The 56,779-nt window shown below is 57.2% G+C and carries 57 protein-coding genes (2 of these 57 cut by a window edge); 33 read left to right on the top strand and 24 right to left on the bottom strand.

Annotated features, from left to right (window positions below; all coding sequences use genetic code 11):
• Both mfd and ACR0AD_RS05020 read right to left on the bottom strand, forming a co-directional pair.
• Positions 1-2,003, bottom strand: the 5' portion of a protein-coding gene (gene mfd, locus ACR0AD_RS05015; RefSeq protein WP_480485486.1) for a transcription-repair coupling factor. The gene continues 1,456 nt to the left of window position 1, outside the view; only the first 2,003 of its 3,459 coding nucleotides appear in the window; it begins with the start codon at positions 2,001-2,003; its stop codon lies off the left edge, out of view.
• A 21-nt stretch (positions 2,004-2,024) separates the two neighbouring features.
• Positions 2,025-2,549, bottom strand: coding sequence for a component of SufBCD complex (locus ACR0AD_RS05020; RefSeq protein WP_480486469.1), 525 nt, complete (start codon positions 2,547-2,549; stop codon positions 2,025-2,027).
• A gap of 119 nt (positions 2,550-2,668) precedes the next feature.
• Here ACR0AD_RS05020 and hemB point away from each other — a divergent pair, with 119 nt between their 5' ends.
• From hemB to ACR0AD_RS05040, 4 genes are all read left to right on the top strand, one after another.
• Entirely contained in the window at positions 2,669-3,667 is a 999-nt protein-coding gene (hemB, locus tag ACR0AD_RS05025; protein WP_480485484.1) for a porphobilinogen synthase, read from the top strand.
• A 143-nt stretch (positions 3,668-3,810) separates the two neighbouring features.
• The gene (locus tag ACR0AD_RS05030; RefSeq protein ID WP_480485483.1) at positions 3,811-4,383 is read left to right on the top strand and encodes a lipid-binding SYLF domain-containing protein; all 573 of its coding nucleotides are present in this window, start codon (positions 3,811-3,813) and stop codon (positions 4,381-4,383) included.
• Between the two features lie 165 nt (positions 4,384-4,548).
• Positions 4,549-7,011 (top strand): penicillin acylase family protein, encoded by a 2,463-nt coding sequence (locus ACR0AD_RS05035; protein ID WP_480480701.1) that lies wholly within the window; start codon positions 4,549-4,551, stop codon positions 7,009-7,011.
• Between the two features lie 108 nt (positions 7,012-7,119).
• Positions 7,120-7,515 (top strand): nuclear transport factor 2 family protein, encoded by a 396-nt coding sequence (locus ACR0AD_RS05040; RefSeq protein ID WP_480480699.1) that lies wholly within the window; start codon positions 7,120-7,122, stop codon positions 7,513-7,515.
• A gap of 1 nt (position 7,516) precedes the next feature.
• Here the strand turns inward: ACR0AD_RS05040 and ACR0AD_RS05045 are convergent, their stop codons facing one another.
• The 5 genes from ACR0AD_RS05045 to trkA all read right to left on the bottom strand — a co-directional run bounded on the left by ACR0AD_RS05045 (position 7,517) and on the right by trkA (position 12,403).
• Positions 7,517-7,825: a putative quinol monooxygenase gene (locus tag ACR0AD_RS05045; protein WP_480480697.1), complete on the bottom strand. Its 309-nt coding sequence runs from the start codon at positions 7,823-7,825 to the stop codon at positions 7,517-7,519.
• Positions 7,826-7,845: 20 nt separating this feature from the next.
• A complete protein-coding gene (gene hflX, locus ACR0AD_RS05050) occupies positions 7,846-9,117 on the bottom strand; it encodes a GTPase HflX (protein WP_480485481.1) in 1,272 nt (423 codons plus the stop codon).
• A complete protein-coding gene (hfq, locus tag ACR0AD_RS05055; protein ID WP_005982826.1) occupies positions 9,117-9,356 on the bottom strand; it encodes an RNA chaperone Hfq in 240 nt (79 codons plus the stop codon). The genes hflX and hfq overlap by 1 nt, the downstream gene beginning before the upstream one ends.
• 132 nt (positions 9,357-9,488) lie before the next feature.
• Positions 9,489-11,027: a TrkH family potassium uptake protein gene (locus ACR0AD_RS05060; protein ID WP_480480693.1), complete on the bottom strand. Its 1,539-nt coding sequence runs from the start codon at positions 11,025-11,027 to the stop codon at positions 9,489-9,491.
• The gene (gene trkA / locus ACR0AD_RS05065) at positions 11,027-12,403 is read right to left on the bottom strand and encodes a Trk system potassium transporter TrkA (RefSeq protein ID WP_480485480.1); all 1,377 of its coding nucleotides are present in this window, start codon (positions 12,401-12,403) and stop codon (positions 11,027-11,029) included. Before trkA ends, ACR0AD_RS05060 begins: the two co-directional genes overlap by 1 nt.
• Positions 12,404-12,499: 96 nt before the next feature.
• Here trkA and ACR0AD_RS05070 point away from each other — a divergent pair, with 96 nt between their 5' ends.
• Positions 12,500-12,979: a hypothetical protein gene (locus ACR0AD_RS05070; RefSeq protein WP_209503766.1), complete on the top strand. Its 480-nt coding sequence runs from the start codon at positions 12,500-12,502 to the stop codon at positions 12,977-12,979.
• A gap of 41 nt (positions 12,980-13,020) precedes the next feature.
• On the opposite strand, the gene ACR0AD_RS05075 is transcribed toward ACR0AD_RS05070, so the two are convergent.
• The 7 genes from ACR0AD_RS05075 to dusB form a co-directional block, all read right to left on the bottom strand.
• On the bottom strand, positions 13,021-14,187 hold the full coding sequence (locus ACR0AD_RS05075; RefSeq protein WP_480485478.1) for an MFS transporter: 1,167 nt from the start codon (positions 14,185-14,187) through the stop codon (positions 13,021-13,023).
• 43 nt (positions 14,188-14,230) lie between these two features.
• On the bottom strand, positions 14,231-14,824 hold the full coding sequence (locus ACR0AD_RS05080) for a helix-turn-helix transcriptional regulator (RefSeq protein WP_480485476.1): 594 nt from the start codon (positions 14,822-14,824) through the stop codon (positions 14,231-14,233).
• A gap of 42 nt (positions 14,825-14,866) precedes the next feature.
• Positions 14,867-16,276, bottom strand: a complete 1,410-nt coding sequence (gene ntrX, locus ACR0AD_RS05085) for a nitrogen assimilation response regulator NtrX (protein ID WP_480480685.1) — start codon at positions 16,274-16,276, stop codon at positions 14,867-14,869.
• Positions 16,273-18,537: a sensor histidine kinase NtrY-like gene (locus ACR0AD_RS05090; RefSeq protein WP_480486467.1), complete on the bottom strand. Its 2,265-nt coding sequence runs from the start codon at positions 18,535-18,537 to the stop codon at positions 16,273-16,275. The genes ntrX and ACR0AD_RS05090 overlap by 4 nt, the downstream gene beginning before the upstream one ends.
• 123 nt (positions 18,538-18,660) lie before the next feature.
• The gene (locus ACR0AD_RS05095; protein WP_480485475.1) at positions 18,661-20,028 is read right to left on the bottom strand and encodes a response regulator; all 1,368 of its coding nucleotides are present in this window, start codon (positions 20,026-20,028) and stop codon (positions 18,661-18,663) included.
• Positions 20,028-21,116, bottom strand: a complete 1,089-nt coding sequence (locus ACR0AD_RS05100; protein WP_209503761.1) for a two-component system sensor histidine kinase NtrB — start codon at positions 21,114-21,116, stop codon at positions 20,028-20,030. The genes ACR0AD_RS05095 and ACR0AD_RS05100 overlap by 1 nt, the downstream gene beginning before the upstream one ends.
• Positions 21,113-22,096, bottom strand: a complete 984-nt coding sequence (gene dusB / locus ACR0AD_RS05105; protein WP_480485473.1) for a tRNA dihydrouridine synthase DusB — start codon at positions 22,094-22,096, stop codon at positions 21,113-21,115. Before dusB ends, ACR0AD_RS05100 begins: the two co-directional genes overlap by 4 nt.
• Before the next feature lie 181 nt (positions 22,097-22,277).
• Between dusB and ACR0AD_RS05110 the strand changes: the two genes are divergently transcribed.
• The 4 genes from ACR0AD_RS05110 to ACR0AD_RS05125 all read left to right on the top strand — a co-directional run bounded on the left by ACR0AD_RS05110 (position 22,278) and on the right by ACR0AD_RS05125 (position 25,757).
• On the top strand, positions 22,278-23,408 hold the full coding sequence (locus tag ACR0AD_RS05110) for a bifunctional 2-C-methyl-D-erythritol 4-phosphate cytidylyltransferase/2-C-methyl-D-erythritol 2,4-cyclodiphosphate synthase (protein WP_480485471.1): 1,131 nt from the start codon (positions 22,278-22,280) through the stop codon (positions 23,406-23,408).
• A complete protein-coding gene (locus ACR0AD_RS05115) occupies positions 23,405-23,902 on the top strand; it encodes a phosphatidylglycerophosphatase A family protein (RefSeq protein ID WP_480485469.1) in 498 nt (165 codons plus the stop codon). The genes ACR0AD_RS05110 and ACR0AD_RS05115 overlap by 4 nt, the downstream gene beginning before the upstream one ends.
• Positions 23,899-24,366 (top strand): CinA family protein, encoded by a 468-nt coding sequence (locus tag ACR0AD_RS05120; protein ID WP_480485468.1) that lies wholly within the window; start codon positions 23,899-23,901, stop codon positions 24,364-24,366. The genes ACR0AD_RS05115 and ACR0AD_RS05120 overlap by 4 nt, the downstream gene beginning before the upstream one ends.
• 209 nt (positions 24,367-24,575) lie before the next feature.
• Positions 24,576-25,757: an ammonium transporter gene (locus tag ACR0AD_RS05125; protein WP_480480673.1), complete on the top strand. Its 1,182-nt coding sequence runs from the start codon at positions 24,576-24,578 to the stop codon at positions 25,755-25,757.
• Between the two features lie 125 nt (positions 25,758-25,882).
• Here the strand turns inward: ACR0AD_RS05125 and ACR0AD_RS05130 are convergent, their stop codons facing one another.
• Genes ACR0AD_RS05130 through ACR0AD_RS05140 form a run of 3 tightly spaced genes read right to left on the bottom strand, consistent with a single transcriptional unit; the run spans position 25,883 to position 28,535 of the window.
• Positions 25,883-27,238 carry a sensor histidine kinase gene (locus tag ACR0AD_RS05130; RefSeq protein WP_480480671.1) on the bottom strand — a complete coding sequence of 452 codons (1,356 nt, stop codon included), beginning with the start codon at positions 27,236-27,238 and terminating at the stop codon, positions 25,883-25,885.
• Positions 27,238-27,897, bottom strand: a complete 660-nt coding sequence (locus ACR0AD_RS05135) for a response regulator transcription factor (RefSeq protein ID WP_209503754.1) — start codon at positions 27,895-27,897, stop codon at positions 27,238-27,240. Before ACR0AD_RS05135 ends, ACR0AD_RS05130 begins: the two co-directional genes overlap by 1 nt.
• A 38-nt stretch (positions 27,898-27,935) precedes the next feature.
• Positions 27,936-28,535, bottom strand: coding sequence for a PepSY domain-containing protein (locus ACR0AD_RS05140; protein WP_480485466.1), 600 nt, complete (start codon positions 28,533-28,535; stop codon positions 27,936-27,938).
• A 209-nt stretch (positions 28,536-28,744) separates the two neighbouring features.
• Here ACR0AD_RS05140 and ACR0AD_RS05145 point away from each other — a divergent pair, with 209 nt between their 5' ends.
• On the top strand, positions 28,745-29,791 hold the full coding sequence (locus tag ACR0AD_RS05145) for a hypothetical protein (protein WP_480485465.1): 1,047 nt from the start codon (positions 28,745-28,747) through the stop codon (positions 29,789-29,791).
• Positions 29,792-30,026: 235 nt separating this feature from the next.
• Here ACR0AD_RS05145 and ACR0AD_RS05150 read toward each other — a convergent pair whose 3' ends face one another.
• Together ACR0AD_RS05150 and ACR0AD_RS05155 are read right to left on the bottom strand one after the other, a co-directional pair.
• Positions 30,027-30,212 carry a hypothetical protein gene (locus ACR0AD_RS05150; RefSeq protein ID WP_480473092.1) on the bottom strand — a complete coding sequence of 62 codons (186 nt, stop codon included), beginning with the start codon at positions 30,210-30,212 and terminating at the stop codon, positions 30,027-30,029.
• A 471-nt stretch (positions 30,213-30,683) separates the two neighbouring features.
• Positions 30,684-31,148, bottom strand: coding sequence for a helix-turn-helix transcriptional regulator (locus ACR0AD_RS05155; RefSeq protein ID WP_480480665.1), 465 nt, complete (start codon positions 31,146-31,148; stop codon positions 30,684-30,686).
• Between the two features lie 898 nt (positions 31,149-32,046).
• On the opposite strand from ACR0AD_RS05155, the gene ACR0AD_RS05160 reads away from it, so the two are divergent.
• From ACR0AD_RS05160 to ACR0AD_RS05210, 11 genes are all read left to right on the top strand, one after another.
• On the top strand, positions 32,047-32,211 hold the full coding sequence (locus tag ACR0AD_RS05160) for a Flp family type IVb pilin (RefSeq protein ID WP_267367933.1): 165 nt from the start codon (positions 32,047-32,049) through the stop codon (positions 32,209-32,211).
• A gap of 135 nt (positions 32,212-32,346) precedes the next feature.
• A complete protein-coding gene (gene cpaB / locus ACR0AD_RS05165) occupies positions 32,347-33,306 on the top strand; it encodes a Flp pilus assembly protein CpaB (RefSeq protein ID WP_480485463.1) in 960 nt (319 codons plus the stop codon).
• Positions 33,307-33,314: 8 nt separating this feature from the next.
• Positions 33,315-34,853 (top strand): pilus assembly protein TadG-related protein, encoded by a 1,539-nt coding sequence (locus ACR0AD_RS05170; RefSeq protein WP_480485461.1) that lies wholly within the window; start codon positions 33,315-33,317, stop codon positions 34,851-34,853.
• 13 nt (positions 34,854-34,866) lie between these two features.
• The gene (locus tag ACR0AD_RS05175) at positions 34,867-35,364 is read left to right on the top strand and encodes a TadE/TadG family type IV pilus assembly protein (RefSeq protein WP_480485459.1); all 498 of its coding nucleotides are present in this window, start codon (positions 34,867-34,869) and stop codon (positions 35,362-35,364) included.
• On the top strand, positions 35,361-36,008 hold the full coding sequence (locus ACR0AD_RS05180; RefSeq protein WP_480485457.1) for a TadE/TadG family type IV pilus assembly protein: 648 nt from the start codon (positions 35,361-35,363) through the stop codon (positions 36,006-36,008). Before ACR0AD_RS05175 ends, ACR0AD_RS05180 begins: the two co-directional genes overlap by 4 nt.
• Positions 36,008-37,234 (top strand): CpaE/TadZ family protein, encoded by a 1,227-nt coding sequence (locus tag ACR0AD_RS05185; RefSeq protein WP_480485455.1) that lies wholly within the window; start codon positions 36,008-36,010, stop codon positions 37,232-37,234. Before ACR0AD_RS05180 ends, ACR0AD_RS05185 begins: the two co-directional genes overlap by 1 nt.
• Before the next feature lie 12 nt (positions 37,235-37,246).
• The gene (locus tag ACR0AD_RS05190) at positions 37,247-38,635 is read left to right on the top strand and encodes a TadA family conjugal transfer-associated ATPase (RefSeq protein WP_480485453.1); all 1,389 of its coding nucleotides are present in this window, start codon (positions 37,247-37,249) and stop codon (positions 38,633-38,635) included.
• Positions 38,632-39,600, top strand: a complete 969-nt coding sequence (locus ACR0AD_RS05195) for a type II secretion system F family protein (RefSeq protein ID WP_480480649.1) — start codon at positions 38,632-38,634, stop codon at positions 39,598-39,600. Before ACR0AD_RS05190 ends, ACR0AD_RS05195 begins: the two co-directional genes overlap by 4 nt.
• A gap of 13 nt (positions 39,601-39,613) precedes the next feature.
• The gene (locus ACR0AD_RS05200; protein ID WP_480485451.1) at positions 39,614-40,606 is read left to right on the top strand and encodes a type II secretion system F family protein; all 993 of its coding nucleotides are present in this window, start codon (positions 39,614-39,616) and stop codon (positions 40,604-40,606) included.
• A 148-nt stretch (positions 40,607-40,754) separates the two neighbouring features.
• The gene (locus ACR0AD_RS05205; protein WP_480485449.1) at positions 40,755-41,432 is read left to right on the top strand and encodes an orotate phosphoribosyltransferase; all 678 of its coding nucleotides are present in this window, start codon (positions 40,755-40,757) and stop codon (positions 41,430-41,432) included.
• A 259-nt stretch (positions 41,433-41,691) separates the two neighbouring features.
• Positions 41,692-43,182 carry a replicative DNA helicase gene (locus tag ACR0AD_RS05210; protein WP_480486465.1) on the top strand — a complete coding sequence of 497 codons (1,491 nt, stop codon included), beginning with the start codon at positions 41,692-41,694 and terminating at the stop codon, positions 43,180-43,182.
• A gap of 157 nt (positions 43,183-43,339) precedes the next feature.
• Here ACR0AD_RS05210 and ACR0AD_RS05215 read toward each other — a convergent pair whose 3' ends face one another.
• Entirely contained in the window at positions 43,340-43,879 is a 540-nt protein-coding gene (locus ACR0AD_RS05215) for a GNAT family N-acetyltransferase (protein WP_480485447.1), read from the bottom strand.
• A 240-nt stretch (positions 43,880-44,119) separates the two neighbouring features.
• Here ACR0AD_RS05215 and alr point away from each other — a divergent pair, with 240 nt between their 5' ends.
• The 10 genes from alr (at position 44,120) to ACR0AD_RS05265 (ending at position 53,258) form a co-directional block, all read left to right on the top strand.
• A complete protein-coding gene (gene alr / locus ACR0AD_RS05220) occupies positions 44,120-45,154 on the top strand; it encodes an alanine racemase (protein ID WP_480485445.1) in 1,035 nt (344 codons plus the stop codon).
• Positions 45,151-45,933 carry an MlaE family ABC transporter permease gene (locus tag ACR0AD_RS05225; protein WP_209503739.1) on the top strand — a complete coding sequence of 261 codons (783 nt, stop codon included), beginning with the start codon at positions 45,151-45,153 and terminating at the stop codon, positions 45,931-45,933. The genes alr and ACR0AD_RS05225 overlap by 4 nt, the downstream gene beginning before the upstream one ends.
• Entirely contained in the window at positions 45,930-46,676 is a 747-nt protein-coding gene (locus tag ACR0AD_RS05230) for an ABC transporter ATP-binding protein (RefSeq protein WP_480485443.1), read from the top strand. The genes ACR0AD_RS05225 and ACR0AD_RS05230 overlap by 4 nt, the downstream gene beginning before the upstream one ends.
• A 98-nt stretch (positions 46,677-46,774) precedes the next feature.
• Positions 46,775-47,257, top strand: coding sequence for a cytochrome b (locus ACR0AD_RS05235; RefSeq protein ID WP_480485441.1), 483 nt, complete (start codon positions 46,775-46,777; stop codon positions 47,255-47,257).
• Between the two features lie 77 nt (positions 47,258-47,334).
• On the top strand, positions 47,335-47,784 hold the full coding sequence (locus ACR0AD_RS05240) for a paraquat-inducible protein A (RefSeq protein WP_480485439.1): 450 nt from the start codon (positions 47,335-47,337) through the stop codon (positions 47,782-47,784).
• A gap of 67 nt (positions 47,785-47,851) precedes the next feature.
• Positions 47,852-49,213, top strand: coding sequence for a DNA repair protein RadA (gene radA / locus ACR0AD_RS05245; RefSeq protein ID WP_480485437.1), 1,362 nt, complete (start codon positions 47,852-47,854; stop codon positions 49,211-49,213).
• Positions 49,214-49,253: 40 nt separating this feature from the next.
• Positions 49,254-49,847 carry a CvpA family protein gene (locus ACR0AD_RS05250; protein WP_480485435.1) on the top strand — a complete coding sequence of 198 codons (594 nt, stop codon included), beginning with the start codon at positions 49,254-49,256 and terminating at the stop codon, positions 49,845-49,847.
• 653 nt (positions 49,848-50,500) lie between these two features.
• Positions 50,501-52,024, top strand: a complete 1,524-nt coding sequence (purF, locus tag ACR0AD_RS05255; protein WP_480480629.1) for an amidophosphoribosyltransferase — start codon at positions 50,501-50,503, stop codon at positions 52,022-52,024.
• Between the two features lie 298 nt (positions 52,025-52,322).
• Entirely contained in the window at positions 52,323-52,571 is a 249-nt protein-coding gene (locus ACR0AD_RS05260; protein ID WP_209503732.1) for a hypothetical protein, read from the top strand.
• Between the two features lie 42 nt (positions 52,572-52,613).
• Complete coding sequence (locus ACR0AD_RS05265) at positions 52,614-53,258, top strand: SDR family NAD(P)-dependent oxidoreductase (protein ID WP_267364183.1); 645 nt, start codon at positions 52,614-52,616, stop codon at positions 53,256-53,258.
• 60 nt (positions 53,259-53,318) lie between these two features.
• Here ACR0AD_RS05265 and ACR0AD_RS05270 read toward each other — a convergent pair whose 3' ends face one another.
• The 4 genes from ACR0AD_RS05270 to ACR0AD_RS05285 form a co-directional block, all read right to left on the bottom strand.
• Positions 53,319-54,161, bottom strand: coding sequence for an ATP-binding protein (locus ACR0AD_RS05270; RefSeq protein WP_480485434.1), 843 nt, complete (start codon positions 54,159-54,161; stop codon positions 53,319-53,321).
• 117 nt (positions 54,162-54,278) lie between these two features.
• Positions 54,279-55,157, bottom strand: a complete 879-nt coding sequence (gene tatC / locus ACR0AD_RS05275; RefSeq protein ID WP_267364186.1) for a twin-arginine translocase subunit TatC — start codon at positions 55,155-55,157, stop codon at positions 54,279-54,281.
• Positions 55,154-55,612 (bottom strand): Sec-independent protein translocase protein TatB, encoded by a 459-nt coding sequence (gene tatB / locus ACR0AD_RS05280; protein ID WP_209503728.1) that lies wholly within the window; start codon positions 55,610-55,612, stop codon positions 55,154-55,156. The genes tatC and tatB overlap by 4 nt, the downstream gene beginning before the upstream one ends.
• 6 nt (positions 55,613-55,618) lie before the next feature.
• Positions 55,619-55,834 carry a twin-arginine translocase TatA/TatE family subunit gene (locus ACR0AD_RS05285; protein ID WP_209503727.1) on the bottom strand — a complete coding sequence of 72 codons (216 nt, stop codon included), beginning with the start codon at positions 55,832-55,834 and terminating at the stop codon, positions 55,619-55,621.
• Positions 55,835-56,056: 222 nt separating this feature from the next.
• On the opposite strand from ACR0AD_RS05285, the gene ACR0AD_RS05290 reads away from it, so the two are divergent.
• Positions 56,057-56,362 (top strand): hypothetical protein, encoded by a 306-nt coding sequence (locus ACR0AD_RS05290; RefSeq protein ID WP_267364188.1) that lies wholly within the window; start codon positions 56,057-56,059, stop codon positions 56,360-56,362.
• A 21-nt stretch (positions 56,363-56,383) separates the two neighbouring features.
• Positions 56,384-56,779, top strand: the 5' portion of a protein-coding gene (locus ACR0AD_RS05295; RefSeq protein ID WP_480485432.1) for a helix-turn-helix transcriptional regulator. 276 nt of this gene lie beyond the right edge of the window; 396 of the gene's 672 nt are visible here — the first part of the coding sequence; its start codon is at positions 56,384-56,386; its stop codon lies beyond the right edge, outside the window.

Genomic DNA, 56,779 nt, shown 5'->3' on the forward strand with positions numbered 1-56,779 from the left:
CGTTCCCTGAAACTCGCGGCATGCTGGCGGGCCAGCAGGGTGGTGGGCGCTACAACCGCAACCTGAACGCCCGACATGGCTGCGACAAATGCGGCACGCATGGCAACCTCGGTCTTGCCAAAGCCGACGTCACCGCAGATCAGACGATCCATTGGTGCGCCGGAATGGATATCTTCCATTACATCCGAGATCGCCCGCAACTGGTCTTCGGTTTCCTGATACGGGAATCGCGCGCTGAATTCCTCCCACGCGTGGGGCGGCGGATCCATGACCGGGGCTTTGCGCAGCGCGCGTTCAGCGGCGATGCGGATCAGCTTATCGGCCATCTCGCGGATGCGCTCTTTCAGCTTGGCCTTCTTTGCCTGCCATGCACCGCCGCCCAAACGGTCCAGCAGACCTTCGTCATGTCCGTATTTCGACAGCAATTCTATGTTTTCGACCGGCAGGTACAGCTTTGCCTGCTCGGCATATTCCAGCAACAGGCATTCATGGGCAGCACCAGCTGCGGTGACGACCTCCATGCCCATGTAACGACCTATGCCGTGATCCACGTGAACAACCAGATCACCGGGGCTGAGCGATTGGGTTTCGGTCAGAAAGTTTTCGGCCTTGCGGCGCTTTTTGGGCTGACGGATCAGCCGGTCGCCCAGCACATCCTGTTCAGCGATCACCGTTAGATCAGGACTTTCGAACCCGTGCTCCAACGCCCAGACGGCAAGGTGCAAGCCGCGTTTACCAATGCGGGTGCCATTGGCCACATGTATCGCCTCGGCCAACCCTTCGTCTTCGATCAGGCCGGTCAGGCGTTCCCGCGCGCCATCGGAATATGAGGCGATCAGCACCGGTCCTTTGTCGAGCTTTGCAGTGATGTGACTGGCCAAAGCACCGAACAGGCTGATGCTTTCCTGCTGGCGTTCCGGTGCAAAGTTGCGCCCGATGCGTCCGCCCGCATCGATGACACCGGGGCCAGAGGCTTGCGGCAGCGGGCTGAACTGCAAAACCCGACGATCCGCGACCGCCGCCTCCCAGGCGGTATCGTCAAGATACAACAACCCCGGAGGTGTGGGTTTATAGACCGTGTCCATACGGGATCGGTTTTCCAGCGCCAGTCGCCGGGTTTCGTACTGATCGGCAATCGTATCCCAACGCGCCAGACGCGCGGGCGTCACCTGATCATCGACAGTGATCACCGCATCCGGCAAATAGTCGAATAACGTCTCAAGTTTTTCGTGGAAGAACGGCAGCCAATGTTCGATCCCCTGATGTTTGCGGCCCGCGCTTACGGCCTCATACAATGGGTCATCTGTACCGGCGGCACCAAACTCGATGCGATAGTTCTGACGGAACCGGGTTATGGCGGCCTCGTCCAGGATGACTTCGGACACCGGTGCAAGTTCAACGATGTCCAGCTTTTCGGTTGTTCGCTGGGACGCCGGATCAAAGCGTCGCGCACCGTCCAGAACGTCACCGAACAGGTCCAGCCGAACCGGGCCCGTCTCTCCCGGAGGGAAGATGTCGATAATGCCGCCACGGATGGCGTAATCGCCGGGTTCCATCACCGTTGGACTTTGTGTGAACCCCATACGCACCAGAAAGTTTCGCAGAGCGGTTTCATCTATGCGATGGCCAACTCGGGCAGTAAACGCCGCCTCTCGCAAAACCTCTCGTGCCGGGACGCGTTGGGTCGCGGCGTTCAGCGTGGTCAGCAATACATACTGTTGGGGCATCTGGTGAACCAGCGCCGCCAGTGTGGCGACGCGCGCCGCCGAGATATCCGCATTGGGCGAGACCCGATCATAAGGAAGGCAATCCCAGCCCGGAAACACAAAGACAGGCATCTGAGGCGCAAAGAACGCCAGTGCGGAACGCATCGCTTCCATCCGCTTGTCATCGCGTGCGACATGGGCCACCGGCCCCTTGCTGCGGGCAATCTCGTTCAGCACCAGCTGCGCGTCAAACCCTTCGGGGGCGCCGCCAACTGTCACGTGGTTCGGAGCCTTCATCGCCTCGCCTTTCAGAATCTTCTATCCCAGAACGCCAATCGAAAGGTTCTGATACATGCCCCAGAACGAAGTGACCAGTATCGAGATCATGCCGATGATCTGGGTATACAGTCGGCAGCGGGAAATTGTTTTTGAGACAGTTTCGAGAGTCAATTCCTGCCGCCGAAGACGCCTTGCATGCACGATATTGACCAAAAGCACCAAGGTCATTGGGAACAAAAGCAAAAACAGGGCCTGCGCGAATTCGACGTCATAATAGAACCCAAGCGTGGCCATCCCGGTGAACAGAAAACACCCAAACGCCAAAAGGATGGTGCCAGACATGTCGACAATCAGCAGAATCCGATTTGTATGGATGCGAACGATGTCGAGCAGATCGGTTTCAACCTGACCTCCGATCCGGCGGGCACGGACAACCAGATCATATGGGATGCCCATCACCCAGTGGCTGGCCGACGACCAGAGTACCGCCAGTACGATCCAGAACCACAGATTCGAAAAGCTGCGCATATCGATGAGTTCAAAGATCGAAGAGTACCAGTCCAAACCCAACCCTTTATTCACACTACTCAGGGGGGTTCCATCTAGGCGCGCGTCCATTGATACCCTTGAGACCTTTGTGAATTCATGCCACCCAATGCACGAATGTTCAAGGAGAACGCGCCATGAAACCGACCATTGCCCCATTTCCCATGACCCGCTTTCGCCGCGCCCGTCAATCACAGGCAATTCGTGCGCTGGTGCGTGAGAACACTCTGACAACGGATGACCTGATCTGGCCGGTTTTCGTACGCGAAGGCGAAGGCATTGAAGAGCCCGTGCCCTCGATGCCTGGTGTGGTTCGCAGATCGGTTGACCTGATTGCCAAAGCGGCGGTCGAGGCCCAGGCCCTTGGGATTCCTGCGATTTGCCTCTTTCCCTACACCGACCCTGCGCTGAAAACCGAAGACTGTGCCGAGGCATGGAACCCCGACAACCTGTCAAACCGGGCCATTCGGGCAATCAAGGCAGCGGCTCCGGACATTGCCGTAATGACGGATGTGGCGCTTGACCCGTATAACATCAACGGTCACGACGGATATGTCGTTGACGGCGAAATCGTCAACGACCAGACCGTCGAGGCACTGGTAAAGATGACGCTGGCACAGGCCGACGCCGGTGCGGATATCATCGGCCCGTCGGACATGATGGATGGCCGGATCGGGGAAATGCGTCGCGCGCTGGAAGGTGCAGGCTATCACAACGTGATGATCCTCAGCTATGCCGCAAAATATGCCAGTGCATTTTACGGACCCTTCCGCGATGCGGTCGGCGCATCGGGGGCCCTGACGGGCGACAAGAAGACCTACCAGATGGACCCCGCAAACTCGGACGAGGCTTTGCGCCTGATCGAACGCGATCTGACTGAAGGCGCGGATATGGTGATGATCAAGCCGGGCATGCCATATCTGGATATCTGCCGCCGCGTGAAAGACAGTTTCGGTGCGCCGACATATGCCTATCAGGTATCGGGCGAATACGCGATGATTCAGGCCGCAGCTCAGAACGGCTGGATCGATGGCGAGAAGGTGATGCTGGAAAGCCTTCTGGCCTTCAAACGCGCCGGTTGCGATGGAATTCTGACCTATTTCTCTCCTCAGGTTGCGCGCATCCTGCAGGGATAAAGCCCGCAAGTTTCGCGATATTTCGCCGATAAGATTGCCCGATCGGGCAGCTTTCCCGTGACACATCGCCCTGATCGGCGTATCCTTGCCGCCAAGACCGGGATCACCCGGCATATCAGGCACAGTTACAGAGATATAAAACCATGAGCAGTTCCAACTCCCCCCGACTGAATCGTCGCGGCTTTGCCTTGGGCATGGCAGGTCTGAGCTTGACCGCCGCCTGCGGCAACGGTGTCGGCAATTCCAACGCAGCAACAATCGATGCCCGTGTCGACGCAACGCTGACCGAGATGTACAGCCGCTATCCCAATACGGTTGAAATTGCGAACAAGGCCAACGGCATGCTGGTCATGCCGCTGATTACCGAAGCCGGTTTCGTGTTCGGTGGCGGTTACGGTCGCGGCGCACTGCGCATCAGCGGTGCAACAGTTGACTTCTATTCGGCGGTCAAGGGCACGGCCGGGCTACAGATCGGCGCGCAGCAATATGCGCATGTTCTGTTTTTCATGACCGAAGACGCCCTGAACGACTTCCGTCGCTCCAGTGGTTGGACAGCCGGAGCGGATATTGGCTATGTGGTCAGCGATCAGGGCGATTCCCTGTCGACAGACACAACGACACTGCGCACGCCCGTTCTGGCTGCCATCTTCGGACAGGCTGGGCTTCAGATCGGTGCGACCGTGGAAGGCACGAAATATACCCGCATTATTCCATAATTCGGGCTTCCCACTTCTTCTGACAAACCCCATCACGGCGGAATGCTGCGGTGGGGTGTTTGTTTTCATCCTTTCCGCACAGGTTCTTGCCGCGTTCCTCTTTCGGTTGGACCCGCCATCCACTAATCTCCGCGCAACCTTCATGTACTAGAATTTGGGGCAGTAATGGGTCTTGTTTTCCGCTGGCTGGTGCGCATCGTGTCGGGTCTGATCATGCTGATCCTCGCTGCAATGGGCCTTGTCTATTTTCTGGCCAGCCAATCCCTGCCGGATTATGACCAGACGCTCGAAGTCAACGGGTTGACCGCTCCGGTCGAGATCGTGCGCGACACCGCCAATGTGCCGCACATTCTGGCCCAAAATGACCCGGATGTGTTTTTCGGTCTTGGATATGCCCACGCGCAGGATCGGTTGTGGCAGATGACGGTCATGCGCCGCACGGCACAGGGTCGCTTGTCCGAGATCTTTGGACCGCGCACCCTGCGCGTTGACAAGCTGCTGCGCCGGCTGGATCTGTACGGCCTTGCCCATCGCTCGGTTGAGGTACAGGACGACTATACCAAGGCCGCCCTTCGTGCTTATGCGGCCGGGGTCAACGCACGCCTGACCGAGATCAACGACGAGGCATTGGGGCGCGGCGCGCCTGAAATGTTCCTGTTCAATGCCCCCGTCTCACCCTGGCAACCGGGCGACAGTATTGCCGTGATCAAACTTATGGCACTGCAACTGTCCGGTCACCTGACAGACGAGGTTCTGCGCGCGCGTACGTCTTTGATGCTGAGCAATCCTGACAGACTGGCAGACATTCTGCCCGATGTTCCCGGCCCCGGCATTGCTGCGCTGCCTGAATACGCTTCGCTGTTTCCCAACCTTCCGCGCTATGCCGCTGGTACGAGTTTTCCTGAAACGCCTCTGTCACCCCTTCCCAAACGCGGGCTGGCGGGGGCATCAAACGCCTGGACTGCTGCGCCTTCGCGCTCGGCAAGCGGTGGGACGTTGCTGGCCAACGACCCACATCTGGGCTTCACAGCACCCGGCGTGTGGTATCTGGCGCATCTTGGTCTGGCAAAGGGAAGCGTCATTGGGGCCTCGATCCCAGGTATTCCCGCAATCATGACCGGCCGCAGTGACCGGTTGGGTTGGGGGGTGACGTCATCCTATCTTGACGATCAGGACATTCATATTGAGCAGCTGAACCCGGAAAACCCCGAAGAATACCTGACCCCGGATGGCTATAAGGAATTCCAGACCCGTCCTTCGATCATTGAAATCAAAGGGGAAGCTCCGGTTACACTGACGCTGCGCTGGACTGAAAACGGGCCAGTGTTGCCCGGTACGGATTACAAGCTGGAAACCATCACACCGCCGGGCCATGTTGCGTCTTTGTCCTGGACGGCGCTCAGCCCGCAAGACACTTCGATGACGGCGTCCATGGCCCTGATGAACGCGGACAACGTGCAGGACGCCGTAACCGTGGCCCGGCAATTCATTGCGCCCTCGCAAAACCTGTCACTGGTCGACAAAACGACAATAGGGATGAAACTGATTGGCGCCATGCCCCGGCGTGATCTGCAAAACCAAAGCCGCGGACGCATTCCGACACCCGGCTGGATCGAAGCAAACCGCTGGCAAGGCCGCCTGCCCTACGCCAACAACCCGGAATTCGTGGCCCCAGCCGGTGGCGTTCTGGGCAACACCAACAACAAGATCATCGACCGCCCGTTCCCGGATCATGTGTCCTACGAGTGGGGTGACACTCAGCGCGTACATCGCTGGGAACGCCTGATGCAATCGCGTGAGGTGCATACCCGCGACAGTTTCATTGAGGCGCAACTGGATACGGTCAGTTTCACCGCGCGCTCTCTGCTGCCGCTGATCGGTGCTGACCTTTGGTACACCGGTGCCTCGGCCCCTGAAGGGACGCCCGAACGACAGCGCCAGATTGCGCTGTCGCTGCTGGCGGACTGGAACGGCGAGATGAACGAGCACCTGCCCGAACCGCTGATCTATGCAGCCTGGGTGCGGGCGCTTCAGATCCGCCTGATTTCGGACGAGCTTGGGCCGCTGGCCAGCGAATTCAAACATGTCGAGCCCCTGTTCATCGAACGGGTCTATCGTGACATTGATGGCGCCGGTGTCTGGTGCGATGTACGACAAAGCGCGCCGGTTGAAACCTGTACCGAAATGGCACGACTTGCGCTGGATGACGCGCTGATCTGGATCACCGAACGCTACGGCAGCGCACTGGAATCCCTGCGCTGGGGTGATGCCCATCAGGCAACCCACGACCACCCGGTTCTGGGGAACGTGCCTATACTTCGGTATTTTGTGAACATTCGCCAATCGACCAGTGGCGGCGACAACACCTTGCTGCGCGGGCGCACGTCCGGCGAAGGGCTCGACCCGTTTCAGAATGTGCACGGGGCCGGGTATCGCGGTGTGTATGACTTTGCCGATCCAAACAGCTCAGTCTTTATCACCGCTACCGGCCAATCGGGCCATTTCCTGTCGCGCTATTACGACGATCAGGCGCAGCTGTGGCGGCGTGGCGAGTATATTCCCATGTCGCTGGACCTTGACCTTGCCCGCGCCGCTGCTGTCGGAGTGACCAATCTGATCCCACGTTAAGCATCAGGGTTTCGGCGACTCCCCGCCCCTTTTTGTCCGGACCGTGGACGCCATGCGGCAGTTTCGCCTACCATCACCGGGCGAACTGTTTCGGACCAGGGGGAAACTATGGCCAGCATTCGGGATACTCTGAACAACCTTGCCCGGGATTACGCAATCGCCTGGAGTTCAGGTGACGCCGATGCCGTTGCCAGTTTTTTCGCGCTGGACGGACGGATTACAATCAACAGAGGTGACCCGATCGAAGGGCGCGCAGCGATTGCCGATATGGCCCGGGGTTTCTACGCCGATTTTCCTGATCTGGAGGTGCGCTGCGACATGATGCGATGGGCCGGATCTCATGCCCTATTTGTCTGGACGCTGGAAGGGCACCACTCACAGACTGGTAATCATGTCGTTGCGCGCGGTTGGGAAGAATGGGAATTGACACCCGACAATCTAGTTCAGTCATCCTTGGGTTGGTTCGACCCTGATGACTATCAGCGACAGATAGACGGGCGATAATCTAGTCCAGACGGTCGCTTGCGGTTTCAATTGTGTAACTCCGCGGTATTCCCTGTGTAATCAGAAACCACTCGGATGCCTTCGTCCGCTGCTGATGCGCATCAAAGGCCTGCTGATTCACAAAAACCTCTGAAACAGTGAACCGTCCGGGTGTGATCTGATCCTCGACAACGTCGAACGACAGGCAACCCTCTTCCGCCTTTGTGAGGGCGATATGCGTGGGCAGAGCGGCGCGCACATCTTCAAGGCGGTCCGCCGGAACATCAATAAATCCGGTCAGGAATACTCTTTGATCCATTGTATCAGCCATCTTACGCAATTTCACTGTATCTATAGTGTGTCGAATTGGGCGGCCTGCTTATCTGTCCAAAGGACAGTGATACGGAACCCCTCTTCGGTCTGCTCTTCAGATTGTACAACATCCTGCCGGAACAACCACGCCCGCTTGTTCCCTTCCGCAAAGGTCAGGTTCAGAACAACCTCGTGCCGGGCCCCTTGCAGAATTGCTGCAATCTCGGACAGTAAAGGGGTCACGCCTTCGCCGGTAACTGCCGAAATGGCAAATATGGCCGGATCGCGATCCGCCCTCGCCAACGCGGCGTCTTTTTCTTCCGTTCTCAGCAAGTCAGTCTTGTTCCAAACCTCAAGCCGGGGGCGTTCTTCGTCGACACCAAGCGAGGTCAGGATTGCTTCGACATCCTGCGCCTGTGCTTCGGTTTCTTCATGGCTGATATCGCGCACGTGAACAATCAGATCAGCACCCAACACCTCTTCAAGCGTGGCCCGAAAAGACGCCACAAGCTCGGTCGGCAGGTTCGAGATAAAACCCACCGTATCCGACAGGATCACTTCCGGGCCATCGGGCAGTTGCACGCGGCGCATGGTAGGGTCCAGCGTGGCAAACAGCATGTCCTTGGCCAACACTTCGGCCCCGGTCAGCCGATTGAACAGAGTAGATTTCCCGGCATTGGTATATCCAACCAATGCAACGATCGGATAGGGCACCTTGGCGCGCGCGGCACGGTGCAAGGTGCGGGTCTTGACCACTTTCTGCAATTGGCGGCGCAAACGCACCAGTTGTTCATCAATGGCGCGGCGGTCGGCTTCGATCTGGGTCTCGCCGGGGCCGCCGACAAATCCCAAGCCGCCACGCTGACGTTCAAGGTGGGTCCAGGCCCGCACCAGCCGTGTCCGCTGATAGCTGAGCGCAGCCATTTCGACCTGCAACACCCCTTCACGGGTACGTGCACGGTCGCTGAAAATCTCAAGGATCAGCCCGGTCCGGTCGAGGATCTTGACCTTCCATGCCTTTTCCAGATTGCGCTGCTGAACCGGTGTTACCGGCCCATCGATCAGAACCAGCTCAACCTCGTTTTCACGAAGCCGCTCACCCAGTTCTTCGATCTTGCCACTGCCAAACAAATAGCCGGGTTGGGCACGTTGCAGGCGTACGATTTCAGACCCGATCACATCCAGATCGGGCAAAGCGGCGGCCAGCGCAACCGCCTCAGCCAGCGCAGGTTCGGGAACGCGGCGCTGTTCATCTGATTTGATTTCGGGATGCAGCACCCAGGCCCGGGTGCGCGTCCGGTCATGTTCCATCAAGAGGCGTCTTCGCCCTCATACAGGTTGATCGGCTGTGATGGCATGATGGTTGAAATCGCGTGCTTGTACACCAGCTGCGACTGTCCGTCGCGGCGCAACAATACACAGAAATTGTCGAACCAGGTGATCACACCCTGCAATTTCACGCCATTGATCAGGAAAATTGTAACCGGAACCTTAGCTTTCCGTACATTGTTCAGGAAAGCATCCTGAAGATTCTGTCTGTCCGAAGCCATATTATGATAATCTCGCCATTGTTCTTGCTACGCGTTGCGGACCAACGCGCTCCCTCCCGGTGAGTATGGAGTGCCGCGGTAAGATATTCCAGACGAAAAATTAAGCACTAAAGACGACGGGATCCAACCGGTTCAATCCCGCCACAGCGAAGGGGTGATCAGGGCGATGATCGCAAGCGTCTCGAGCCGGCCAATGACCATCGCCGCGCACAGCGTCAGCTTGGCCCCTGCGGACAGGTCGATCAACCGGATTGGAACATCAGTGGCCAATTCAATCAGCGGACCCGTCGTGCTGAGCGTTGCGACGCTGAGCACCATGGCCTGTTCGAACCCAGCCCCCATTGCGGCCAGCAAAAGGTTGAACACCGCCAGTGTCAGCGCAAAGAGCATCAGAAAGATCCAGGCGATAAACGCGCCGTCCCTTTGAATGCGTCGGTTGCCACCTCCAACCCCGCTGACGGATGAGGGATAGATCAACCGGTCGATCTCGCGCGCACCGTTCAAGTACAGGGCAAAAACCCGCAGCAGTTTCACGCCGCCAGCCGTGGTCGCAACCCCTCCACCGATCAGGGCCAGCCCCATCAGCAACAATCCGGGCGTTCCCAGACCAGATAATTGCTGCGCATCATCCCAGTTTGCGCTTTCAAACCCGGCGGTTGTCAGAAAGGCCAGAACGGTGAACAGCATACCCCAAATGACCTGCAATGCCTGTAAAGGCTCGATTTGCCCACCGATTTCCGTAACACCAGCAATAACGCGAAAGAACAATAACGCCGCAACGGCCAGAACAATCATCAGGCCAATGCGAAACTCCGGGTCCGTATCCAGTCGGGAATAACCGGATGTCGCCGTGTCGGTCGAAAATGTCAGGCGCGAAAGGGCAAAGAACAGGAACAAAAACAAGATCGCCTCACCCGTGAAGCCCGCCTGCGCGCCTTCCATGCCGCCCACCGGAGAAATTCCGGACGTCGCCATGACCGACATTGCGTGGCAAACGGCTGTCAGTCCGGTTTCGCCTGCGATCAGAAGAAGGATCCAGATCACAGCCGTCAACCCGGCATAGACCGGGGTCAGTCCCTTTGCCACACGGATCAGTCGACCGCGCGGATCAACGCGTTCGCTTTGCGCAACACCCGATACCGGGCGACCCGGCTGACCGCGGGCCGTGACCTCGAACCCACCCAGCGACAAAGGCGCAAGGATTGCCGCGGCGGCAATCCACATCAGCAAACCGCCCATCCATCCAACCAAGGCGCGCCACAGGTGCAGCGGGGCCGTCAGGCGGTCTGGATCCGGAAACAGATCCGCCCCCGTGGTTGTCAGGGCACTGACCATGTCAAAATAGGCGTTCAGGAATGTGGTCGTTCCCAGCGCATCGTGAAATGGAATCGCAAGAAAGACAGGCAGAATGGTGAAACATGCAAGCATCACCGCCAATTGTCCCAAAGTTCCGCGCCTTGGCACACGGTTGGACGAGGCCAGTGCGACACTGACGACCAGAAACAACCCTATGATACCGGAGTACAAAAACGACCGCGATGTATCGTGATCATCCAGCGCCAGCGCGTAAACTGCCGGAATCCACATGGCCAGTGACGCAATAGCCCAGATCAGAAGAAACAGCGGCAACCGCCGCAATAGCCCGATCTGTTGTATCCCCGCATGCGCCATCAGAAGAAATCGATTGAAACCTGCATCAGGCGTTCGACCTCAGGCACGTCGTTGGCCATGGCAAAGATCGCGACGACATCCTTTTCATCGATCCTGAGGCTGCCCGTCGGTCGCATAACCTCATCTCCTTTGCGCACGGCCCCCACCAGTACGCCCTCGGGAAAATCGATATCGCGCAGCTTTTGACCCGCCATGGGAGAGGTTGAAAGAACCTCAGCCTCGATCACTTCGGCCTCAGCATCTCCGATCGAGTAGACCTGTCGCACCCGGCCATGACGGATGTGGCGCAAGATCGAACTGACGGTGGTTGCCCGCGGATTGATATACGCATCAATCCCCAAAGGTCCCATCAGGGCCACCATACTGGGATCATTGATCAACGCGATCGCCAGGGCACAACCCTCGGCCTTGGCGCGTACAGCGGCCAGCATGTTCGTGCGGTCGTCATCCGTAACCGCCAGCATTGCATCCGCTCTGTCGATACCGGCTTCGCTCAACAAACTGGCATCAAGGCCATCACCGTGCAGCACAATCGTTCGTTCCAGCGCCTCGGCGGCGATCTCGGCGCATCGGCGATCCCGCTCGACGATTTTGGCGCGCACGCGGCTTTTTTGTTCTTCCAGAGTTCGCGCCACTTCAAGCCCGACATTGCCCCCGCCCACGATCACCACACGATCCTGACGCTTTTGGGTCTTGCCAAACACCTCCATAGTGCGATCCACGTCTTTTGCATTGGTAAAGACGTAGCATTCGTCGCCCACAAACAGCTGATCCTCGGATTCTGGTGCAAACAGCGTGCCATCGCGACGCACCCCCACTACGATCGAACTGAGCGTTGAGAACAAATCGGTCAGTTGCCTCAAAGGTGTGTTCACGATCGGGCAGTCTTCATCCACGCGAATACCCAAAAGCTGCGCCTTGCCGTCCATGAAAATCTCGGTGTCAAAGGCGGACGGGGCCGACAGTCGGCGCATCGCGGCTGCGGCCACTTCGCGTTCGGGGCTGATCACCACATCAATCGGCAGATGATCGCGCCGGTAAAGGTCCGAGTGGATCGCCTCAAGATAGGATTTTGACCGCAGTCGCGCGATCTTGCGCTGGATCGAAAAGACCGAATGCGCCATTTGGCAAGTGACCATGTTCACTTCATCCGAATGGGTCGCAGCGATAATCATGTCCGCATCGCGCGCGCCTGCCCTTTCAAGCACATCGGGATAACTTGCAAACCCGGCGATCCCCTGCACGTCCAGCGTTTCGGTCGCCCGCCGAACCAGGTCGGGATTGTTGTCGACAACGGTGACGTCGTTCAATTCACCCGAAAGGTGCCGCGCAATCTGCCAGCCGACCTGACCCGCGCCGCAAATAATGACCTTCATGTTTCTGGCCCTTCTGCCTGAAAGGATTGAATGACAGATGCCCCCAAAGCGGTCAATTGAATTGTCATCGCTGATCAGCTGCGGCAAGATAAGCATATGAAAACGCTGTTTCCTATGCTTGTGCCGCTGATGGTGCTGTCCTCGTGCGGGCCGCTCTCGCTTTACTATCGCGAGGGTGAAACCGTGTCACGTCTGCAAAAAGAGACCACCCAGTGCCAGCTTAGGGCGGTCAAAGAGGTGCCAGTTGCCAATCAGATCCGCCAAAGCCCGCCGACATATTGGCCCGGGCGCACGTATTGCGACGGCAGAGGTCGTTGCTATCAATCCCCGGGCTGGTGGCAGCCCGGCAGGGTCTATACCGTCGATGTGAATCAGGGTCTGCGAAACACGGTTGAGGCGCAATGCATGGCCGAAAAGGGATTTCGCCCTGTCAGTTTGCCGCCCTGCAAGCAAAATGTGAAATCGCGGGTACCATTGGCGCGAACAACAACATTGCCGCCCCTCAACAGTGCCTCATGCTTTGTGAAATTCGATGACGGGTCGTTTCAGATCATCACTCCGGGGCAAGCCGGGTAAGCAAAACCACGGTACCGCGCGATTGATCATTCCAGTCCGGTTCAAGCGCGTTTGCGCCGCGCGGCAAGCCACAAATGCAGCGCCATGGCAACAGCATAGAACCCTACCACGGCAATCAACATGCCTGCTTCACTGGTCCGCCACAGTATTGCAAGCAAAACAGGTGTGCCCAATAGGTTACCCGCATTCCCCATCTGCGCCATCGCACCATAGCTCAGCGCCTGGCTTTCGGGTGTCGAGTTCAACTGCGGCACCGCTGCAAAACTGCCGCCCTGAACAAGCCCCAGCACCGCAAAAAGCGCAACGCAGACAACGGGCAACGGGGCACCAAGAAACAGCGCGCCTATCGTAAGGATAGACAGCCCGAAACCGAGGGTAACAACAAAAACAGCAGAACAAACGTTCAGCAACACTGGGACGGTAAGCCAGGAAATCACGATCCCGGCCAACGGCATCAGACCCGCAATCATCGCACTGACATCTTCCGGCAATCTTCCCGGAAGAATGGCCAGCAACGAGACAAAGGTCAGCGTGTAAAAGAACCACCCGAGCGCCGGGGCCGACACAAACGCAGAACGATAGGTCTCTACGTGTATGTCAATCAGTGTTCGAACGTTCCAAGAAGGATTGTTCGCCAAAGCCGACGCACTGTTGGGACGGAAAGACACGATCAAGCCGGCGATCAGAAACATCAGCACACCATGGGTAGCAAAATAAACCGGAAGCCCGACCCGAGAGATCAATGGAAGCCCAAGCCATGCGTTCAGTGCAAAGGCGACACCAAAGAAACTGCTCCACAAAACCATTGCCGCGTTGCGCCATTTTCCAATCGTGATTTGCGCAATCAGTGTTGGTGCTGCGACAACGATAGCCAGATGAGAGACCCCTTCGACAACGCGGCTGACCAGCATCAGGCCCAAACCGGGGATACTGGCCTGAAACAGGGACACCGCCCCGCCAAGGGTCAAGCCAAACATCAGCAACCGGACAGGCCCAACCCGCCCGGCTATCGCGCCGGACAATGCACCAAGAATCGCGCCAATCAGGCTGATGACTGACAAAAGCCAGCCAATCTTGTCCGCGTGCGCAGGATAGAGGGCTGCGACCTGAGCAAAAGGAACCGCAATCTTGGCGAATTGGGTCGCCGCACCTAGCCCGGCAAGCCAAAGCAACAAAACCTGTAACAAGATGCGTAATGGATGGGGCATAAGCCGGTTCTACTGCACCCGACCGCACAGGAATACGCATAAATTATGCGCGTCCCGACCGTGCCCCACTGACCAGCCGGACCGGCGTTCCATCCGACAGGTACAACCGTTCCCAGGTGATCTGTCCGGCACTGATCCGGATACGGTCGTGCCGCGCTTCGGAGGTTACAAACGACTTGGGGTTGGGCGCTTGCAAATCCCACCATCCCTCGTCCTGTAGCTCGGCCTCAGCCTGACGGATTTCGTCCGTCGCAAATTGCCAGAGGGACACGCCAAGCAGTGCCCGTTGGGTGGTTTTCCAGTCCCGCGCCCGCCTGCGGGAATAGGCCAGGCACAGGTGGCTGGCCTCCTCAACCAGATGGATGCAGTCTGCCGAGTTCACGACAAGCCGTCTTAGCGCGTTGTCATCCGCCCTGAAAGGAGCCAGCGCAGCAAACACCGAGTGTTGTTGATCAGGCGTTGGAAGCTGAACCCCGTTCTCCCATCTGGAAACCGTGGTCTGATCGACCTGCAGAACCTCGGCCAGCGCAGCTTGTTTCAATCCGATCGACCGTCGAAGTCGCTTTAACCGCCTGCCAAAAGCCGGGTAGCCTTCGACGAACCGGCCAGACAGATCAGAGTTCACCGTTCTCGCCATCAGTTCCTCACATCCGTCTGCCCGTGAACTATGCCCCCAGACTCACTCTGCCGGTTCGGGTTCGTCGATTTGCGCGACCCGCGCACCAGATTTGTTCGAGGTCACAACACCCAGCGACTTTAACTTGCGATGCAGCGCACTGCGTTCCATGCCGACAAAGCTGGCGGTGCGGCTGATATTGCCGCCAAAGCGGTTGATCTGGGTCAGCAGATATTCCCGCTCGAACGCTTCGCGGGCCTCGCGCAGCGGCAAAGTGGCCAGCGCACCCGACAAGACAACGCGGCCCGACTCTTCGGCCTTGTCTTCTTCATTGGGCAGCTCGCGCGCCTCAATCGGGCCGGTGCCGTCGCCCAGAATCAAAACACGTTCGATCAGGTTCTTCAACTGGCGCACGTTACCCGGCCAGGTCATTGTCTGCAGCAAAGCGACCGCCTCGTCCGACAGCTCCCGCATAGGCAACCCTTGGGTTTCGTTGCACATTTCGATGAAGTGCTGGGCCAGTACCGGTATATCCTCGCGCCGGTCCTCGAGTGAGGGAACGGAGATCGGAACCACATTCAGACGGTGATACAGCTCTTCCCGGAAACGCTCGGCGGCGATTTCATCATCCAGATCCTTGTTGGTTGATGAGATCACCCGAAGGTCCACGCGCACTTTGTCCGAGCCACCCACGCGCTGGAATTGCTGATCCACCAGCACCCGCAGAATTTTGGACTGTGTGCCCAAAGGCATGTCGGAAACTTCATCAAAATAGACCACGCCGCCATGGGCTTCTTCCAGCAATCCGGATTCCACACCGCGTTCGGCCGATTCTCGGCCAAACAGAACTTCTTCCACACGCTCAGGCTCAATCCCGGCACAGTTGACGGTCACGAACGGAGCGTTCGCACGGTTGGAGTGGGCATGGATATAACGCGCAGCGATTTCCTTGCCAGAACCCGCAGGTCCACGCAGCATGACGCGACCGTTTGATTTGGTCACCTTGTCCAACTGCCCCTGCATGGCCCGGAACGACGCGGATTTGCCGATCATATCTGAGTTGTTGACCTCTTTCCGCTTAAGGGACGCGTTTTCGCGCCGCAGACGAGACGTCTCCATCGCGCGGCGGATCACCACCATCAACTGGTCAATGTTAAAGGGCTTCTCGATAAAGTCGTAAGCACCCTGTTTGATGGCCGCTACAGCGATTTCGATATTGCCGTGGCCCGAAATAATCACCACCGGCACATCCGGGTTATCGCGCTTTACCGTCTTGAGGATATCAATCCCGTCCATACGGCTGTCTTTCAGCCAGATATCCAGAATCAACAGACCCGGCGGTTCGGAATTGATCGACGCCATGCACTCGTCCGAGTTGGCTGCCAGCCGGGTTGAATAGCCTTCGTCCTCCAGAATGTCGGACACCAGCTCGCGAATATCGCGCTCGTCATCTACGATCAGAATGTCGCTCATCTTTGGCCTGCTTTCAGTTTGTTGGTTCTAATTGCCTGCTTCTGTGGCGCAACGGTTGGGGACATACTTGCCCCAGGCAAACGGATCACAGCCATTGCGCCAAAATGGCCCTGTCCGTCAAATACGGGCGCGTCCTCAAGGGTCAGCGCGCCGCCGTGCTCTTCTATGATTTTCTTGACAATCGGAAGGCCCAATCCGGTCCCTTCGTCGCGTGTCGTTACATAAGGTTCAAACAAACGCGCCCGGTCCTCCGGCAGACCGATCCCATTGTCTGCAATGGTGATGACTGTACCCGCATCATCGCTTGAAACCGCCACCTTGATCTGCGGCACCAGGTTGTCCGGGGGCCCTTTTTCTTTCAGAGTTGCAATGGCTTCTCCGGCATTCTTAATCAGGTTCGTCAACGCTTGATTAAGCATGGTCGCATCTACATCCGCCATGATCGGCTGCTGCGGCAGGTCGGCATCAATCTGTACGTCCGGCTGTCCCGCCTGTTGCAAAAGTACGGCTTCGCGCACCAGTTCGACAAGGTCCTCTTCGCGGCGAACGGGCTCGGGCATCCGCGCGAACTTGGAAAACTCATCCACGATACGCCGCAGGTCATTGGTTTGCCGCACGATGACGCCGGTCATCGATTCAAGGCTGCCGCTGTCTTCCTCATCCAGTTTGCGGGCGAACTTGCGCTTGATGCGCTCTGCGCTGAGCTGGATCGGCGTCAATGGGTTCTTGATTTCATGTGCAATGCGGCGGGCCACGTCACCCCACGCCGCCATTCGCTGCGCGCTGACCAGATCGGTTACATCGTCAAAGGCAACCACATAGCCTTCCAGCCCGCCATCCTCTCCGCGACGGATAGCCATGCGAACCAGCAGGTTTTCAAGCTGCCCCTTGCGTGTGACCTTAACCTCACCCTGAACAGCCTCCTGCCCGCTGTCCTTGAGGCTTTCAAACAAAGGCAAAAACTCGGGAACCGCAATGCCGATAGCCAGGTGTTCTTCACCACGCGACCAGTCCAGCAAGCGTTCAGCCGAGCGATTGACAAACGTAACGCATCCATCGGGGTCCACGCCGACAACACCGGACGTGACCGAACTGAGCACGGAATCAAACAGGCGACGCCTGCTTTCGATTTGCTGGGTATTTTCCAGCAGCGTGTCCCGCTGCCCTTTTAGTTGTCGGGTCATCTGGTTGAAATATCGGCCCAACATCGCAATTTCGTCGTCGCTGGCCTCTTCGATGACCTGAACGCTCAAGTCTCCGGCGCCGACCCGCTGCGCCGCCGTGGTCAAACGTCCGACCGGGCGCGACAGGCGTTCGGCAAACCACATCCCCAGCGACATCGCAGCCAGGATCAGGATCAGCGCAAAGCCCAGATAAAGCAGACCGAATTCGAACAACACCCTGCCCCGTTCACTTTCCAGCTGCTGATAGAACTGCGCCGTTTCCTTGGTGTCATCCAGCAGTGTCAACAACTGCCCATCCACCTCGCGGCTGACATAGAGGTAGCGGTCCAGATAAGCGGTCAGAGGTACAAGCGCGCGGAATTCATTATTCGGCCAGTCGGCAATGATCAGCAGCCCCTTATCTGCCGCTTCCGTCATTTGCTCGGCTGTTGGTGCCTCATAGTTGAACAGATAGGATCGATCCCCGCGCGACCGGATTTCGCCCGTGCCGTCGATGACATAGGCTTCGCGCAACCCGCGCTGAATCCGGGCCTGCCCCTGCGCAAGAACCTCGCGGAGTTCGGCATCAGAAATGTAAAACTCCACCGAACGTGCATTGTTCAGGAACCGCGCCAGAACCGTAGCGTCCTGCGTCAGACCGCTGCGATGTTCCTGCTCATAAGCCTCTGCTGCTGTCAGGGAAGACCCGACAACCTGGCGCACGCGATCCGAAAACCAGCCTTCCAGGCCGATATTCACGGTCAGGCCGGCAAAAATGGCGACCGTAACGGTCGGAACCAGCGCAAGCAGCGTAAACGCCCCAATCAGGCGCAAATGCAGGCGCGAGCCCGCCGACTTGGCCCGCCTTGCTGCAATCAGGCTGCCCAACTGACTGAGCACCAAAGCCGCAACGACCAAAACATAGACAAGATCGGCCAGCAGAATCAGCCGCAATGTCGGCGCGGTCGCACCTAGGTCAAAGGGACCAATGACAAGATATGTGGCAAGCGCCAGAACAGGCCCCAAGAGGACCAGCCCAAAGGTGCCAAAATTGCGCAGTTTCCGTGATTTACGCCATCGACCAATCGATGGGATCATCCCGCTCTGTGCTCGGGTTGCCACCGTCTGCCCTCATCCTGATGTGCCGCTTGTGCGGCTTACCGCCATATATCGTGATCTTTTCCCGACAGATGCCGGGATGCCACGGTTTGTGTGGCGATATTACATCAGTTTGCGGCGCCGTGTCACCTGTATATCGAGATCTGTAATCTTTTTTCGCAGCGTATTTCGGTTAATCCCCAGTAAATCAGCACATTTTGCCTGGTTCCCGCCAGTTGCATCCAGTGCGATTTCGATCAGCGGGGCCTCAACCTCACGCAAAATCCGCTGATAAAGGCCCGGTGGCGGCAATATATTGCCGTGCAGATCGAAATACCGTCGCAGGTGACGCTCGACCGAGGTTGAAAGCTTCTCGCGTTCGCCGCCGCTCAGAACCGGTGCAGCTTCGGGCTGGCTGCCCAACACCATTTCCACCTCGGCCTTTGAAATCTCATCTGCCCGACTGGTCAGCCCCAAACGGCGAACGGCGTTTTCCAGTTGCCGCACATTCCCCGGCCATGAATAGCGCCGCACCAACTCAACCGCTTCCGGGCTGAGCCACCGCTTGTTTCCGCTTTCCTTCTCTTCCCGAGCCAGAAAATGTTCGGCCAGCAGCGGAATATCGTCGACCCTTTCGCGCAACGAGGGCACGTGGATCGTCGCCCCGCACAAACGATAATACAGGTCCTGACGGATACGGCCGTTTTCCATCCCATCGGTCAAGTTTGTCTGGCTGGTCGCCATGAAACGCGGAACATGATCACCGGGCGTATCCATCATACGCACCACGCGGGCTTGAATTTCATCGCCGATATCCGCGATTTCATCTATCAGCAGCGTACCGCCACGCACCCGCGCCATCACGCGGGCCGGGCCCTCCAGATCGCTTAGGTCGGCTGCGGTGACTGTGACAAAGGGTAATGTACGCCGATCCGAAAAGTCGTGAATTGCCCGGGCAATCAGCGACTTACCCGTTCCGCTTTCACCCGAAATCATAACCGGCAGGTCGGTGTTCATCACGCGTGCGACCAACCGATACAAAGCCTGCATGACTGGCGTGCGCCCGACCAGAGGCAGCTCATCCGGGCGTTCACCACCTGCCTGTATGGGTTCCGGCTGTGCGCGCTGCTTCTGATCCAGCGCCCGCGCCGTGCGTTTCATCAAATCCGGCAGGTCAAACGGTTTGGGCAGATAGTCATATGCGTCTGCCTCAGCCGCCTGAATTGCGGTCATGATCGTGTTTTGCGCAGAAATCACGATAACCGGCAATCCAGGGCGATCCTTTGCTATCTTCGGCAGCATCTCCAGACCGTTGCCATCGGGCATGACAACGTCCGAGATCACCACGTCGCCTTTGCCTTCGCCGACCCAACGCATCAGGGTGGTCAGCGAAGATGTTGCGTGCACCTTGCATCCGGCCCGCGTCAGCGCCTGAGTCAGAACGGTGCGGATTGTGCGGTCGTCATCCGCAACCAGTACGGTGCCATCCATCAGGTGCTCTCCTTCTTGTGTTCGGTTGCATCTCGCGGCGCGCGGCGCAGCGACAGTTTGAATACGGTGCGGCCAGGCACGGAGTCGGCGGAAATCCAGCCGTCATGGTCGGAAACGATCTTGCTGACCAGCGCCAACCCCAGACCGGTGCCGTTTTCCTTGCCCGACACGAACGGGTCAAAGATATCACCACGGATATCCTCGGGCAGGCCCGGACCGTCATCGATGATCTCGATCTGCAACGGCAGGGAATGACCCGATCCGTCGCTTCGGCGCAGGCGGAAGGAATGTTCGAAATAAGTGCGCAGACGGATCGTACCGCCCTGCGGCCCCGCAGCCTCGGATGCGTTTTTCAGCAGGTTCAGGACCACCTGAAGAAACTGGTCCGGATCGCCATAGGCCAGCGGCAATGAAGGATCGTAATCCTCGATGATTGTCATATCCGCGCCAAATCCCAGCAGCGCGGACCGCCTTGCACGGTCCAGTACATCGTGGATATTGACCGGCCTGAGGTCCGGTTTCTGCAAGTTGCCGAATTGCTCGACCTGTTCCAGAAGCTTCACGATCCTGCGGCTTTCGGCCACAATAAGGTCTGTAAGTTCAAGATCCTGTGACGAAATATTCATGCTCAGCAGTTGCGCTGCACCGGTAATCCCGGCCAGTGGGTTCTTAATTTCATGCGCCAGCATCTCGGCCATGCCAATCGCCGACTGCGCCGCTGACTTGACCGTGTTGCCCAAGGTCATCCGGCCCGCCAGTTCACGAGGCGATATGATCATGATCATCGACCCCGGATGCCCGACCAGAGGCGCGATTTGCAACGCACATTGCAAGGGTGCACGATTCCCAGAACCCGCATCCACATCGTTAACGAACAGTGGCGTGCCTTGCGACCGGGCGCGCAGGAAAGCTTCCTCCAGCGGCGCGTCAACGGCGATCTGGTCCCATACCGGGTGCCCGATTACCGACCGGCGCGAGGCATTCAAAAACCCCTCGCCCGCCGAATTCACATCTGCGATGCGGTCGTTTTCATCAATAATGAAGGCCGGAACCGGCAATGAGTTCCAGATGTTGGCGTTGGAATTCATGCTGCCACCTCGCCCGTTTCGGCAAGTGCGTCCCCAAGCAGACGCAGGACATCATCCGTGTTGCGCGACGTCAGAACCGCCCGCCGCAGCGGCGCAGGGGTTGCGACCTGATCCATGTACCATCCCAGATGCTTGCGGGCGACACGCAGGCCCAGATCGGCTCCGTAGAACCCCAGCATCGCCTGATAATGCGTGCGCACCATGTCGATCAGGTCATTCCCGACCGGAATATCCGGCGCATCCGCCCCGTAAAGGTCGTGACTGATCTGCGCCAGTAGCCAGGGTTTACCCTGTGCGCCACGCCCGACCATGACCCCATCTGCACCAGATTGTTCCAAAGCGGTTCGTGCGGCTGCTGTGTCTACAATATCTCCGTTCGCAATAACCGGAATCGACACGGCCTGTTTCACGGCCCGGATTGCGCTCCAGTCAGCGCGCCCCTTGTAGAACTGGCATCGCGTGCGTCCGTGGATCGTAACCATCTGAACGCCTGCCTCTTGTGCACGGCGCGCAACCTCGGGGGCATTCAGCAGGGTGTCATCCCACCCCAGACGGGTTTTCAATGTCACTGGAACGTCGACTACACTGACAACGGCCTCGATCAGCGTCAGTGCGTGGTCCGGTGTTTTCAGCAGGGCCGAACCGGAATACCCATTTGTTACCTTTTTGGCAGGACACCCCATGTTAATGTCGATCACCCGCGCTCCACGATCAGCAACCTGACGCGCGGCCTCGGCCATCCAATGCGCCTCGCGCCCTGCCAGTTGCACAGCTGTGTTTTCCACATCGGCGGACAGTTCGGCGCGCTCCCGCACTCCGGGTTTGGCCTGCACCATCTCCTGACTGGCGACCATTTCGCTGACGACCATGCCGGCACCAAAGCGCATAACCAGATCCCGAAACGGGCGATCTGTGATTCCGGCCATCGGGGCCAGCAAAACCGGCGATGTTACGAATTTGTCAGCGAAGCGCAAAGTCAACGTGCTTAATCCTTGGGCAGTTGCAGTTCTGATATCGAATTCCACGCATATGAACAACAAAACGACGCGCAACAAGCCCGCAAAACCATCATCTGCCTATTTTTTAATCACCCGACCATAGGTGATTGCCACTGCAATCACCGCCGCCTAAACAAACGCAACAAAATGGAGGGCGCGCGGCATGACCACAGCTGCCATCATAGTCGCCGCAGGCCGCGGCCTGCGCGCAGGGGGCGACGTCCCAAAACAGTGGCGCGGCCTTGCAGGCCGTCGCGTGGCAGACTGGACAATCGATCGGTTCCGCGGACAGGTCGCCCATATCGTTCTGGTCTTATCCGACGAAGACACTCTGGTCTGGGAGGAGTTTCGTGATACCGATCTGATCCTCGCCTCGGGCGGCACAGATCGCGCGGGTTCTGTGCGCAATGGTTTGAAAGCCCTGGCGCACCTCGACGTGAAGCGCGTCCTGATTCATGACGTTGCCAGACCCTGCGTTTCGTCGCGCACCATTCAGGACGTCTTGTACGCATTGGATGCACATCAGGCCGCCGCCCCCGGACTGGCGGTGACTGACGCCTTGTGGATAGGACAAGACGGGGCCGTGACTGGCACACAAGACCGCAGCAACCTGTTTGCGGCGCAAACACCGCAAGGCTTTCACTATGACACCATCACCGCCGCCCATGCGGCGCATCCGGGCGGTGCTGCTGATGATGTTGAGGTTGCACGCGCGGCGGGGGTAGATGTCTGCATCGTACCGGGCGATGCGGACAACCTGAAGATCACTCGCCCCGAGGATTTTGCCCGGGCGGAACGCATCATGGGAATGGATATGGATGTAAGACTTGGCAACGGCTATGACGTGCACCGGTTTGGCGACGGGGATCATGTGGTCCTTTGCGGTGTGAAGGTTCCCCATGATCGCGGGTTGCAGGGGCATTCGGATGCGGATGTCGGGATGCATGCTGTAACCGACGCGATTTATGGCGCATTGGCGCAAGGGGATATCGGACAGCATTTTCCGCCCTCGGATCCGCAATGGAAAGGGGCCGCCAGCGAGATCTTTCTGCGTCACGCGGTCGAACTGGCTGGACAGATGGGGTATCGCATCTCGAACGTGGATTGTACGCTGGTCTGTGAATACCCGAAGATTGGCCCTCACGCCGCTGTTATGCGCGAAGAAATGTCCAAAATCATGGGCTTGCGTGCCGATCAGGTCTCGATCAAGGCCACCACGTCCGAGCGTCTGGGCTTCACCGGTCGCAGTGAAGGCATCGCATCGATTGCGACGGCCTGTCTGGTGAAATCATGAACGCGGCGCAGTTGATTGGCACCGTTTGCGGCGTCGGATATTTACGCCCTGCCCCCGGCACCTGGGGTTCGCTGGCCGCGCTGCCGATGGCTTGGGTCCTGCACACGCTGGGCGGATTCCCATTGCTGGCAATCGCAACGCTCGTGGTGTTCGCAGGCGGCCTGTGGGCCACGCGCGTGATGACCGACGGCCAGGACGATCACGACCCGTCGGAAATCGTCATCGATGAGGTCGCGGGCCAGTTCATTGCCCTCTGGGCGATCTCATATCCGTCCTGGGCGCATGGGATCGACATTACCGCCCTCTGGCCCGGCTGGGTTGCCGGGTTCGCTCTGTTCCGCCTGTTCGACATCACCAAACCCGGCCCCGTCGGTTGGGCAGATCGTCGCGGCGATCCTATGGGAGTGATGCTGGACGACGTGATTGCGGGTATTTTCGCAGCCGTTGGCGTGATGGTTCTGGCTGGCATCACGCACGGGGTTCTGGGCCTATGAACGTGCCCGGCCTGCTGAACCGCGCCAAAGCGCAGGGCGTTATGATCGCCACTGCGGAAAGCTGCACCGGCGGTATGGTCGCTGCGGCCCTCACGGATATACCCGGCAGCTCGGCCGTCGTGGATCGGGGTTTTGTTACCTATACCAACGGGGCCAAGCAGGACATGCTGGGTGTGCTGGCAGAAACCCTGCAGGCTTTCGGCGCAGTGTCCGAGCAGGTCGCTCGCGAAATGGCCGAAGGCGCATTGCGCAACTCACAAGCGCAGCTTGCCGTCGCGATTACCGGCATTGCCGGGCCGGGCGGGTCTGAATTCAAACCCGAAGGGCGCGTATGTTTCGGACTGGCCAGAGAAGGCCGGGAAACCCGAACAGAAACGATTGAGTTTGGCGCGCAAGGGCGGGATGCGGTGCGCCGCGCCGCGCGGGATCATGCGCTGGCGTTGCTTCTGACCGGGCTTTCATAACGCGCACCTTTTTTAGGCATTATCTGCCCATAGCCGCCAAAACTGTCATCACTTGAACAAAAGGCGACAAAATAGGCGACCAATTCGGGTATTGCCTCTTTTTTCCTCACCTGCCCTCCGCTTCAAGGCTCTGCACATACACTCACTCGATCCCGGGCGTTGTCAGATGACCTGCCCGGGAAACCATGCAGGGAAAAGGAGAGCGGCCCATGAATGGAGCCGATACAGCCTGGATCATAGTTGCTACAGCACTGGTCCTTTTCATGACATTACCGGGTCTGGCCTTGTTTTACGGCGGGCTTGTACGTGCCCGAAACGTGCTCAGCGTTTTTATGCATTGCTTTGCCATTGCCTGTTTGATGAGCATTCTGTGGCTGGTGGCCGGGTACTCCATCGCCTTTGGACCCGGTGAAAGTGGGCTTTGGGGTGGTTTGGGCAAGGCTTTCCTCAACGGTGTTGATGTGAACAGCCTTGCTGGCACTCTCCCAGAAATCCTGTTCTTTGCCTTTCAGATGACCTTTGCCATCATCACCCCGGCCCTGATCGTGGGCGCATATGTTGAACGGGTGGGCTTTGGCTTTGTGCTCACCTTCTCGGCGCTGTGGATGCTGCTGTGCTATGCGCCGGTGGTTCACTGGATCTGGGGCGGTGGAATGCTGTCCGATGGTGGTATTTTGGGTGACATTGGCGTGCGTGATTTCGCTGGCGGTATCGTGGTGCACGAAACCGCTGGTCTGGCAGCCCTGATCATCGCCGTCATCCTTGGCCCACGCCGAAACCGAACGACCCCGCCGCATAATCCCGGCTATGTCATGGTCGGCGCCGCGATGCTGTGGGTCGGCTGGTTCGGCTTCAATGGCGGTTCGCAACTGGCCGCGGACGGTGGCGCTGCGATGGCGATGACCGTTACCCACCTGTCCGCCGCAACTGCGTCACTGACATGGGCGCTTTGGGAACGCATCCGCTTTGGCAAAGCCTCGATGGTGGGTCTTGTCACCGGGACAATTGCAGGTCTGGCCTCGATCACTCCCGCTTCGGGTTTTGTGGGTCCGGTTCAGGCCCTCATCATCGGTGCTGTCGCGGGCATTCTGTGTCAGGAAGCCGTCAGTCTGGTGCGCAACAAGCTGAATATCGACGATACATTGGACGTGTTCGCGGTACATGGCGTCGGAGGCATCTTCGGCACCATCATGATCGCCCTGTTCGGCCTTGGCACATGGACCGCACAGTTGGGCGGGCTGGTTATCGTGGGTGTCTTTGCGGCAGCTGTCACGTTTGTGTTGGTCAAACTGGTTGCACTGATCACACCACTTCGCGTAAACGCCGAGACCGAGACAAATGGCCTCGACCTCTCGGTACATGGTGAGCGGGCCTATGACATGAGCAGCTAAGCCCACCTTGGCTGCCTATCGCCCGCAAGGGCAAAAGCGGACCTGTCATGGGTCCGCTTTTCTTGTTTTGGCGCCTTGTCCACCTACGTCACACCCAAAGCACCCTGAACCTTCAGGGCAAATGATCAGCCCGTCGCAGGATGCGCATTGGTTCCCTTCGGAATTACGATCCGGCATTCCAGACCGCCAAGCGAGCTGGATGCACCCAGATCAAGTCGACTGTCATAGGCCTTTAACAAATCAACCGCGATGGCCAGCCCAAGGCCGCTGCCCGAAACAGAGGTATCCAGCCTCCCCCCCGATCGCAGCGCCTCGCGGTGAGCGTCCTGAGGAATTCCCGGACCATCGTCGTCAATCACAATTTCGATCCCGTTCGAGGTTCTCATGGCCGTCACGCGGACCTTATGTTTGCACCATTTGACCGCGTTATCCAGCAGGTTGCCCAAAACTTCTTCGATATCCTGCGCGTCCATACGCACCCAAAGACCCGGGTCGCGTTCGATTTCCAATGACTTTCCTTCGCGCTCGGCCATGGTGGTGAACAGACGCGCCAGTCGATCAATCGAATGAGACAGATCAGCACGAGAATGGGTCAAATCTGCAGTGTTCAGCGCCCGCATTCTGGCCAAAGACCGGCCCAGTTGCGCGTCAATGCGGTCGAGAGCTTCCACAGCGGTTTCCGTAGAACCTCCCGCTTCGGACAACAGCACCAATTCATTGCGCATGATTGCAGTAGGCGTTTTCAGGGCATGGGCCAAATCTGCCGCCTGACGACGTGATCCCGATACGATTTCCCGGTTTCGACGCAAGAGCTGGTTCAGATCCTCGACCAGAGGAGACACCTCTTCTGGATAATCGCCTGGCCTAAGGTCTTCGTCCCGATCCCAACGATGCGCCACATCTGACCGAAGCTTTCTGAGTGGCGTCAGGATGATTGACGTCAGAAGTAGCGACCCAACGACACCGATCAGACCAACCAGCGCAAAAACCGGAAGCAGGCTTTGTTGTGCAGCGCGGCGTTCCGCGACAAGCTGGGCCTGACTTTCGGCAACGCTGACCCCCCAGACCGTTCCATCCTCATAGGTAATTTTCTGAAAGGCTCCTCGTAAAGCTTCGCTTTCCGGACCAGGCGTGTTCCAAAGCGTCGTTACATCAGGGTTCCCCGGCGGTTCGGCAATGACTTCATCAAACAAGGAAGCCGACGTAAAGATCTCACCTTCGCTGTTGCTGACTTGCCAGTATCTGCCGGAATACGGTGTGCCATAGGCTGGATCGAACATCAGATTCCGCAGCGCATCCGGGTCATGGGTCGTAACGCTCAACCCAACGACCAGTTGCGTGTGACGATCAAGTAGTGCGGTATCAAACCTGTCTGAAACGCGGGCATTGATGAACGAGAACACGGCCAGCGTACCAACACCCACTGAAAGGGCACCCGACGCGATCCCCCCCAGTAGAGCCCGTTGACGCAGGGATAACATCAGGCAGAGTCGATCATGTATCCGCGGCCCCGAATCGTTGTGATCAGATCAGGGCCAAGTTTTTTGCGCAGACGGGTTATGAAGACGGCAATGGTGTTCGAGTCCCTGTCTCCATCGTATTCGTAGATATGTTCCGACAACTCGGTCCTTGAGATCATACGCCCAACATTATGGGCCAGATATGTAAGAACAGCCAACTCCTGCGCGGTCAGGTCGATGGGCACGCCATCCGCCGTTACACGCCCGTTGCGGGTATCCAGCACAACATTTCCCATTTCGACGACGGGATTCAACTGACCGCTCTGCCGCCGCAGTATGGCACGGACCCGCGCTGCCAGTTCGGGCATATGGAACGGCTTGGTCATGTAGTCGTCCGCGCCTGCGTCCAATCCGTCGACCCTTTCGCTCCAGCCATCGCGGGCCGTGAGGATCAGCACCGGAGTCTTGATGCCCGCACTGCGCCATTCCCGCAGAACTGAAATGCCATCGCGTTCCGGCAATCCAATATCGAGGATGATCATGTCATAGGGTTCTGTTGCACCCAGATGCAAAGCTTCCAGGCCGCTGTTCACAATGTCCACGACCCGACCTTCAGCGTTCAACAGTTTCTTGATCTGCTCGCAAAGGTGCGGTTCGTCTTCTGCCAGTAAGACTCTCATACTTGGGAATTATAGGCGTGCGAATGGCAGTTTAACCATTACTTTTTACCACCGCCGTTGCCGCCACCGTTTCCACCACCGTTGCCGCCAGAATTGCCACCAGAATTGCCACCACCGTTACCACCGCCATTGCCACCACCGTTACCACCGGAGTTGCCGCCGCCGTTACCTCCGGAGTTGCCTCCGCCATTGCCACCAGAGTTGCCGCGACCGCCACCGCTGTTCCCGCGGTTGCCGCTTTGACCGCCATTTGCTTTGACTGAAGACTTGCCTTGAGATTTCGCATTGGCCGAGTTTCCGGGCGCAGATTTGGCCGCTTCTGAGATTTGTTTGCCGATCTTGGACCCGTTGGAAACGACAACGCCGGTTTTTGCGTTAACAATAACACTGACAATCTTCCCGTTCGGCTTTTTGACCAGTACGCGGTAGTAAACTTTGTCGGCCTGAAAAGCTCGCGCATCAATAGGCGTACCGCCAAAGACCTGTTCGACCCCTTTGATGACTTTCTGCAACCGGATTGCGTTGCCCGAGGTTGTTGCTTTGCGCAGTTCTGCCTGCTTCAGCTCACGAACGGCTGCATTGCCTTCTCCGGGCTGGAGAAAGACAATAAGAAACATAATGGTTAAGAGCTTTCTCATCTTCGGCACTCTTTACTGCGCAACCACCTACATAATCTACCGATTTCAACATGAACTGGGGATGAACGACCAGTTTGGCGTGGGTTCAATGATGATCGGTTTAGATAGCACCTGTCAGATCTTGATTCCGGCAAGCGGTTTGCCTGTGTGCGAATCTTGGAAAACTATGTCGGACCACTGAAACACGCCTTCGATTTACGAGGAACGCTATGAAAACCAATATGACCGGCTTGCTGAAAGCCTCTGCACTCGCAATCGCAATGTTAGGCTCCACCGCAATTGTTGGCGCGATTGCATTTCCTGACGTGGCTTATGCAAAAGATGGCAAAGGCGGCGGTAAAGGAAACGGCGGTGGCAATGGTGGTGGTAACGGAAACGGCGGTGGTAACGGTGGTGGCAAAGGAAACAGCGACAGTGCCGGAAAGGGCAAAGGCAACAGCGGCGGTAATGGCGCGACCAAAGGTGGCGGCTCAAAATCCGCCGGCAAGTCAGGGCGCACTACCTCTGGCGCAAAGGGTTCGAAGTCAAAATCTTCGAAGGGAAAATCGTTCTCTTTGAAAGAACTGTTTACCGGTAAGAAGTCCACGAAAACTCAGACCAAGACCGCACCGTCAGCGCACGCGACAAAATCTAAGGTTCAGGTCGAGGAAACGGACCTGACCGATTCCCACAAGAAGGGGAATAAACTGGCTGCCGCGCTGGGCGTCCACCCTTCGGAACTGGGCGCACTGAACGCAGCCAACGCAAGTGAGAAGGCCCTCCAGAACGCTGCCCCGAATTCGCGCGTCGGTCGCATTGCAACCTATCGCGACACGGTTTTGGCTGGCGACAGCATCCGAGCTGAGCTTGCCGAAAAACAAGACCTTCTGGATGATATGACCCCGCCGGAGCGCTCCAGCGCTGAAATCAATGACGACCTTGAGGATGCGCTGGCCGATGTTCAGGAAAAGCAGGACATCGTCGATGATCTCGAACAGCAACTGGCAGATGCGGGAGGCACCAATCCTGATATCGAGGACGCACTTCAGGACGCAAACGATGATCTGCAAGCTTCCAAAGATGCCGCTGACAGCCTGAATGCCGAAAAACAGGCAGCCTTGGAGTACGAGGAAGCCATGCAAGACGTCGAAGACCTGGCAGACGCCGTTGAGCAGCAGTCACTCGATGAGCGCGCGGCATTGGAAGACGCTGCGAACAAACCCGTCACCGACGAGGTCGAGGCTGCTGTAAAGGCAATGCTCGGACTGGATAGCTAACAGCTTTTGCCTTCATTCTTATGAAGTGGGCAAAAGACCGGGCCAGCTAAGTGATTACCAGCCGTTTGGCTGGCCCGACTTTCTCATTAAGATCCTGACCGCCAGGTTGTATTGCGCTTATGCCCGACGCAAGTTGGCAAAGGTTACTGAGAAAAAATTTAGCCCGCTCCAATTCGGAGCGGGCTTTATCTTTCCCTGATCAAGTTGATCCGGAAATCCATCGGACGTCTGATTTTCAGAAGTCCCGGTTCGCCTCTTCTAGTCGCTTGTTATTTACGATTTCTGTCAGTGCATTTTCGATAGGAGGGAAGCGACTGCTGCTCGAATTTGTATTACTTGAAACTTCGCCGTTCATGACGGGATTATGGGGTTGCATTGTCGCACATGCATACGGCGCAACCTCAATAGCAGTCTTGATCATGCTGTTCCCCTTCCATTCAACCGGACGTGGTTTGCCCGGCCTGTGCGATCAGTATGCCCCGAGCCAGTTGAACACTCAGAGAATACATTGTTCACATTATGTTAATGTTGTCGCGAAATCATGAACAACGACTAAGTAGCTAACAAAACAGGATATTTTTTCGTCAACAGATACAATCAAACTGGAAGAGCATAAAAATCTGACGCGCTCTCCCCACTCCGTAGGGTTGTTTCCTCCCCACGAAAGCGGCAGTTGGTCATGGCGAACGAGTCAGATTCCCTACATTGCTATAGAGAGCAAAATTGCGGCCGAAATTTAGAAACTTACAAGACAGCCGACGAAATTGCGACTAAGTTCAGCAGTTGTTCGACCGTCATGGAACAACAATGGGTAGGACCATGACGACAGATGGATCCTTAAAAGATCAAGAAAAGGTCTTCAGACCGTCCTGATAGCAATCCATTCGGTTCGCTAACCCGCGATCTGAGCAAAACCCCTGTCAGCATCAACGCTTCGGTTCAATAGATGCAAAAGCTCGACCTGGCTCGTCGCCCCTGTTTTGGAAAATATGGAACTTAGGTGCGAGCGAACTGTTGTCGGGCCAATGGACAGAGTCTCCGAAATCGTCTTCACTGTCATTCCCTCTTTCATCATCGCACATACCCGAAACTCGCATCTGCTGAGGTCGGCCGGATTATGTGGATCAAGGATCGGAACAAAGCGATTGTTGCTGTTGAACTTGGACCGGTGACTCCGAAGAACCTCGGAGTTGGCAGCAACTGTTCCAGGCAAGCGTTTGCTCCAGCCAGACGATAATGTTGGAGCCAGCGCACTTATCAGATCAAGTTCGAAGGTCTGCGGGTGAATACTGTAGTGAAGCTCAATGTAATCAACCTGCGCCCCGGTTACGTCCAGCGGAATCAGGATAACCTCCACCAGCCCCTCAGGCCTTTGGGGCCGACAATGGGAGATTGGTGATGCGTCGGATAACACCAAGTCTGATAGTTTCCAGACTGAACCCGGCCTTGCCGTTGATATACATTCTCCAATAACCAACTCTGCCTGCGTTTGCGGCTGTGAAGGCCAGATTTTCCCCTGCTGGACACAACAGCGCGCAATATGCTTTGCCTTCCAATCCTTTTTCTGCATTCTGACAATTAGAACCGCATCAGCATTTGCCAGGCGCATTAAACAATTTACGGATCGAGACACGGAGCCATTACCGCATAGGGCCTGAGTCCACTCCACTACAAAGTCCAGACTCTCCCTCGCCTGAGCGCTCTTTAAAAAACTCACACTCATAACAATTAACCATTCAACTAAACAGACCGACCAAACAAACAGGTTCGGGTTACTACAACAAATTTGTGTTCCTTTCGAAGTCACAGCAACCGGAATTATCGGCTTGTCTGCGCGGGAAGTTTTCAAACAAAGGCTTTTAAGAAACTTTATATATCTGTTTTTAATATGCTTTTCTAAGTCTTGTCATCACTGAACCGCACGATGCCAATCCGCAAACGCCAGACCGGTCAGTAAAAATCAACCACCATCCCGCTCACAATTGCGACCCGGCTCAATTCATTGTTTCCGAAAAAGGGCGATTCGCTGAACGTTAATACGTTGTTAACGCAGGGTTAAATGTATTCGCCCAAAAGGGTGATTTTCTTAAATTAATTCAACCAAAAGGTGTATTTCAATTACCTTTGAAGGAAGGCACGCATTTCCCCCGTTCCTATTCTGATTCCCGAGCTAATGCATTTTCGCCTGGCTTGCGCTCAAGAATACGGAGCGCTGATAACGTCTAACCTATTTGGGGGAAATAATGACTAAATTCATGAAGAAGTTTGTTAAGAATGAAAGCGGTGCAGCAATTGTCGAATATGGCCTGGCTCTTTTGGTCGTGGCGTCGATTGCAGTTGGCGCATTCTCGTATCTGGGCACCACTACCAACACAAACGTGACTGGTGCATGCGCTGCTCTGGGTAGCGCGACCTGCTGACCCAAACACACTTACCAAAATACAGAGCTCTGTGCCGCCGCGCCACTGTTGCGGCGCAGAGTTCACCGCCAGGAATTTCGCGAAAGCAAGACGACCGAAGTTCCATATTTCAGAACGTAATTGTTGGAGAGAGTGATGCGTATCAGGCCAATCATTTCTACACTGTTTGGAATTGCGATAGCGTCCGGTTCCGTTTACCTGGCGAAAGATCACATTCAGTTTAAGACAAGCACTGCCGGTGTCTCGCCAGATGCCGATCTGGTTGAGATCTACGTGGCCCGGTCAGAAATCGCGTTTGGTCAAACGATCGAAGCGCACGACGTCACAATTCACCCCTGGCCGCGCGAGGCGCTCCCGGCCGGAGTTTTCACGGACATTGATGTACTTGTTCCAAACAATCGCCGTCAGCTGCGGCGCGCCAAGGGCCGGTTCTATCCAGGCGAAGTAATGCTTCTTTCCAAGGTTTCGAACTTTGGAGAAAAAGTCACCCTTGTTCAGAAGTTGGGTGAAAACACACGCGCCATGGCGATCGAGGTCGATGCTGTAACAGCCGTGGGCGGTTTTGTTACCCCAGGCGATCACGTTGATATCGTCTTGACCCAAGGTGCCAAGCAGGACCTGCGCGCGGTCACCATCTTGCAGAATATTCGCGTCATTGGCGTGGACCAGCAGTCGGAAGAATTAAGCGATCAGCCGGAGGTCGCCCGCACGATTACGGTGGAAGTGACCCCGCAGCAAGGTCAACGTCTGGCCCTGGCTCAAAAGGCCGGAACCCTGAGCCTGACACTGCGCACCCTGGACAGCGTCGAGGATGAACCCATGGAGATGGTTCGCCTGCGCGATCTGTTGCAGGAGGAAGGACCGGTAGAAAAGGTGGATATTCAACCCACTGTAAAGCTGCGCCGGGGAACCGAGACTGAGGTTGTGACCATCCAGCGGCAACAGGAAGAAGCGAAACAGGCAACAGAAACTGCGCCCGCCGCCGAATTGCAACCTGATACCCAAAAAGATGCGCAGCTTGCGCCGGCGTCCGCGACTCCGCGCGTCAAACCCCGCATTCGCCCAATCAAAGTCAGTCAGACACCCGGTCAATAAGTTCAGCCATGCCAACTCGCGCTATCATATCCGCATTCGCCCAAGAGGAGAACGGCACCGTCGCGATCCTGTGGGGCACTGCTTTGGTCGCATTCCTTGGGTTCTTTGCAATCACACTGGACGTTGGCCGGTTGAATTCGACACATGCAGAGCTTCAGTCATTCGCCGACAACGTAGCTTTGGCCGCAGCGGGAGAGTTGGACGGCCAACCGGACGCGATTACGCGAGCCACAAATGCAGCAGCAAATCTTGTCAGCGACAGCCAGACATTCGCAAACGGGGCGACCACGCTTTCAGGATCTTCGGATTATACCCTCCTGTTTCACTCGGCGCTTCCGGCATCGGATCTGACCCCGCTTGGCGCAGATATTACAACCGATCCACGAAAGGCCAGGTTCGCGCAGATCGTGTTGACACCTAAATCCCTGACGATGAGCCTGGCTTCGGCGCTGGACAAAATGCTTGGTGGGGCTGGGTTTTCTGCTGCCAGCGTTTCAGCCGAGGCAGTGGCCGGATACTCGAAAGCGGCGTGCGATATCTCACCCCTAATGTTCTGCCTGCCCCCGAATTGGGAATCCACTTTGACCGTAGGCGACCAGATATTGCTGCGCAGTGGCGGCAACGGAACGGCTTGGGGTCCGGGCAATTTCGGCTTTATTGATCTGGCGAATTTCCAAGACAGCTCGGGTGTATGTGCCGACGAAGGGGGCAATAAGCTGGCCTGTCTGATCGCGGCGCAAAGCCAGATCACCCAATGTGTTCTGACCAATGGTCTGAACACCGAACCCGGCCAGAAAAACGGCATTACCAACGCTGCATTCAACGTCCGCTTTGACATCTACCGCTCGGTTCTCAACGGTGAGAAGAACAATATCGATTTCGCGCCCGCACCAAATGTGATCAAGGGGATTGAAAGCAACGGTGGCGGCGCTTGCATTCAGGGTAATGAACAGACGACCCCTGATACAACAGGTTTGGGGCGCGACCTGTGCATGACGGCGGGCACCTGCGGTGGAAACAACCGTTTCGGTGACGGCAACTGGGATCGAACCGGGTACCTTAATCGAAACCACGATCTGGCTGATGGGATTGCCGACGGCATAGGCAGCGACACGCATCTGCCCGCGCTGTCCGGGTCGGATACCGTTTTCGCCGGGACGCGTTACGGAATGTATCTGAGGGAAATAGCCTACGGAAATACAAACCCACACGCGCCGCCGAACGCAAACTCCATTCTGGACCCTTCGCTTGCTGAAACCGGCCGCCCGATGTGTTCCAGCCAGATGTCCGAAGACCCGGCGCGGCGCGTTGTTACGGCTGCTGGTGTTGATTGCGCGCAAAACCCGGTATCCGGTTCGACTACCGGAGTTCCAGTCACAAAATTTGTTGCCGTGTTCCTGACTGAACCGGTGGGTGATGACGGCGGCTCGCCCCCCAGTTTCGACATCCACGGAGAGGTCGTCGGTTTCCCCGATGTGACCGGTGTTGGCAGCGGCGGCAACGGGTTCGGCGGCATCTTTCGCGACGTCGTACAGTTGTATCGATAGGGGCAGAGTGTTCATGTGTATTCGCCTCAAATCCCCTTTCAAACGCTTCGCCAAAAACGAAGATGGCGCGATCCTTGTCGAGTTTGGCCTTGTCATGCCGATTATGCTGCTGCTGTTGGCGGTGACACTGGAATCCGCACGCCTCATGTGGTCGTACCAGTCGGTCATTGCCGGGGTCCGGGATGCCAGCCGTTATATGTCGCGCGTCACGCCCTCGGATATCTGTTCGTCTGGCGGAACTGTCGCGGGGCTCAGCACAACTCTGAAAGGGATTGTCGAGCGTGACATTCATGGCAACAGCCTGTTTCCCCCCAGCATAACCGTCAACTCGGTAACACCCAGCCTGTCCTGCGTGTCCGGCACGTATCGCATGAACCCGGCGCCCGTCGGTCAGGTAAGCGCCAATATCACCGTTCAGTTCCCGTTGGGGGGCATACTGAAGCTTTTCGGCAGCGGCGCGTCATCGATAACCACCGACGTCGCTGACACATCGCGGATATTTGGCCAATGACAAGGTTGCGGAATAATCGCGCCATCTGTCGCCAGGTCGCGGACAAGATGCTGCGCGACCAAAATGGTGGGGTTCTTGTTGAGTTTGCCTTGGTTGTGTCCCTGTTTTCCTTCCTGTTCCTGGCATTGCTGGACTTTGGCCGGCTATCATACAGCGGAGTGAACGCGCAAAAAGCCGCACAGTTGGCGGCGCGCATCGCTGTGGTGCGCCTTGCGGCCTGTCCGGGTGTGCCACAAACCCACACGCGGGGAACATCCGCGTTGTCCCCTCGCTTTGGCACCCCATGCAGTGCGTCGGCTGGCGTATGTGCCGACCCCGTAACACCACCTTGTGTGGGTGATACCGCCAACGCCACGGCATCTGAAATCTGGGGGCGCATCAACCCGTTGCTGCCCCCCGGCACGACGATTGACGCCTTGCAGTTTTCCTATGATTTCAATTCCAATCTGGGCTTCCTGGGTGGCCCTTACACGCCCATGGTCACGGTTGAGCTGAACCTGAATGATTTTCAGTTCGTGTCGCCGCTGGCCGCGCTTGCAAATGCCGCGGGCGCGACCAGCAGCACAATTCCTTCAACAGCCGGGTTTTCCAATTTCAGCGTTTCGCTGCCTGCCGAAGACCTGGCATCAGGAGAGTCAGGTTAATGGTTAAGAACGTTTCCAATCTCAATTCACATTCTGTCATGCTTGTATCTGAAAGCGAAACCGTCGCTCAGGTGGTCGCCAATGCCTTTCCCGCCGGTCAAAATAACGAAATCTCAGAGAATGCGGGTTCTTTCAAAGCTTTGAACGGAACAGCACGCAATCTGGCATTCAAGCATGACCTGGTTATTTTCGAAATCGACCCCTGCGACGCGGGCGAGGTTCTGGCTGTCAAAGACCTGCTGACCCATCGACAAGACGACACCTTGTTTGTCGCGCTGACGCAGAATGATGTTTCGATCTCGGTCGCCCGCGAACTGCGGAAAATCGGCATCGACGAGGTTCTGCCCCTGTCCATTGACGAGGATGGGCTGAAAGCTGCAGTAGCAGAAAAAATCTCTTCCCGTTCACTTCCGCAAGGGTTCATTCGAAATGGCCCCTCTGCCCTTGGCACGGTGATCCCGGTTGCAAAATCCCGCGGTGGAATCGGAGCGTCAACGGTCGCAGTCAACCTTGCCTGCTCGCTGGTGGGCGGGAAAGGATCCTTCCTGAGGAAAAAGGCGAAAAACCGCGTCGCGCTTCTGGATTTTGATCTGCAATTCGGAAACGCGAACGTGTTTCTGGATCTTGAAGATAACGGGGGATGCCTCCAACTCATCGAAAATCAGGAAGAGCCGGATGATCATTTCCTGACGTCGATCCTTCAGAACCATACGCTCGGCATTGATGTGTTGTGCGCGCCCGCGCCGCTGGTTCCGCTTCAATCCATACGACCGGGCTTGATCGAGGGGATGCTCGACCTGCTTCAGCGCCGGTACGACTATGTTGTCATCGACCTGCCCTGTGCCGTTGTGGAATGGGTCGAACCCATCTTTAAACGCGCGAACCAACTTGCACTGGTTACTGACACCACGGTTCCGTGTGTTCGCCAGACCCGGCGCCTGATCGATTTCTATCGCGAGGCGAACGTGGCCCTGCCCGTCGAGGTTGTCGTGAACCGCGAACGGAAGACGCTGATCAAACCCGCACACGTTCGCGAGGCCGAAAAAGTGCTGGAAACGAAACTGAAGCACTGGCTGCCGGACAACCCCAAGATTGCGCGAAACGCGGTCGATCTGGGACGACCGATTGTGGACATGAAGCCGCATTCGGACCTTGGCAAGGCCCTGACGAAACTGGCTGCGTCCATGTCCGAAGGCACCCGGCCAGCCACACAAAAAACTGCATAATGGGAGATCGCCGTGTTTAACGAGTACAAATCACGCCGGGCCGCGTCCAAGTCGAACGTGTTGATTCTGGAACGGCCGATCGAGGTGCCAAAGTCCAAAGCAACACCAGAGCCGGTGGACGTTGACCTGCAAGCACATCTGGAGCTTAAAAGCCGCCTGCACAGTGAGCTTCTCGACCGTCTGAACCTGTCTGTGATCGACAAGGTCGAACGGTCCGAACTGAAACGTCAGATCGCCGCGCTGGTCACAGGGCTGATCGAGGCCGAACGCCTTCATTTACGGTCCGAGGCATTTACGGCCCTTGTTGATGAGCTCATTCACGAAGTGATGGGTCTGGGCCCGCTGGAACCCCTTTTGGAAGACCCGACCATCAACGACATTCTCGTCAACTCTTATGATCAGGTCTATGTGGAACGATTTGGCCTGCTGGAGCAATCCTCCGTGCGCTTTCGCGACGAACGCCATCTGCTTCGGATCATTGACAAGATCGTCAGCCGGGTCGGCCGCCGTATTGATGAATCCCAGCCATGGGTCGATGCGCGTCTGGAAGACGGAAGCCGGGTCAACGCGATTATCCGCCCGTGTTCAGTTGATGGGCCGGCGCTGTCGATCCGCAAATTCTCGCGCAATCCCCTGACCATCGACAAGTTGGTTCAGCGGGACAGCATGAACGAACAGGCAGCCAAGCTTCTGGCCGCGCTGGTCGAAGCCAGGCTGAACATTCTGATTTCTGGCGGCACCGGTTCGGGCAAGACAACAATGCTGAACGCCGTTTCATCCTATATCGACGGCAAGCAGCGTATCGTGACAATCGAAGATGCGGCCGAACTTCAGTTACAACAAAGCCATGTCGTCCGCTTGGAAACCCGCCCCCCCAACTCGGAAGGTCAAGGGGTGATCACGCAGCGGGATCTGGTGCGCAACGCGCTCAGGATGCGGCCTGACCGCATTATTGTCGGCGAAGTCCGTGGTGCCGAATGCTTTGACATGCTTCAGGCCATGAATACGGGACATGACGGCTCCATGACGACCGTACATGCAAACTCGGCCCGCGATGCGCTCAGCCGGGTCGAACAGATGGTGACGATGCTGGGGGCTGACCTGCCCGTCAGAACCATCCGGTCTCAAATTGCCTCGGCCATTCAGATCGTCCTGCAACTCAGCCGTCTGAGCGACGGGACACGCAGGGTCGTCAGTATTTCCGAAATCACGGGCATGGAAGACGATACGATCACGATGCAGGACATCTTTGTCTTCAAGCGCCGTGGCAAGTCTGAAAACGGCGACGTTCTGGGAGAGTTCCTGCCAACCGGAATACGGCCAAAATGCTTCGACCAGCTGGTGGCGGCGGGTGTCGATGTGGACACCAACATGTTTATTCATGGGGTGACGACATCATGATTGACCTTCAGCCCAACATACTGAACATCCTGATCTATATTTCGATTTTTCTGGGTATTCTGCTTGCCTACGAAGGCGTTCACCAGCTTCTGGCGCGCAAGGAAACGCATGGCGAAGCCAGAAACCGCCGCATGAAACTGATCCAGAACGGGGCTTCGACGGATCAGGTGTTGCAGCTGCTTCGCGATCCCGCAATGCTGGCTGCTGGTGAAAAAGCCGGGCTGATTACGCGGTTTCGTCGTCTGCTTGTGCAAGCCGGTTTGGCGGTCAACCCGGTTTGGGTGGTTCTCGCCGTCTCCCTTCTGGTTTTGATGATCTTTTTCGGGGCCTCCCGGTTCCTTGCACCGGAACTGGCAGTCATTCTGAGCGCTGTGTTCGGCCTCATCGGCCCGGTTATCGTGCTGGTCGCCATGAAAGACGCCCGCGCGAAGAAACTGACGAAACAACTGCCAGACGCGTTAGACCTGATGGCCCGGGGGCTGAAGGTGGGGCATCCCGTTGCAGTGACGGTTGGAAACGTTGCCTCTGATCTGCCGGATCCGATCGGGTCAGAGTTTGGCATCATCAAAGACCAGATCAACTATGGTGATGACGTCGCGACCGCCTTTCACGACTTTGCGCACCGCGTCGGAACAGAGGATGCAAAATACCTTGCTGTAAGTATCGGCATTCAGCATGGAACTGGCGGCAACCTGTCCCGCGTTCTAAGCATTCTGTCCCAGACCATCCGGGACCGGCACACGATGCAAAAGAAGATCAAGGCAATTTCCGCCGAAGGTCGCCTGAGCAGCCTTATCCTCACGATTTTGCCGGTCATCATTTATCTTTCGATCGAGGTCTCCTCCCCAACATTTTACGGCGACGTACGCAGCGATCCGCTGTTTCCGTATTTCGCCCAGGTGATCATTGGCCTGACAATTGCCCAGGGTTTCATCCTGAAGCGGCTGGTTAAATTCAGATTCTAAGGGGAATTGGGATATGGATATATTTCAGGACATTCTAAACGATCCGCGCATCACACCGCAGTTGATCCTGTTGGTCGGAATTGCCCTTAGTGTTTTCTTTGTCGTCATGGGCCTTTCCGGATTTACGGCAAGTGAAAACACGGCAGCACGCCGTATGCGCGTTGGGTCGGTTTCACAAGGGCATGGGCAGGATTTTGACCTTATCCAGGGTGACAATAGCGACCCGCACGGGCTGCTGAAGGCCTTCGTCCCGTCGTCAAAACGCGAACGCTCCAGGATCGGGAAGCTGTTGAAACAGGCCGGGATTCGGCAAAAGCACGCCATTCGCACCTATTATACCTTTCGGGTCGTCCTAGGATTTGTGTTGCCTGCCGCGTTCGTCGCAACCATGGCATTGCCGATCGAAACGCAAGTTCAGTTAGGGATCGCCGACCTTTTGCAGGGTGTTACGTGGGTTAACACAATGCAGGTCGTGACGGCACTGATGGTCTTGGGCTTTTATGGCCCGGCACTGTGGTTGCGACGTCGCATAAAGAAACGCCGCCAGGCCATCGAACACAGCCTGCCAAACGCGCTTGACCTGTTGCAAGTCGCTATCGAGGCCGGGCTGGGCTTTGACGCGGCGATGATCCGGGTCTCGCATGAAATGGCCAAGGCAGCTCCGGAAATCTCGCAGGAGTTTTCGGTTCTTCAACTGGAGTTGCAGGCAGGCAAAGAACGTCAGGCCGCCTTTCTGGACATGGCGAACCGGGTCGGTATCGACGAGATGAACTCGTTCGCGAACGCCTTTTTGCAATCCAACCAGTACGGAACCAGCATATCCGCATCGTTACGCCGCTTCGCCACTGACATGCGGCTTGACCGAGAACTTCGCGCCCAGGAAAAGGCAAACCGTCTGCCTGTGCAGATGTCTGCCGTGATGGCCATGTGCATGATGCCTGTCCTATTGCTGATTTGTCTGGCACCAATGCTGATCCGGTGGGTCAACATGTTCGGGCAAGGGTAACGCAGCGACAATGGTGTTCGCATAGCTGACTACCCGGAAACAGCGGACCTTAGGGGGGTCCGCTTTTCTTTTGTTCCAACAGCTCTCGACTCCGGGCCAAGGGTCGGGCTATCAGCCCGAAACATCATTTCATCGCCGAGGTCCCGCCATGATCCCCAGTTCTTTTCCCGATAGCACTGAAATCGCTCGCCTGACGGCCCGGATGCTGCTGGAGATCAAGGCCATCCACTTCAACGCGCGCGAGCCGTTCACGCTGGCAAGTGGCCTTCCCAGCCCGACCTATATCGATTGCCGCAAGCTGATCTCCTACCCGCGCATTCGTTCCACGCTGATGGATTTTCTGACCGTTACGGTGATGCGGGACGCGGGTTTTGAAGCCTTTGACAACATTGCGGGCGGCGAAACTGCGGGCATCCCCTTTGCCGCGATGGTGGCCGAACGTATGGCATTGCCGATGACCTACGTGCGCAAAAAACCCAAAGGTTACGGGCGCAACGCCCGCATTGAAGGCGCAATGAGCGAAGGTGAACGCGTGTTGCTGGTCGAGGACCTGACTACCGATGGCGGTTCGAAACTGTCCTTCGTCGATGCAATTCGCGAGACTGGTGCCACCTGCGGGCATACGGCTGTGATTTTTTACTACGGTATCTTCCCCGAAACCGAGAAGACGCTGGGCGACCATGGTGTAAAGCTGCATCACCTTTGCACGTGGTGGGACGTTCTGGCCGAGGCCAAGGCGCAAAAAGCCTTTGATCAGGAAACACTTGACGGGGTCGAGGCGTTTCTGAACGACCCGCGAGGCTGGCAGGACGCGCGAAAATCGTGATTTTCAGCCTGTGGACGGCTTGGGGATAGTTGATTTTCGAATCGCATCAAAGCGCGCCTATCTAGTCAAGATATCCAGCCAACACACCAAATGTTGCGGTAACGCTGCGCCCGTGTAAAACTAGGGCAAAGTTATCCCCATTGGGGTGGGCAGTTATCCCAAGGCGGGGGGCAGTTATACCAACTTACCCCCATTCATTTGCAGATAGCTTGAACCGGGGTGTGGCGTGTAGAACCTCGGAACGGGCAGCGGGGACATGATGAACGAGATCAGCAGTATCGAGCAGGCAGCGGCGCATATTCAGAACGCCGAAACCATGCCGCATTCCATTGAGGCTGAACAGCAGCTTCTGGGTGCAATTCTGACGAATAACGACCTTTACGACCGGGTCGCTTCGATCATTGGGTCCGAGCATTTCTATGACCCGGTTCATGCCCGCATTTATGAGGTCGCCGCTGCACGCATTGCAAAGAACACGCTGGCCTCGCCTGTGACGTTGAAATCCTTTATGGCCGAGGATGAGGGCCTGAAGGAACTGGGCGGACCCGCCTATCTGGTCAAACTGGCCGGCGCGTCGATCAGTGCCTTTGCGGTACATGATTATGCTCAGATGATCTATGACCTCGCCATCCGGCGCGAGTTGATCCGCTTGGGCCGCGACATCTCCGACAAGGCCGCGCGGGTCGATGTAGCCAGCGAACCGAAAGAACAAATCGTCGAGGCCGAACAACAGCTTTATCAGCTTTCCGAGCAGGGCCAGACCGAACAGGGGTTCCAGTCCTTCCTCAAGGCGGTCACAGAAGCCGTCAACGTCACCAACGAAGCCTACCAGCGCGGTGGCGGCATGGCTGGAATCTCGACCGGTCTGGTCGATCTCGACAAACAACTGGGTGGTCTTCACCCCTCGGACCTGATCATTCTCGCGGGTCGTCCATCGATGGGCAAAACCTCGCTGGCGACCAACGTGGCCTTCAACGTGGCCAAAGCGTACAAACGCGGTCTGAAACCGGATGGTTCCGAAGGCGCGATTGACGGCGGGGTCGTCGGCTTTTTCTCACTTGAGATGAGCGCCGAACAGCTGGCCGGGCGCGTTCTGGCCGAGGCGTCCGAAATCTCTAGCCACAAGATCCGTCAGGGCGACATGACCGAGGCCGAATTCCGCCGTTTCGTGGATGCGGCCAAAGAACTTGAAGCCTGCCCGCTTTTTATCGACGACACGCCCGCCCTTCCGATTTCTCAGCTTGCCGCACGCGCGCGACGGTTGAAACGCACACATGGGCTGGACCTGCTGGTGATCGACTATCTGCAACTCTGCCGCGGCATGTCCGACAATCGGGTTAACGAGATTGCCGAGATTTCGATGGGCATGAAAGCAATCGCCAAAGAACTGAACATTCCGGTGATTGCACTGTCACAGCTTTCCCGCCAGGTCGAAAACCGCGACGACAAACGTCCCCAGCTGTCTGACCTGCGTGAATCAGGCTCGATCGAACAGGACGCCGATGTCGTGATGTTCGTATTCCGAGAAGAGTATTACAAAGAACGTGAAAAACCCGGCGATCACGAGCTTGAGAAGATGGAAGAATGGAAACAGGCCATGGAACGCCTGCACGGCAAGGCCGAGATTATCGTTGGCAAACAGCGCCACGGTCCTATCGGCACGGTCGAGCTATCGTTCGAGGCGCAATTCACCCGGTTCGGTAATCTTGTCAAACCCTGGCAGCAGGGTGGTGAAATCGAAGGTTATTGATCGCGAAAAGGACAGCCTTACTTGGGTTTTCCTGACCTTCTTTTGATTGTTGGCAAAGCAAAAAAGGTTCTGTGAACCTTTCGCACAATTCAGGATCTGATGCGCGAACCAAGAATAAGTTCTGCCCGCCTATTCACTGACAGTTTGAACCTTGCACTCACCAAAGCGTCGGATTGTTCAACGCGGAAACACATTGCGACGGGCCGCTGAGTGGCGCAAGTGCCTGACCATCCAGCGACTGCCCCAGCCAGCCATGCGGATGGCTCAGCTTTAGCGGCGGTTGTGCAGTGGCCTCAGAAATCTGTTCGAAACCTGTTTTTCGATAGTAAGCGGGATCACCATAGGTGAGCGCCACGTTCACGCCTGATGCCCGCAGGCAATCCAGACCATAAGCAATCAAAGCCTGCCCAATCCCGGCTTTTTGCCTGTCTGTTCGGACAGCCATAGGCGACAGGATAAAAACCCGGCGCGCGTCCTGTGGAAACAGCAATCGGGAAAAGATGGCGCAGCCAAGCGGCACCTGATCGTGACGCGCGGTGCACACCATCAGATCCTGTGGTGGGGTGGTATCGATCACCTCTTGAACAAAAGCTTCGATAACCGCCCCCTCGTCCGGGCCTTCCGACGCCGAAAACACATCTGCGAAAAACCGGGCTGTTTCGAACGGGTCTGGCGTTTGATCGATATAAAAATCCATGATTTCCTCGGGATATGCCGCCGCACCGATTTTTGCCGCGATGGGACGATCTTGTTCACAAGATCACTTTAACACCTATGTGAAGACAATCCCGAAAACGGCTTAACACAGCAGTAAGTCGCCAAAATGTCTGCTTTTTTGGGTGTTTTCCGCCGTACCTTTCGTTTGATGGGCGCAATCTGTCGCGGAAAAAGCCCTTTCCCTCTTGACCTTGGACGGCGCAATGTCATGAACAGTCCCATGAGTACTGCACGTTTGACGATCAATCTTCAGGCCCTCGCCAGAAACTGGCGGACACTCGACGCGAAGACCGGGGTCGAAACCGGTGCCGTTGTCAAGGCAGATGCCTATGGGCTGGGCGCAGGACCTGTCAGCGACACGTTGGCAGAAGAAGGTGTTCGCAAGTTTTTCGTGGCTGCTGCAGAAGAAGGCACAACCGTTCGCGAGGCCGTTGGCCCCGGCCCGATGATTTTCGTTTTTTCGGGACATATGGAAGGCGATGCCGATCTGCTGCGCGGCAACAACCTGATACCGCTGATCAACTCGCCAGAACAGTTTCTACGCCATACAGAGACCCTGCCCGACCACCCGTTTGGTATCCAACTGGACAGTGGTATGAACCGGCTTGGTCTTGAACCTGCTGACTGGGCTGAGTTGCGTTCCAAGGCCGAAGCCTTGAACCCGGCACTCATCATGTCTCATCTGGCCTGCTCGGACGAGCCGGAACACCCGATGAACCAGCAACAACTGAAAACCTTCCGCGACATGACTGATGGGGTCGCTGCGCCGCGCTCCCTGGCAGCGACGGGCGGGATGCTTTTGGGGCCTGAGTTTCATTTTGACTTCTGTCGCCCGGGTATTGGTCTTTATGGCGGAATGCCCTTTGCCGGTGCAAAGCCTGTCGTAACCGTTGACCTTCCTGTCATTCAGGTGCGCAAGTTGGCTGTCGGCGAGACCGTGGGTTATGGAAACACCTGGGTGGCGCGTCGGCCGTCCCGGATCGCCACCGTTGCTGCCGGCTATGCAGATGGCCTGCATCGCGCCATTGGCGGCGGCATCGACACATTTGCGGGCGACCAACCCTGCCCGGTTGTTGGACGTATCTCAATGGACCTGATCACCGTGGACGTCACGGACCTGCCGAAAGACCCGGAGCGCCTGCGCATTCTCAACGGTCATCAAACCGTTGATGATCTGGCCGAGGCCGCTGGTACAATTGGCTATGAAATCCTGACATCAATGGGCAATCGCTATTCGCGGGGCTACGTGGAATGAACCCAATCAGCGCGCTGGGGGGGCTGGGCCGCACCGTGCTGGGCCTGCTTGCGGCCTTTGGCCGGGTGGCCCTGTTCGCGCTTGATGCAGTGTCGCATATCCTGCGCCCACCCTTCTATCCGCGTGAATTCGGGATGGCCCTGCTGAATATCGGCTGGCTGTCCCTGCCCGTCGTCGGCCTGACCGCCATTTTCACCGGCGGCGCGCTGGCTTTGCAAATCTATGCGGGCGGTGCACGGTTTAACGCCGAGGCGGTGGTGCCCCAAATCGTCGCCATCGGCATGGTGCGAGAACTTGGCCCGGTGCTGGTCGGCCTGATGATCGCCGCGCGCGTGACCTCGTCCATCGCGGCCGAGATCGCCACGATGAAAGTGACCGAACAAATCGACGCTCTGGTCACGCTGTCGACCCATCCGATGAAATACCTTACTGCTCCACGTGTGCTGGCCGCGCTGATCACCGTACCTGCACTGGTCGCCGTAGGTGACGTTATCGGGATTGCGGGCGGGTACACTGTCGCTACGCAGAATCTGGGCTTCAACCCGGCGGCGTATCTGAAAAACACGGTCGATTTCCTTGAGATGCGCGACATTGTATCGTCTCTGGTCAAAGGCGCGGCCTTTGGCGTGATCGCGGCTATCATGGGTTGCTATTACGGCATGAACTCGGGCCGCGGCGCACAGGGTGTCGGTCGCGCTACCAAAGGGTCGGTCGAGGCCGCAGCTGTGTTGATCCTCGCCGCAAACTTTGTTCTCACAGGGGTGTTCTTCTCGCTATGATCCGGATGGAGAACGTACATAAAGCCTTTGGCGACAACCGTGTGTTGCAAGGCATGAACCTTGAGATTCCCAAAGGCACCTCAATGGTGATCATTGGCGGCTCGGGCACCGGCAAGTCGGTGGCATTGAAGTGCATTCTGGGCTTGATCCACCCTGACAGTGGCGTGATCTACGTGGACGGCAAAGATGCACAATCCGGTGACAGGGATGCGTTTCTGGCCAGGTTTGGAATGTTGTTTCAGGGCGGTGCTCTGTTCGACTCGCTGACCGTCTGGCAGAACGTCGCCTTTCGCCTGCTGCGTGGATCCTTGAAACGTCCAACCGAGGAAGCGCGCGAGATCGCCATCGAAAAACTGCGCCGCGTGGGCCTGAAATCCGACGTGGCCGACCGTTTTCCGGCAGAACTGTCAGGCGGGATGCAAAAACGCGTGGGCCTTGCCCGCGCCATCGCCGCCGAGCCTGAGATTATCTTTTTTGACGAACCCACCACCGGCCTCGATCCGATCATGTCCGGCGTCATCAACGACCTGATCCGCGAGATTGTGACCGAGATGGGCGCCACCGCGATGACCATCACCCACGACATGAGTTCCGTCCGCGCGATTGCCGACAACGTGGCCATGCTGCACGGAGGTGTGATCCAGTGGACCGGCCCTGTCAGCCAGATGGATGCCTCGGGTGATCCCTATGTGGAGCAGTTCATCAGCGGGAGCGCTGAGGGGCCGATTGAGGCGGTGCGGTGATAGCAGTGATGCTGGACAAATAAATCAAAAATCATCGACGGAAATCTGACAGTTTTGCGTTAAACCAGCGCAACGTTAAAGTTTGTCGGAGCTTCCCCATGCCTACTTCGTATTCTCGCGCGCAAATCGCCCTTCACTGGGTCATTTTCTTTCTGATCGCAATTCAATTTCTCTTTCACGAGCCGATGTCTGAAGCCTGGGATCAATTCGAACGCGGATTGCCTGTCTCTTTTCAAGCACCAGTTGCTCTTCATGTATTCGGAGGATTGCTTGTCCTTGCGCTCGCGATCTGGCGGATTGCACTACGTCTGACCCGCGGCGCGCCGCCGCTACCGGAAAAAGAAACAGCCGCGATGAAGCTCGCCGCACATATCACGCACTTCTCACTCTATGCGTTGATGGTGCTGGTGCCCGCCTCAGGTGCCTTGGCCTGGTTTGGTGGGATAGCAGCGTCCGCCGAAGTGCATGAGATCCTGAAAACGCTAATGCTTGTTCTGATTGTCTTGCATTTTCTGGCTGCCTTGTTCCATCAGTTCATTTTCAAAACCAACCTGATGGCTCGTATGAAGCGCGCAGGATAAGCTTTTGAACAAGCATCCTTGAACCCACGATCCAACACCGTAATGTCAGGCGGTCACACTTAATAGCGTTGGCCGCCATGATATTGCGTTTCGCAACACTGTCACTTTTGGTTTTCTACCCCGTCGCGTGGTTCGCCCCGCTGATGCGCGCGGGGTTCCTGCCGATCTTTGGCCTTAGCGAAATCAGCGTCATCACCGGCCTCCAGTCGCTTTGGAAATCCGACATCTTCCTCGCGCTGATCGTCACCATCTTTGCCCTCTTCGCGCCCTACATCAAAACCATCGGCACCGCGCTGATCCAATGGGACCTGCTGGATGCCCGTGTGCAGCCTGCGCTCAACATCCTCGGCAAACTGGCCATGGCAGACATATTCCTGATCGCGCTCTACATCACGCTGGCCAAAGGTATCTCCTACGCCACCGTTGAGACCGCATGGGGTCTTTACCTGTTCACCGCCTGCATCCTTGCCTCCATCGCTTTGGGCATTCTCACCGAACGCCACTGCAAAACCAACGCCCGGACATAGGGCGCTGACGACGAGGAAAGCCCTGCAAGGGCTTGAAGAACCGCCCGTCCTCGGGCACCAAGACGTCATGGCAAAACCAACCTTCTCCTGCTCCGCCTGCGGCGCATCCCATTCCCGCTGGTCGGGCCGCTGCGACGGATGCGGCGAGTGGAACTCGATCATCCAGGACGTACCTCTGTCGGCAGGCCCAGCCAAGAAATCGCTGGGCTCGAAACGCGGGCGGTCGATGACGCTCACCGATCTGTCGACCGAGGAATCCCCGCCACCCCGCACGCTCTGCGGAGTGGAAGAGCTGGACCGGGTGCTTGGCGGCGGGCTTGTTCCCGCATCTGCCCTGTTGGTTGGCGGCGACCCCGGTATCGGTAAATCCACCCTGCTGCTGCAAGCGGCCGCCCGCTTTGCCCGTGCCGGCGTCAAGACAATCTATGTCTCGGGTGAAGAAGCCAGTGCGCAGGTTCGCATGCGGGCGCGCCGCCTTGGGCTGGAGAATGCGCCGGTGCAACTTGCTGCCGAAACCAACCTTCGCGACATTCTCACCACGCTTGAAGCCGAGAAACCCGGTCTGGCGATCATCGACTCGATCCAGACCATGTGGGCCGACAATGTCGACAGCGCGCCGGGGTCCGTGTCGCAAGTCCGGGCGGCTGCTCATGAATTGACCACCTTTGCGAAACGGCACGGCGTGTCGATCATCATGGTCGGACACGTCACCAAGGAAGGCCAGATCGCAGGCCCACGTGTTGTCGAACACATGGTCGATACGGTGCTGTATTTCGAGGGCGAGCGCGGCCATCAGTTTCGTATCCTGCGGGCGGTCAAGAACCGCTTTGGTCCCGCCGACGAAATTGGCGTGTTCGAGATGACAGGCAAAGGGCTGGCGCAGGTCACCAACCCCTCGGCCTTGTTCCTGTCCGAACGCGGTACGCCCAGCCCTGGCTCTGCCGTCTTTGCCGGGATTGAGGGCACACGGCCCGTTCTGGTCGAATTGCAGGCTCTTGTCGCCCCGTCCCCCCATTCGCAACCACGCCGGACTGTGGTGGGCTGGGACAGCGGGCGGCTGGCGATGATCCTTGCCGTGCTCGAAGCGCGTTGCGGCATTCCTTTTGCGGGTCTCGACGTCTATCTGAACGTGGCCGGCGGGTTGAAAGTCAGTGAACCCGCCGCCGATCTGGCCGTTGCTGCTGCACTGCTCAGCGCACGCGAGGACACAGCCCTGCCCTCAGACACTGTCGTTTTCGGGGAAATCTCGCTATCCGGGGCACTTAGACCGGCTCCGCAGACAGAAAACAGGTTGAAAGAAGCACAAAAACTTGGTTTCACAGCGGCAATAGCTCCGGCAGGTGGCAAAACCGGTACTGTGGCAGGTCTGACACTCACCCGCCCCTCAGATTTGGTGGGGTTTGTTGGCGAAACCTTCGGAGCAGGTTAAAGTCGCGCCTTGAGGGGCAGAAAAAGAACAGGCGAGGGCCATGGAAGGTTTTACAATAATCGACGGGGTGGTTGCCCTGATCATCGTGCTGTCAGGCTTGCTGGCCTACTCGCGTGGGTTCATGCGCGAAGTTCTGGCCATCGCGGGTTGGGTTGCGGCGGCCGTTCTGGCGTTCATCTTCGCCCCGCAGGCTGTACCTCTGGTCAAGGAAATCCCGGTCGTCGGAGATTTCCTGCGTGACAGTTGCGAATTGTCCGTGATCACCGGGTTTGCAGCGGTCTTTGCGGTGGCGCTGATCGTGGTCAGTATCTTCACACCGCTGTTTTCATCACTGGTCCAGCGCTCGGCCCTTGGCGGTCTGGATCAGGCTCTGGGGCTGTTCTTCGGCATCGCTCGTGGCATTCTTCTGGTTGCGATCGCATTCTTCGTTTACGACACCGTCATGACTGGCCAGTCTTACACAATTGTTGATGAGAGCCGGTCGGCCAAGGTGTTTGAACAGTTCAGCGGCCAGATTGAGGAACAAAACCCCGAGGCAGCTCTGGGGTGGGTTACAACTCAGTATGAAGAACTGGTCGCCAGTTGCACGGCTGGAAACGATGAACCGGCAACAACTGCGCCTTCCAACGGCTGATAGAGGCCGATCACCAGTTCATGAAAGCCCGGCGCTGCCGGGCTTTTTTGTTGCGGATCAGACAAACCCCTCGCCACCGCACGCGGTGCAGCGGATTGTTTTCAAGCCAAAGCACCCGTCACATCGACTGAAAATCGGTTTTCCAAAGACATCTCTGCTTTTGGCGATCTCACCCGCTCCGTTACAGATCTGGCACGACGCGCGCCCCAATCCTCGGCACCGATGGCACCGCTGCCTGATCCGTTCCTGGTTCTTGTGAGGAGGTTTATGCTGCCACATTCAGGTCCCCCCGAGGTGCTGAGTTTTAGCAGTTAATGTATGCAATCAAATGCATGACAGCACATATGTTTGCGCATGTCACCATCTTCGTTTTTCTACGTCGACATGCGTAAACTTGGCCTGCGGCATTTGGCTATTGTGATCCTTTGATGACAGCCACGCCAATAGGCATTATGTGGGGGCCAACCCGCCACGGAATCGGAGCCACCGATCTTGTCCTTTCTGTATGAATGCGCGCTGATCGCAGTGATGGTCGCCCTAACGGCGTCTTGTTCCTGTGTTGCGAACAGTTCCGCTTTGAAGATGCAGAAAGTCCGGTGCCGAACTGCGGCCAATCCTCGAATGAAATCGTCATAGAAGTTGGAGCCCCTTGAATGTGTGGGATTTTAGGAATCGCAAGCCGGACACATGATGTCTTTGCTGAGATCTATGACGGGCTGCTGATGTTGCAGCACCGGGGTCAGGATGCCTCGGGGATCGTGACCTACAACGGCGAATTCTTCCGGGAAAAGAAAGCCAATGGTCTGGTCAAGGACGTGTTCAACGCCCAGGATGCTGAAACCCTTTTGGGCCATGTCGGCATGGGGCATGTTCGTTATCCCACGGCCGGATCACTCAGCGCGGCTGAAGCGCAACCTTTCTTCGTGAACGCACCCTACGGTATCTATCTTGTTCACAACGGCAACATCACCAACACAGCGGAACAGCGCGAGAAGGTGACCGGGAAATACAGCCGCCACCTGCGCACCACATCGGATTCGGAAATCCTGCTGAACGTGCTGGCCGACAAAGTGGCTGACGCCATCAAGGTGAACGGCAATTCGGACCCGATCCGAAACATCTTTGCCGGTGTGAAGATGACGATGGAGCGGGTTCAGGGCGCCTATTCAGTCATCTGTCTGGTGGCAGGTGTTGGCATGCTGGCGTTCCGCGACCCATTTGGCATTCGGCCCCTTTCGGTCGCAAAACGCAATGTCGACGGTCAGGGGGACGATTATGCCTTTGCTTCGGAAGACGTAGCCTTTGGTATCAACAGTTTTGAAAAGCTGCGCGATCTGCGCCCGGGCGAGGCCATCCTGATCGACCTGAAAGGCAACATGCACGAGTTTCAGGCGGTCGAAGGCAAGCTGACGCCCTGTATCTTCGAGTATGTGTATCTGGCGCGCCCGGATTCACTGCTGGACGGTGTCTCGGTTTATAAAACCCAGATGCGTATGGGACAGACGCTGGCGAAACAAATTCAGGACTCGGGCCTGGAAATCGACCGGATCATTCCCGTACCCGACAGCGCCCGCCCCGTGGCACTGGAAGCGGCAAAAATCACCGGCATCCCCTATCGCGAGGGGTTGGTGAAGAACCGCTATGTCGGGCGTACCTTCATCATGCCGGGTCAGGCCGAGCGACAGAAATCCGTCCGCCGCAAGCTGAACGCCGTTCCGCTGGAATTCGAAGGCCACAGCGTTCTGTTGATCGACGATTCCATCGTGCGCGGCAACACCATCAAAAAGATCGTTCAGATGTGCCGCGACGCCGGGGCCAAGAAGGTTTATGTGGCCAGCGCCTCGCCGCCGGTCAAATACCCCAACGTCTATGGCATAGACATGCCGACCAAGGCCGAGCTGATCGCAAATGGCAAAGAGATCGAAGAGATCCGTGAAGAGCTGGGCGCTGATGCACTGTTCTATCAGCATCTGGAGGACCTGATCTGGGCGGCCCAGGAAGGCAACCCGGACATCCAGGGATTTGATTGTTCCTGCTTTGATGGCAATTACATTACAGGCAGCGTTAGCGCGGATTACCTGGACAGTCTGGAAAACAGCAGCCGTGTCAGCCAGAAACGCGCGGATATGCAGGTTCCGGGCGGGTCTTGGAATGCGGCCAAACTGGCCTCAGGCTGAAGGGCCTCGCCCATTTAGGGCAGGTCCGGTTACTTTTCAGACAGCGAATCAAACCGTTCGGCATCCAGAGAGGATAGCCCTGTTCAGTATAACCCGCATCTATACTGTTCCACCGATGAGTGGAAATCTGCCACAACCCGCCGGCGATTCTTGCACGATCACAGGGACTAACAAATGGGTCGCTACGTCGTGAAGCCCCGTGTCCGTGAGGGTCTTTTGCTTACCTGATCGTTTTGATATCGGGCGGCAACCACTCACTCGAAATAAGGGGTTCGGAACTCATGCCGGGCCACGGACCATGTCAAACACCAATGTCAAAAGCGCGGCCACACAGCAGGGCGCGTTAAACAAGAACTCTGTTTCTGTTCTGGGGGTGTTCGGGCCCAAAACCGAACTGCACGCCTTGGTACGCCTGTCATCGGGCCGCGTGAAAGAGGTTGAACCCGGAAGCCGTGTCGCCTCGGGTACGGTGATAGCAATCGACGAACAGGGCATCATGCTGCGACAAAGCGGCCAGACCAAGCGGATCGCCATTCCCGGAAGCTAATCGCGACTTGACGCCCCTCGCGCAGGGGTTCAAACCGCAGCCATGACCGATCAGACAAAAATCGCCCTTATCACCGGGGCCTCTCGCGGGTTGGGCGCTGCGCTGGCCGAAGCGCTGGCACCTGAATACCATATCGTCGCCGTCGCCCGGACCACCGGCGGGCTGGAAGAGCTGGACGATCGTATCAAGGCGAAGGGCGGGTCAGCCACTCTGGCCCCCATGGACATCACCGATCCAAACGCCATGGCGACCCTGTGTCGTGGCATCCATGACCGTTGGGGCAAGGTTGACCTGTGGATGCACACAGCCATCCACACATCAGCACTGACGCCAGTGCATTTTGTTGACCCCAAGGAATGGGCCAAGGCGATCAACACAAATGCAAACGCGACCTCGGTTCTGATCCCCTATGTCTCACCCCTTCTGGGCGAGAGTGGCCATGCGGTGTTTTTTGACGATCCGAAGGCTGGCGAGAAGTTTTATGGCATCTACGGTGCCACCAAGGCCGCGCAGATGGCTCTGGCCCGCAGCTGGGCCGTCGAAACTGAACGCACCGGTCCGCGGGTTTCGGTTGTCGAACCCGCGCCGATGCCCACGGCCGTCCGCGCGCGCTTTCATCCCGGGGAAGACCGGAGCGTGTTGAACAGCACCAAGGATGAAGCCGCGCGGATTCTGGCGCTGCTTTAGGAAATGGCCCTGACGGGCCATGCCTCTGGCGGGGATATTTGCAGCCAGGTGAAGCCGGGATCAGGCGATATGCACGCCGTTGCGCCCGGCCAGATCGACGAAGAATTGCCAGGCGACACGGCCAGAGCGCGACCCGCGCGTGGCTTGCCACTCAATTGCCTCGGCGCGCAGGGTCTGTGCATCAACTGAAACGCCATAGAAGGCGCAATAGCGGTCGATCATCGCCAGATACTCGTCCTGATCACAGGGATGGAACCCAAGCCACAGGCCGAAGCGATCCGACAGCGAGACTTTTTCTTCGACCGCCTCGGAAGGATTGATGGCGCTGGACCGTTCGTTTTCGATCATATCCCGCGGCATCAGATGGCGGCGGTTCGAAGTGGCATAGAAGACCACATTTTCCGGCCTGCCTTCAATGCCACCATCCAGAACAGCCTTGAGAGATTTATAATGCTGGTCATCGTGGCTGAACGACAGGTCATCGCAAAACAGTATGAACCTGTAGGGTGCTGCGCGCAGATGGTTCAGCAACCGTGCGACCGTTCCCATGTCCTCGCGCTGCAGTTCGACCAGCTTTAGATCGACGTAATCAGCGCTCAGTGAGCCGTGCACGGCCTTTACAAGGCTCGACTTTCCCATCCCCCGAGCCCCCCAGAGCAGCGCATTATTTGCCTTGTACCCTGCTGCAAACCGGCGCGTATTGTCCATCAATGTGTCGCGAGAGCGATTGATGCCGACCAGGAGATCCAGATCGACCCGGTTGACTTGCGTAACAGGTTCCAGTCGTTCCGGTTCGACATGCCACACAAATGCTGGAGCAACGGCAAAATCAGGCGCCACCAAAGGAGCCGGTGCCATGCGTTCCAACGCCTCGGCGATACGGTTCAGGGCTTGGTCGTCCATATGGGCCTCCGGTTTTGTCTTGAGGGGTTCAAAGCACGTTCCAATTGGCACAACAAGAGTTTCAAAAGAAAAAGGCGCGCCCACGGATGGCGCGCCCGTTTATTTTCGTCGGCAGATTTACTTGTCGTCTTCGAATTCCTGCATCAGGTCATCATCCGCTTCCGCTTCATCATCGTAATAACCGTCAGCGCGCAACTGGTCCTCGCGTTTTTTTTCTACTCGCGCGACCAGGAAGATCGAAATCTCGTACAGACCGTAGACCACCACAAACAGAATGATTTGTGTGATGACATCCGGTGGTGTGACGACTGCGGCCAGAACCAGAATGCCGACCACCGCATATTTACGAACAGCGCCCAGCCCCTCGGCACTGACCAGTCCTGCCTTCCCCATGAGAGTCAGGAGAACCGGCAGTTGGAAACATAACCCAAAGGCCACGATGAACTTGATCGTCAGGTTCAGATACTCCTGGGCTGAGCCCTGGAACACCACACTCAGCGGTGCCGCATTGACCCCATCGGCCACGGCTTCACCCTCAGCCCCGAATTGCTGGAACCCGAGAAAAAAGTCATAGGCCAGAGGCGTGACGACGTAGAAGGCAAAGCTTGCGCCCAGGAGAAACATAAAGGGCGAAGCCAGCATGAAAGGCAGGAACGCGTTTTTCTCGGACTTGTAGAGGCCCGGTGCTACAAAGCGCCACATCTGCATCCCGATATAGGGAAATGCCAGAATGAACCCACCCAATAAGGAAACCTTGATCGCAACAAAGAACCCTTCCTGTGGCGAGATGAAGATCAGGCCACAATCCTGCCCGCGCTCAGCCAGAACGTCACACAGGGGATTGGTCAGGAAATTGAAGATCGGCGTCGCCACTGAAAAACAGATGATCATACCGACCAGAAACGCCACAACGCTATGGATCAGCCGTGTGCGCAGTTCGGCCAGATGTTCGATCAACGGGGCCGAAGAATCGTCAATCTCGTCGGTTTTGCTCATGTCTTGCTTTCAGTGTTCAGCGCGGCTTCGGCCTCTTCTGCCTTGGCCAGTGCATCGGCTGCTTCCTTGGCCTTGCGCTCGGCGGTGGCACGGGCGGCTGATGCCTGTACCTTTTTGGCCTGCTCGGCCCGCTCGGCCGCCAGTTTACCCGTTTCGCTTTCAGGGTCGAACTTTGTAGGATCGATGCTTTTCGCCATCTCCTGCGCGGCTTGCTTGACACCGTCCATGGCCGATCCCACAGGGTTCACGGCAGCGTTGAGACCTTTCTTGATCTCATTCACCCCGGCCTGATCGGCGGCCTCGTTCATGGCGCTGCTGAACTCGCGCGCCATTCCGCGTGCCTTGCCGACAAAACGTCCGACATTGCGGAACAGCACCGGCAGGTCCTTTGGCCCCACAACGATCAGGGCAACGATGCCGATGACCAGAAGCTCGGTCCAGCCCAGATCAAACATCCGCGCTTACGCCTTGTCTTTCTCGGTTTCAGGTGTGACGTCCTTGGCCAGCTCAGAAGCGTCCTTTTCCAGCTCTTCCGAACCGTCCTTGACACCCTTCTTGAACGCGGTAATGCCTTTGCCAACTTCGCCCATCAGCGAACTGATCTTGCCGCGCCCGAACAGAACCAGAACCACAACGGCGATCAGCAGCAGGCCAGGAAGGCCGATATTGTTGAGCATGTCTTCTCTCCTATTTCGTCGGCACGTTTGCGCGCCGGGAACATCAACTGACTCAGTCTTTACGCCTCGATCGCTGGTCTCAAAAGGCATCTGCTACGGGTTGCGGGTAAAAATTTTGGAAAACGCGAGGAATCTAAAGGGTCGCAATTTTCAACTGACAGGTTTATGTCAGTTGCTATCCGTTAGGGATTTGGCATCGAAACAAGGTCAATGGAGATTTAAATGACCCACGTTGCTGAAATCGTCACCTTCACCCTGGCCAATGGCACCACACCGGAAGAGTTCGTGAAACTCAGTCAGGCCTCTGAGGCCTTTGTGCGCAGCGCGCCGGGCTTCGCCCATCGGCAGCTTAGCCAGGGCGAAGATGGTCGCTGGACCGATTATGTTGTCTGGACCGATTTGAAAGCGGCAGAGGACGCCGCTGCGCAGTTTCCGCAACAGGAATGTGCGGCAGGCATGATGGCGGTCATCAATCCCGATAGTATCCAGATGCGTCACGAGAAAGTCCTATGGAACATGACTGCCTAAACGCAGTCAGAACGGCGTGTCATGCGCCGCACTGACCGCCTGTTCGATATCATCCAGATCCTGCGCGATGGCAAACTGCACCGCGCGCAGGACATTGCGGACCGGCTTGAGGTGTCGGTCCGCACCATCTATCGCGACATGGATACGCTTGTTGCTTCGGGCGTTCCAGTCGAGGGAGAGCGCGGTGTCGGCTACATGGTGCGCGAGCAGATCACCCTGCCCCCGTTGAACCTGACCACAGCCGAGCTTGAGGCGCTGAATCTTGGCATGGCCATCGTGGCTGAGGCCGCGGATACTGACCTGAAGGCTGCCGCACAATCGCTTGCCGACAAGATCGACGCTGTTTTGCCAACGCAGGTCATGGCCGAGGCGGACAGCTGGAAATTCGCGGTCTACCCGTTTGCCGATGCCGCAAGG

This window comes from Ruegeria sp. BH8, from assembly GCF_056538065.1.

Bases quoted from the DNA above. Each gene is read 5' to 3' on its own strand.
- hemB (WP_480485484.1), top strand. From the start codon at position 2,669: ATGAAACCGACCATTGCCCCATTTCCCATGACCCGCTTTCGCCGCGCC.
- ACR0AD_RS05030 (WP_480485483.1), top strand. From the start codon at position 3,811: ATGAGCAGTTCCAACTCCCCCCGACTGAATCGTCGCGGCTTTGCCTTG.
- ACR0AD_RS05035 (WP_480480701.1), top strand. From the start codon at position 4,549: ATGGGTCTTGTTTTCCGCTGGCTGGTGCGCATCGTGTCGGGTCTGATC.
- ACR0AD_RS05040 (WP_480480699.1), top strand. From the start codon at position 7,120: ATGGCCAGCATTCGGGATACTCTGAACAACCTTGCCCGGGATTACGCA.
- ACR0AD_RS05045 (WP_480480697.1), bottom strand. From the start codon at position 7,825: ATGGCTGATACAATGGATCAAAGAGTATTCCTGACCGGATTTATTGAT.
- hflX (WP_480485481.1), bottom strand. From the start codon at position 9,117: ATGGAACATGACCGGACGCGCACCCGGGCCTGGGTGCTGCATCCCGAA.
- hfq (WP_005982826.1), bottom strand. From the start codon at position 9,356: ATGGCTTCGGACAGACAGAATCTTCAGGATGCTTTCCTGAACAATGTA.
- ACR0AD_RS05060 (WP_480480693.1), bottom strand. From the start codon at position 11,027: ATGGCGCATGCGGGGATACAACAGATCGGGCTATTGCGGCGGTTGCCG.
- trkA (WP_480485480.1), bottom strand. From the start codon at position 12,403: ATGAAGGTCATTATTTGCGGCGCGGGTCAGGTCGGCTGGCAGATTGCG.
- ACR0AD_RS05070 (WP_209503766.1), top strand. From the start codon at position 12,500: ATGAAAACGCTGTTTCCTATGCTTGTGCCGCTGATGGTGCTGTCCTCG.
- ACR0AD_RS05075 (WP_480485478.1), bottom strand. From the start codon at position 14,187: ATGCCCCATCCATTACGCATCTTGTTACAGGTTTTGTTGCTTTGGCTT.
- ACR0AD_RS05080 (WP_480485476.1), bottom strand. From the start codon at position 14,824: ATGGCGAGAACGGTGAACTCTGATCTGTCTGGCCGGTTCGTCGAAGGC.
- ntrX (WP_480480685.1), bottom strand. From the start codon at position 16,276: ATGAGCGACATTCTGATCGTAGATGACGAGCGCGATATTCGCGAGCTG.
- ACR0AD_RS05090 (WP_480486467.1), bottom strand. From the start codon at position 18,537: ATGATCCCATCGATTGGTCGATGGCGTAAATCACGGAAACTGCGCAAT.
- ACR0AD_RS05095 (WP_480485475.1), bottom strand. From the start codon at position 20,028: ATGGATGGCACCGTACTGGTTGCGGATGACGACCGCACAATCCGCACC.
- ACR0AD_RS05100 (WP_209503761.1), bottom strand. From the start codon at position 21,116: ATGAATTCCAACGCCAACATCTGGAACTCATTGCCGGTTCCGGCCTTC.
- ACR0AD_RS05110 (WP_480485471.1), top strand. From the start codon at position 22,278: ATGACCACAGCTGCCATCATAGTCGCCGCAGGCCGCGGCCTGCGCGCA.
- ACR0AD_RS05115 (WP_480485469.1), top strand. From the start codon at position 23,405: ATGAACGCGGCGCAGTTGATTGGCACCGTTTGCGGCGTCGGATATTTA.
- ACR0AD_RS05120 (WP_480485468.1), top strand. From the start codon at position 23,899: ATGAACGTGCCCGGCCTGCTGAACCGCGCCAAAGCGCAGGGCGTTATG.
- ACR0AD_RS05125 (WP_480480673.1), top strand. From the start codon at position 24,576: ATGAATGGAGCCGATACAGCCTGGATCATAGTTGCTACAGCACTGGTC.
- ACR0AD_RS05130 (WP_480480671.1), bottom strand. From the start codon at position 27,238: ATGTTATCCCTGCGTCAACGGGCTCTACTGGGGGGGATCGCGTCGGGT.
- ACR0AD_RS05135 (WP_209503754.1), bottom strand. From the start codon at position 27,897: ATGAGAGTCTTACTGGCAGAAGACGAACCGCACCTTTGCGAGCAGATC.
- ACR0AD_RS05140 (WP_480485466.1), bottom strand. From the start codon at position 28,535: ATGAGAAAGCTCTTAACCATTATGTTTCTTATTGTCTTTCTCCAGCCC.
- ACR0AD_RS05145 (WP_480485465.1), top strand. From the start codon at position 28,745: ATGAAAACCAATATGACCGGCTTGCTGAAAGCCTCTGCACTCGCAATC.
- ACR0AD_RS05150 (WP_480473092.1), bottom strand. From the start codon at position 30,212: ATGATCAAGACTGCTATTGAGGTTGCGCCGTATGCATGTGCGACAATG.
- ACR0AD_RS05160 (WP_267367933.1), top strand. From the start codon at position 32,047: ATGAAGAAGTTTGTTAAGAATGAAAGCGGTGCAGCAATTGTCGAATAT.
- cpaB (WP_480485463.1), top strand. From the start codon at position 32,347: ATGCGTATCAGGCCAATCATTTCTACACTGTTTGGAATTGCGATAGCG.
- ACR0AD_RS05170 (WP_480485461.1), top strand. From the start codon at position 33,315: ATGCCAACTCGCGCTATCATATCCGCATTCGCCCAAGAGGAGAACGGC.
- ACR0AD_RS05175 (WP_480485459.1), top strand. From the start codon at position 34,867: ATGTGTATTCGCCTCAAATCCCCTTTCAAACGCTTCGCCAAAAACGAA.
- ACR0AD_RS05180 (WP_480485457.1), top strand. From the start codon at position 35,361: ATGACAAGGTTGCGGAATAATCGCGCCATCTGTCGCCAGGTCGCGGAC.
- ACR0AD_RS05185 (WP_480485455.1), top strand. From the start codon at position 36,008: ATGGTTAAGAACGTTTCCAATCTCAATTCACATTCTGTCATGCTTGTA.
- ACR0AD_RS05195 (WP_480480649.1), top strand. From the start codon at position 38,632: ATGATTGACCTTCAGCCCAACATACTGAACATCCTGATCTATATTTCG.
- ACR0AD_RS05200 (WP_480485451.1), top strand. From the start codon at position 39,614: ATGGATATATTTCAGGACATTCTAAACGATCCGCGCATCACACCGCAG.
- ACR0AD_RS05205 (WP_480485449.1), top strand. From the start codon at position 40,755: ATGATCCCCAGTTCTTTTCCCGATAGCACTGAAATCGCTCGCCTGACG.
- ACR0AD_RS05210 (WP_480486465.1), top strand. From the start codon at position 41,692: ATGAACGAGATCAGCAGTATCGAGCAGGCAGCGGCGCATATTCAGAAC.
- ACR0AD_RS05215 (WP_480485447.1), bottom strand. From the start codon at position 43,879: ATGGATTTTTATATCGATCAAACGCCAGACCCGTTCGAAACAGCCCGG.
- alr (WP_480485445.1), top strand. From the start codon at position 44,120: ATGAGTACTGCACGTTTGACGATCAATCTTCAGGCCCTCGCCAGAAAC.
- ACR0AD_RS05225 (WP_209503739.1), top strand. From the start codon at position 45,151: ATGAACCCAATCAGCGCGCTGGGGGGGCTGGGCCGCACCGTGCTGGGC.
- ACR0AD_RS05230 (WP_480485443.1), top strand. From the start codon at position 45,930: ATGATCCGGATGGAGAACGTACATAAAGCCTTTGGCGACAACCGTGTG.
- ACR0AD_RS05235 (WP_480485441.1), top strand. From the start codon at position 46,775: ATGCCTACTTCGTATTCTCGCGCGCAAATCGCCCTTCACTGGGTCATT.
- ACR0AD_RS05240 (WP_480485439.1), top strand. From the start codon at position 47,335: ATGATATTGCGTTTCGCAACACTGTCACTTTTGGTTTTCTACCCCGTC.
- radA (WP_480485437.1), top strand. From the start codon at position 47,852: ATGGCAAAACCAACCTTCTCCTGCTCCGCCTGCGGCGCATCCCATTCC.
- ACR0AD_RS05250 (WP_480485435.1), top strand. From the start codon at position 49,254: ATGGAAGGTTTTACAATAATCGACGGGGTGGTTGCCCTGATCATCGTG.
- purF (WP_480480629.1), top strand. From the start codon at position 50,501: ATGTGTGGGATTTTAGGAATCGCAAGCCGGACACATGATGTCTTTGCT.
- ACR0AD_RS05260 (WP_209503732.1), top strand. From the start codon at position 52,323: ATGTCAAACACCAATGTCAAAAGCGCGGCCACACAGCAGGGCGCGTTA.
- ACR0AD_RS05265 (WP_267364183.1), top strand. From the start codon at position 52,614: ATGACCGATCAGACAAAAATCGCCCTTATCACCGGGGCCTCTCGCGGG.
- ACR0AD_RS05270 (WP_480485434.1), bottom strand. From the start codon at position 54,161: ATGGACGACCAAGCCCTGAACCGTATCGCCGAGGCGTTGGAACGCATG.
- tatC (WP_267364186.1), bottom strand. From the start codon at position 55,157: ATGAGCAAAACCGACGAGATTGACGATTCTTCGGCCCCGTTGATCGAA.
- tatB (WP_209503728.1), bottom strand. From the start codon at position 55,612: ATGTTTGATCTGGGCTGGACCGAGCTTCTGGTCATCGGCATCGTTGCC.
- ACR0AD_RS05285 (WP_209503727.1), bottom strand. From the start codon at position 55,834: ATGCTCAACAATATCGGCCTTCCTGGCCTGCTGCTGATCGCCGTTGTG.
- ACR0AD_RS05290 (WP_267364188.1), top strand. From the start codon at position 56,057: ATGACCCACGTTGCTGAAATCGTCACCTTCACCCTGGCCAATGGCACC.